The sequence below is a fragment of the Paenibacillus luteus genome (assembly GCF_006542765.1).
GTDB lineage: Bacteria > Bacillota > Bacilli > Paenibacillales > Paenibacillaceae > Pristimantibacillus > Pristimantibacillus luteus.
Map to the genome: position 1 here is coordinate 288,358 of NZ_SKCD01000033.1, position 57,671 is coordinate 346,028.

Annotated in this window: 46 protein-coding genes (2 of these 46 only partly in view); 36 read left to right on the plus strand and 10 right to left on the minus strand. The window is 47.7% G+C overall.

Going from position 1 to position 57,671, the window contains the following annotated elements; genetic code table 11:
- The 3 genes from E0496_RS23510 to E0496_RS37240 all read left to right on the plus strand — a co-directional run.
- Positions 1-261, plus strand: partial view of a methyl-accepting chemotaxis protein gene (locus E0496_RS23510; protein WP_175598111.1) — the 3' portion only. Its footprint begins 1,947 nt before the window's first position; only the last 261 of its 2,208 coding nucleotides appear in the window; the start codon falls outside the window, past its left edge; it ends in the stop codon at positions 259-261.
- 215 nt (positions 262-476) lie between these two features.
- Positions 477-2,537, plus strand: coding sequence for a peptidoglycan D,D-transpeptidase FtsI family protein (locus E0496_RS36635; RefSeq protein ID WP_241674948.1), 2,061 nt, complete (start codon positions 477-479; stop codon positions 2,535-2,537).
- 991 nt (positions 2,538-3,528) lie between these two features.
- Complete coding sequence (locus E0496_RS37240; RefSeq protein WP_141504198.1) at positions 3,529-3,654, plus strand: hypothetical protein; 126 nt, start codon at positions 3,529-3,531, stop codon at positions 3,652-3,654.
- Positions 3,655-4,079: 425 nt separating this feature from the next.
- Here the strand turns inward: E0496_RS37240 and E0496_RS23530 are convergent, their stop codons facing one another.
- Positions 4,080-4,400 (minus strand): antibiotic biosynthesis monooxygenase family protein, encoded by a 321-nt coding sequence (locus E0496_RS23530; RefSeq protein WP_141504199.1) that lies wholly within the window; start codon positions 4,398-4,400, stop codon positions 4,080-4,082.
- A 104-nt stretch (positions 4,401-4,504) separates the two neighbouring features.
- On the minus strand, positions 4,505-5,668 hold the full coding sequence (ytvI, locus tag E0496_RS23535; protein WP_141504200.1) for a sporulation integral membrane protein YtvI: 1,164 nt from the start codon (positions 5,666-5,668) through the stop codon (positions 4,505-4,507).
- Between the two features lie 166 nt (positions 5,669-5,834).
- Between ytvI and E0496_RS23540 the strand changes: the two genes are divergently transcribed.
- The 3 genes from E0496_RS23540 to E0496_RS23550 all read left to right on the plus strand — a co-directional run bounded on the left by E0496_RS23540 (position 5,835) and on the right by E0496_RS23550 (position 8,891).
- Positions 5,835-7,238, plus strand: coding sequence for a polysaccharide deacetylase family protein (locus E0496_RS23540; protein WP_141504201.1), 1,404 nt, complete (start codon positions 5,835-5,837; stop codon positions 7,236-7,238).
- Between the two features lie 175 nt (positions 7,239-7,413).
- The gene (locus E0496_RS23545; protein WP_141504202.1) at positions 7,414-7,992 is read left to right on the plus strand and encodes an RNA polymerase sigma factor; all 579 of its coding nucleotides are present in this window, start codon (positions 7,414-7,416) and stop codon (positions 7,990-7,992) included.
- On the plus strand, positions 7,989-8,891 hold the full coding sequence (locus E0496_RS23550; protein WP_161601531.1) for an anti-sigma factor: 903 nt from the start codon (positions 7,989-7,991) through the stop codon (positions 8,889-8,891). The genes E0496_RS23545 and E0496_RS23550 overlap by 4 nt, the downstream gene beginning before the upstream one ends.
- 163 nt (positions 8,892-9,054) lie before the next feature.
- Here the strand turns inward: E0496_RS23550 and ilvD are convergent, their stop codons facing one another.
- Complete coding sequence (ilvD, locus tag E0496_RS23555) at positions 9,055-10,740, minus strand: dihydroxy-acid dehydratase (protein ID WP_141504204.1); 1,686 nt, start codon at positions 10,738-10,740, stop codon at positions 9,055-9,057.
- A gap of 241 nt (positions 10,741-10,981) precedes the next feature.
- Between ilvD and E0496_RS23560 the strand changes: the two genes are divergently transcribed.
- The 18 genes from E0496_RS23560 (at position 10,982) to melA (ending at position 28,435) form a co-directional block, all read left to right on the plus strand.
- Complete coding sequence (locus E0496_RS23560) at positions 10,982-11,686, plus strand: response regulator transcription factor (protein WP_141504205.1); 705 nt, start codon at positions 10,982-10,984, stop codon at positions 11,684-11,686.
- Positions 11,676-12,770, plus strand: coding sequence for a sensor histidine kinase (locus E0496_RS23565; protein ID WP_241674950.1), 1,095 nt, complete (start codon positions 11,676-11,678; stop codon positions 12,768-12,770). The genes E0496_RS23560 and E0496_RS23565 overlap by 11 nt, the downstream gene beginning before the upstream one ends.
- 95 nt (positions 12,771-12,865) lie before the next feature.
- On the plus strand, positions 12,866-13,834 hold the full coding sequence (locus E0496_RS23570) for a D-alanyl-D-alanine carboxypeptidase family protein (protein WP_141504206.1): 969 nt from the start codon (positions 12,866-12,868) through the stop codon (positions 13,832-13,834).
- A gap of 314 nt (positions 13,835-14,148) precedes the next feature.
- On the plus strand, positions 14,149-14,454 hold the full coding sequence (locus tag E0496_RS23575) for an urease subunit gamma (RefSeq protein WP_141504207.1): 306 nt from the start codon (positions 14,149-14,151) through the stop codon (positions 14,452-14,454).
- Between the two features lie 70 nt (positions 14,455-14,524).
- Entirely contained in the window at positions 14,525-14,893 is a 369-nt protein-coding gene (locus E0496_RS23580; RefSeq protein WP_141504208.1) for an urease subunit beta, read from the plus strand.
- Positions 14,890-16,605, plus strand: coding sequence for an urease subunit alpha (ureC, locus tag E0496_RS23585; RefSeq protein ID WP_141504209.1), 1,716 nt, complete (start codon positions 14,890-14,892; stop codon positions 16,603-16,605). Before E0496_RS23580 ends, ureC begins: the two co-directional genes overlap by 4 nt.
- 38 nt (positions 16,606-16,643) lie before the next feature.
- A complete protein-coding gene (locus E0496_RS23590) occupies positions 16,644-17,336 on the plus strand; it encodes an urease accessory protein UreF (RefSeq protein WP_241674951.1) in 693 nt (230 codons plus the stop codon).
- A 33-nt stretch (positions 17,337-17,369) separates the two neighbouring features.
- Positions 17,370-18,098 (plus strand): urease accessory protein UreG, encoded by a 729-nt coding sequence (gene ureG, locus E0496_RS23595; RefSeq protein WP_141504210.1) that lies wholly within the window; start codon positions 17,370-17,372, stop codon positions 18,096-18,098.
- Positions 18,098-18,979, plus strand: coding sequence for an urease accessory protein UreD (locus tag E0496_RS23600; protein ID WP_241674952.1), 882 nt, complete (start codon positions 18,098-18,100; stop codon positions 18,977-18,979). Before ureG ends, E0496_RS23600 begins: the two co-directional genes overlap by 1 nt.
- A gap of 211 nt (positions 18,980-19,190) precedes the next feature.
- Complete coding sequence (locus E0496_RS23605; RefSeq protein WP_141504368.1) at positions 19,191-19,616, plus strand: MarR family winged helix-turn-helix transcriptional regulator; 426 nt, start codon at positions 19,191-19,193, stop codon at positions 19,614-19,616.
- 145 nt (positions 19,617-19,761) lie between these two features.
- On the plus strand, positions 19,762-20,814 hold the full coding sequence (locus E0496_RS23610) for a BMP family lipoprotein (RefSeq protein ID WP_141504211.1): 1,053 nt from the start codon (positions 19,762-19,764) through the stop codon (positions 20,812-20,814).
- Positions 20,815-20,932: 118 nt separating this feature from the next.
- Positions 20,933-22,432 (plus strand): ABC transporter ATP-binding protein, encoded by a 1,500-nt coding sequence (locus E0496_RS23615; protein WP_141504212.1) that lies wholly within the window; start codon positions 20,933-20,935, stop codon positions 22,430-22,432.
- Positions 22,425-23,474: an ABC transporter permease gene (locus tag E0496_RS23620; RefSeq protein ID WP_141504213.1), complete on the plus strand. Its 1,050-nt coding sequence runs from the start codon at positions 22,425-22,427 to the stop codon at positions 23,472-23,474. The genes E0496_RS23615 and E0496_RS23620 overlap by 8 nt, the downstream gene beginning before the upstream one ends.
- 1 nt (position 23,475) lies before the next feature.
- Positions 23,476-24,399, plus strand: coding sequence for an ABC transporter permease (locus E0496_RS23625; RefSeq protein WP_141504214.1), 924 nt, complete (start codon positions 23,476-23,478; stop codon positions 24,397-24,399).
- A 57-nt stretch (positions 24,400-24,456) separates the two neighbouring features.
- Positions 24,457-25,131: a sulfite oxidase-like oxidoreductase gene (locus E0496_RS23630; protein WP_141504215.1), complete on the plus strand. Its 675-nt coding sequence runs from the start codon at positions 24,457-24,459 to the stop codon at positions 25,129-25,131.
- A gap of 4 nt (positions 25,132-25,135) precedes the next feature.
- Positions 25,136-25,858, plus strand: coding sequence for a nucleoside phosphorylase (locus tag E0496_RS23635; protein ID WP_141504216.1), 723 nt, complete (start codon positions 25,136-25,138; stop codon positions 25,856-25,858).
- A 36-nt stretch (positions 25,859-25,894) separates the two neighbouring features.
- Positions 25,895-26,809, plus strand: coding sequence for an AraC family transcriptional regulator (locus tag E0496_RS23640; RefSeq protein WP_141504217.1), 915 nt, complete (start codon positions 25,895-25,897; stop codon positions 26,807-26,809).
- A gap of 129 nt (positions 26,810-26,938) precedes the next feature.
- Positions 26,939-28,435, plus strand: a complete 1,497-nt coding sequence (melA, locus tag E0496_RS23645) for an alpha-glucosidase/alpha-galactosidase (RefSeq protein WP_141504218.1) — start codon at positions 26,939-26,941, stop codon at positions 28,433-28,435.
- Here the strand turns inward: melA and E0496_RS23650 are convergent.
- Complete coding sequence (locus E0496_RS23650) at positions 28,432-29,046, minus strand: 3'-5' exonuclease (RefSeq protein WP_141504219.1); 615 nt, start codon at positions 29,044-29,046, stop codon at positions 28,432-28,434. The genes melA and E0496_RS23650 overlap by 4 nt on opposite strands.
- Before the next feature lie 387 nt (positions 29,047-29,433).
- Here E0496_RS23650 and E0496_RS23655 point away from each other — a divergent pair, with 387 nt between their 5' ends.
- On the plus strand, positions 29,434-30,687 hold the full coding sequence (locus tag E0496_RS23655) for an MFS transporter (RefSeq protein WP_241674953.1): 1,254 nt from the start codon (positions 29,434-29,436) through the stop codon (positions 30,685-30,687).
- Between the two features lie 64 nt (positions 30,688-30,751).
- Here E0496_RS23655 and E0496_RS23660 read toward each other — a convergent pair whose 3' ends face one another.
- A complete protein-coding gene (locus E0496_RS23660; RefSeq protein ID WP_141504220.1) occupies positions 30,752-31,009 on the minus strand; it encodes a hypothetical protein in 258 nt (85 codons plus the stop codon).
- Positions 31,010-31,275: 266 nt separating this feature from the next.
- Between E0496_RS23660 and E0496_RS23665 the strand changes: the two genes are divergently transcribed.
- Entirely contained in the window at positions 31,276-32,091 is an 816-nt protein-coding gene (locus E0496_RS23665; RefSeq protein WP_141504221.1) for an ABC transporter ATP-binding protein, read from the plus strand.
- Between the two features lie 14 nt (positions 32,092-32,105).
- Complete coding sequence (locus E0496_RS23670) at positions 32,106-33,938, plus strand: FtsX-like permease family protein (RefSeq protein ID WP_141504222.1); 1,833 nt, start codon at positions 32,106-32,108, stop codon at positions 33,936-33,938.
- On the opposite strand, the gene E0496_RS23675 is transcribed toward E0496_RS23670, so the two are convergent.
- The 4 genes from E0496_RS23675 to E0496_RS36955 all read right to left on the minus strand — a co-directional run bounded on the left by E0496_RS23675 (position 33,909) and on the right by E0496_RS36955 (position 40,357).
- Positions 33,909-35,153: a serpin family protein gene (locus E0496_RS23675; protein ID WP_161601532.1), complete on the minus strand. Its 1,245-nt coding sequence runs from the start codon at positions 35,151-35,153 to the stop codon at positions 33,909-33,911. The two genes, E0496_RS23670 and E0496_RS23675, sit on opposite strands and share 30 nt — an antisense overlap.
- Before the next feature lie 213 nt (positions 35,154-35,366).
- Positions 35,367-36,074 (minus strand): glycosyltransferase family 2 protein, encoded by a 708-nt coding sequence (locus tag E0496_RS23680; protein WP_141504224.1) that lies wholly within the window; start codon positions 36,072-36,074, stop codon positions 35,367-35,369.
- Between the two features lie 7 nt (positions 36,075-36,081).
- Positions 36,082-37,917 carry a glycosyltransferase gene (locus tag E0496_RS23685; protein ID WP_141504225.1) on the minus strand — a complete coding sequence of 612 codons (1,836 nt, stop codon included), beginning with the start codon at positions 37,915-37,917 and terminating at the stop codon, positions 36,082-36,084.
- A gap of 157 nt (positions 37,918-38,074) precedes the next feature.
- Positions 38,075-40,357: a BclA C-terminal domain-containing protein gene (locus E0496_RS36955; RefSeq protein ID WP_141504226.1), complete on the minus strand. Its 2,283-nt coding sequence runs from the start codon at positions 40,355-40,357 to the stop codon at positions 38,075-38,077.
- A gap of 287 nt (positions 40,358-40,644) precedes the next feature.
- Here E0496_RS36955 and secD point away from each other — a divergent pair, with 287 nt between their 5' ends.
- The 9 genes from secD (at position 40,645) to E0496_RS23735 (ending at position 55,865) form a co-directional block, all read left to right on the plus strand.
- The gene (secD, locus tag E0496_RS23695) at positions 40,645-42,858 is read left to right on the plus strand and encodes a protein translocase subunit SecD (protein WP_141504227.1); all 2,214 of its coding nucleotides are present in this window, start codon (positions 40,645-40,647) and stop codon (positions 42,856-42,858) included.
- 18 nt (positions 42,859-42,876) lie between these two features.
- Entirely contained in the window at positions 42,877-45,252 is a 2,376-nt protein-coding gene (gene secA, locus E0496_RS23700; RefSeq protein ID WP_141504228.1) for a preprotein translocase subunit SecA, read from the plus strand.
- Positions 45,253-45,389: 137 nt separating this feature from the next.
- Entirely contained in the window at positions 45,390-46,643 is a 1,254-nt protein-coding gene (locus E0496_RS23705) for a glycosyltransferase family 2 protein (RefSeq protein WP_206669842.1), read from the plus strand.
- Between the two features lie 376 nt (positions 46,644-47,019).
- Positions 47,020-47,973, plus strand: a complete 954-nt coding sequence (locus E0496_RS23710; protein WP_141504230.1) for an ABC transporter permease — start codon at positions 47,020-47,022, stop codon at positions 47,971-47,973.
- Between the two features lie 18 nt (positions 47,974-47,991).
- On the plus strand, positions 47,992-48,897 hold the full coding sequence (locus tag E0496_RS23715; protein WP_141504231.1) for a carbohydrate ABC transporter permease: 906 nt from the start codon (positions 47,992-47,994) through the stop codon (positions 48,895-48,897).
- An 86-nt stretch (positions 48,898-48,983) separates the two neighbouring features.
- Positions 48,984-50,846, plus strand: coding sequence for a type 2 periplasmic-binding domain-containing protein (locus E0496_RS23720; protein ID WP_141504370.1), 1,863 nt, complete (start codon positions 48,984-48,986; stop codon positions 50,844-50,846).
- Positions 50,847-51,018: 172 nt separating this feature from the next.
- Positions 51,019-52,770 (plus strand): sensor histidine kinase, encoded by a 1,752-nt coding sequence (locus E0496_RS23725; RefSeq protein WP_141504232.1) that lies wholly within the window; start codon positions 51,019-51,021, stop codon positions 52,768-52,770.
- Positions 52,763-54,178 carry a response regulator transcription factor gene (locus E0496_RS23730; protein WP_141504233.1) on the plus strand — a complete coding sequence of 472 codons (1,416 nt, stop codon included), beginning with the start codon at positions 52,763-52,765 and terminating at the stop codon, positions 54,176-54,178. Before E0496_RS23725 ends, E0496_RS23730 begins: the two co-directional genes overlap by 8 nt.
- Positions 54,179-54,212: 34 nt before the next feature.
- Positions 54,213-55,865: an extracellular solute-binding protein gene (locus E0496_RS23735; protein ID WP_161601534.1), complete on the plus strand. Its 1,653-nt coding sequence runs from the start codon at positions 54,213-54,215 to the stop codon at positions 55,863-55,865.
- 91 nt (positions 55,866-55,956) lie between these two features.
- Here the strand turns inward: E0496_RS23735 and E0496_RS23740 are convergent, their stop codons facing one another.
- Positions 55,957-57,671, minus strand: partial view of a CotH kinase family protein gene (locus E0496_RS23740; protein ID WP_141504235.1) — the 3' portion only. 241 nt of this gene lie beyond the right edge of the window; the window shows 1,715 of its 1,956 coding nt (coding positions 242-1,956); its start codon lies beyond the right edge, outside the window; the stop codon is at positions 55,957-55,959.

The window sequence follows — 57,671 nt, forward strand, 5'->3', positions numbered from 1 at the left end:
AGCCAAATGGGCGAACTTACAGAAAAGCTTGATTTGGTAACCGATTCGATTGGTCAGCTGGATCAGTCTCAAGCTGTATTGTCGGATGCGATGACCAACGTAAGCGCAGTAGCCGAAGAGTCATCAGCTACGTCAGAGGAAGTCGCGTCTCTTAGTTCGGAGCAGCTTAGCATTAGTGATGGCATGGTAAGGCTGTCAGAGAAGCTGGATACGGTGTCCCGCGAGTTGAAGGAATCACTCTCCCAGTTTAAAATTGATTAACAGAGTATAGACGGGTATAACTGTATAATAAATAAGTTAGAGAGCTGTTCAGGACAATTGTGCTGAATGGCTCTTTTTTTTGATTAGGGAGGGAGGTTTGAAAGGATTTGGTTAAAGGCGATACTGAACATATATCGAATGGAGCGATGAGAATGTAGGCGTCGAGTATGCTCTGGCACGAATGAAAAGGGGCTCTATCTTCATGGTGAGGGAAAATGCTTAAACGGATATGGATTGCCGCTTGTTTGATTACTTTGATTATGGTTGTTTTTATCGGTCGGCTTGCGTGGCTTCAGCTCATGCCGGTTAGCTCTTCTGCATCGGTGCTTACTCCGCAGGCAAGCCGTGGCGGCTGGCAGCGGCTCTCGGTGCTGCAGCGCCAACGCAATTTGGTGCTGGATTCGGGGCGGGGCGATTTTTATGACCGTTACGGAACACCGGTTACCGGAGAAACTTATTTAGCTGCGGCTTTGTTTCCGATATTGCGTAAGGCGCGCGGCAGTGATGAGGGACTTAAAGAGTTAAGCAGCGTTTTAGGGGTGACTGAGGAACAGCTGCTGCAAAAATGGGATGCAGTGCGAGAGCCTGTCTTTTGGAAGGCGGAAGGTGAGCTTCAGCCTTTACGTCTTACGGAAGCTCAAACAGACAAAATAAAAAGGCTGAACCTAAATGGAATTCGTGTGCTTCCTTATCGCAACCGCTATTTGCCGGATTTTGAAGCGAAGCATTGGATCGGTTTTACGAGTCAGCATCCCGAATGGCTGCAAAGGGAATACGCGAATGAGCTGGCGGCGGGCAAAAGGAAGCTAGCGGAACAGGTGGGTGGCTCCGGCCTCGAGAAGTCGCTGGATAAGCTGCTGCATGGAGTAGGGCCGACCTCGGTCTCTTATTTTATGGATGGGAAAAATGCGCCGATGCAGGGTCTGGATATGCGGATTACGCAGCCTGGCAATCTCTATTACCCACTCAAAACGATAACGACCATTGATTTGAAATTACAAAACGAAATCGAAGTTTATTTGGACACGCAAGGCTTGCAAGAGGGGGCGGTTGTTGTGCTGGATGCGAATAATGCGGACATCATTGCTATGGTGTCTCGACCGAAGCTTAAGCCAGGACAGTTCATGACGGCAGATGGCACCGAATGGGAAAATCATGCGCTGAGGGCGGTTGCGCCGGGTTCTGTATTCAAGCTGGTAACCGAGGCAGCTGCGCTAGAGACAGGGGTAGTCAGGCGGAAGGAGACGTTTCTATGCAACGGGGAATATGGCAAGTATGGCCTGTCCTGCTGGAAGGAAGGCGGACATGGGAGGCTGACGCTTCAAGAGGGACTGGCACAGTCGTGCAATATCGTATTTGCGACGATTGCAGAACGATTGAAGGCGACAGAGCTGCAGCGAACAGCAGAAGCGCTGGGCATTGGTTTACAGGCCGGCTGGCATCGTGATCAGGCATTGGGCCCGTTTGGTGGTCCGCTGCGTCTGCTGGAGGAAGAGGAGGCAGGGCAGCTATTCGCACCGGTGCCAAGAAATTCGATTGGAAGGATGGCTGGCAGGAGTGAGGCTGGGGATGAGCGTGAGCAAGATGTGCATGAACAAGAGTTTGGGCAAGGACAAGGGCTTGAGCATTCTGTAAATGTAAGCTCAGCTAACGGCAGTATAAGGAGCGGAGCCGGGGGTTCAGGTGCTGCGAGCGCAAATAAGCGCGGCGGAAAGCTGGATGGTGCGCGAAAGGCGAGGGACCGGGCAGCGATGCTGGCAGCGGTCGATGGCGGAGTGCTCGCGCAAAGCGGCATTGGGCAGCGTGATGTTAGGATGACGCCGCTTCAGGCGGCGAATCTGATTGTAACGCTGCTGAATGGAGGGCGCGTTATGGAGCCGCGCCTCGTTAGTGAAATCCGCTATGCCAACGGCCAGCGGATGGTGAAGCTCCCCGTGCAGCGGGCGCAAACCAGCGGCCGGATTAAACCGGCCACTGCTTATGCGCTGCTGCGCGGCATGCAAGCGGTCGTCGACCATGGGACGGGTCGATCGATCCGCCAAGGGCTTTGGCGAGTGGCCGGGAAATCCGGCACCGCCGAGACGATTCGGGCCGGGTCCGCCCGCAACCACCAGTGGTTTGCGGGCTACGGCCCGGTCAAAAAGCCGCGCTACGCCATCGCCGTGCTCGTGGAAAACAAACCGCCTGGCAGCGCCAACCAGGCGACCAAGCTCTTTCGCGGCGTCATGGACATCGCCGCTCGTAACGATGGCAGCCATCGGGTAGACCCTAGCTGACCCGCAGCATGTCACACACAATGAAAACGTACATGATGCAACAAACAGCCTCCCGGTGCAAAGCCGGGAGGCTGTTTGTTGCATCGTGCATCTATATAAGTTGAACTAAAGTTTCTCGTTTTGGTCGCTGCGCGAGTTGATCATTCTATGGGGTCGCGGTTCTCCAGTCGATCTTCTCGCTTCGCATATCCTTCATTTCTTTCGTTCAACTTATCTATATCTCCAAAAACCAGCATATTCAGTTCATTTGGGGCCGCTGGGCTAGATTAGATCTATTTTTTAGACCTATTTCATCGATTTTGGCGATTTTCGCCAGATTAGATCTAAAAAATAGATCTATTTCTCCAAAACCCAGCCATATCCAGTTGGTTTGGGGCCTCGGGGCTGGATTAGATCTATTTTTTAGACCTATTTCATTGATTTCGGCTATTTTCGCCAGATTAGATCTAAAAATTAGATCTATATCTCCAAAACCCAGCCATATCCAGTTGATTTGGGGTCGCTGGGCTAGATTAGATCTATTTTTTAGACCTATCTCACCTATCTCACCTATCTCACCTATCACATCTATCTCATCCGTTTCTGCTATTTCTGCTGAATTTTCGAGACAAGTGATAACCATGGAAGTCGAACAGCAGATTAACAGGAACTGGAAAAATGGCTGAGATAACAGAAAAGCTGCCGGATATATGAACGCGATCAAACGATTTACTTACATGCTGTGAAGCTGATGCAGTGATCGAAATTGCGGAGATGATTCGTATAAAACCTGTAACGCTGAGCACTTCCATTCAATCTTACCAATGAAGAAAGGGTTGGATGGCTTCGTGATGGATGTCTCTACAGGCGCTCCTGGACAGTTGACTCCCTAGCAGACGATGATATCGAAACTTCAACATGAAGTTGTGCTTCCCGACAAGCACAATTGGACGCTGCTCTGGCTGCGGCTTATGTCAAGCGTGATTTTTAACGAAGCTGCACCATCACGAGTATGGCCAAATGGCTTCACCGATCGGGTCTCTGGTTTACCAGACCGATGTATACGCTCGAAGCTGCCGATGAGGGAAAGCAAACGAAGTTTGTGCGCGAACGGTTTCCTCACTTAAAAAAAGATTAATGAATGATAAGATTCACCAACTGCTGTTTGAAGACGAGAGTATGGTCCACGATTATTTATGGAGCAAATCCCCAATTATAAACGGACTATCATTGACCGAATGTGCTTCCGTATGGAATCTTCCTTCCAGGAGCATATTGAGTCTAAAATCATTAGTTGAACTTATATATAAGTCGAACCAAAGAAATATAGATTTAGCGAAGCGAGAAGATCACTTTGGAGAACCAGCTTAAAGAATGATCTGCTCGCGAAGCGATCAAATCGCAAATGGTTAGTTCAACTTAAATAGGAGTGATTTTTTCGTTTTACTTAGTTTGTCTAAGCGCGCAACTAGTAGTGAATTTGTCATTTATTTCATGTTTGTATAAGTCTTTCATTGGAATCGCCTAAACATTGTTACATTCTTTAGCTGCTGAATAATGGCCTCAGAAAAAATAATCCCGCTCGACTTTGCTAATTCTGAGGGCGAAGCTTTCGTACCATTCCGATTTGCCGCGCTCTTGCGCGACTTGATGGGCGGCATTTTCCTTCCAGTTTTTGATGGCATCGAGTGAAGCCCAATAGGAAACCGTAATGCCTAATTGCTCATCACGGGCCGATTCTATGCCAAGGTAGCCGCTCTGACGGGATGCCAGTTCGACCATTTTGTCGGCCATTTGACCATATCCCCGGTTTCCCTCCGTGCGCTGTGAAGAGAAAATAACCGCGTAATACGGAGGCTTGGGTGTGTTTGCAATTCCGCTCATGTCGTATAGCGCCTCCAATGATCAGGTTATTTTCATTAAACAAGCGGGGCAAGCTCCAGCAGGAATTCCTCGCTGTTAACTTGCCCCGTTTGTTTGGCTTTTTGTTATATCTTCTTATCCTCGCGGCTCTCTTCATCAAGAGGCGGAATTTTGGCCGCAGCGCTTCCGCCTGATGGGGTGTCGAACTCTCCCAGCGGTGCATGAATCCAGCGGTGAAAATAGCCTTGATCGTACAGCGCCTTGAGGAGGATCATGAGTATCGGCGAGAGAATAACACCGGCTATGCCGAACAACGATAGCGAGACAATCATGAAGGCGAGCATCGTAAAGGCAGATACGCCAAGCGAATCGCCTGTGATTTTGGGTTCAAGGATTTGACGCGTCAGCACAACGACTAAAAATAAGACGGAGAGCCAGATGGCGAGCGATACCTTGCCTACAATGATCAAATAAATAATCCAAGGAATGAAGATGGTGCCTACACCAAGCAACGGCAAAATATCGAAAATGGCGGATGCGACCGCGATGACGAAGGCATTTTCTACTCGAAGCAGCAGCAAAGAGATCAAGATAACGACGAAGGTGATACTGATCATTTTGGCCTGCGCCTTGATGTAGAGAGCAATGCCCTTGAACACGTTGTTACGCAGGAAAAAGAAAGCAGATTTGAACGTATTCGGCGTTTTGTCCTCCGCTGTTTTCTTCCAGGTCGTAATTTCTATACTTAAGAAATAAGCTAATATAATCCCGACGACAAAGTTAAAGATGAAGGTCGAGAATGAAGAGACATAGCCTACAATATTGTGCAGCACAGTCTGACCAAACTTGACGAGCGTAGAGGAGGCTCCTTCAATGAGGTCCTTGGAACGTTGAACGAGATCCAAATCAGCAGGCGTCGTTCCGAAACGCTGTTGAACTTCTTCCGTGATATTGGCAATCTGCACGGCAAGTAATTTCTGATATTTGGGGAAATTATTATAAAGCTCAGTGCCTTGTTTCGTTAGCAGATAAGCAGCGCCGGAGAAAGCGGCAAGAATGAGCAGCGTGAACAAAAGAACAGATATGCCGGATGCGATCGATTTTTTCATTCCGAGCTTGTTCAACCGTTTTGCTAGCGGCTCGATGCACAAGAAAATAAGAAAGGAAAAAAATATAGGCGTTGCAATTCGGTACAAATAGCTGAAGGAAAACATAATTAAATAGACAGTTAATGCGATGAGGGCGATGTCAAAAGCAGTTCGCCAGTACTTTTTATAAAACGGCAGCATAGTGTTTCCCCTTCTTTTTCCATAATCATTATTCCATAAAGATTGTACTATAGTTTTTAAAAAGATGCCTATTTTTTATTGCGTTATGCTACAATTAAAGCTACTGTTGTTGTTTTGTACCGCTATCCATTCGTCGACTAAATCATATAACGGTGGGGAAAACAAAATGGAGAATTTACTCTTATGGGGATTATACGTGGCATCCTTCTATGCGTTTCTTCCAGGTCTCATCAGCCGTACATTTGGGTTTCGGGTATTCAAGAAGGGGCGCGTGGAGAAGGAGATTTCCCTTACCTTCGATGATGGTCCCGATCCTGTTTATACGCCCAAGCTGCTTGACTTGCTAGCCCGCTACAATGCGAAGGCAACCTTTTTTATCGTTGGCTCGCATGCAGAGGGACAGGAAGAACTGCTGCGCCGGATGAAGGATGAAGGCCATAATCTTGGTATTCATAATTACGTTCATAAATCGAATTGGCTGATGCGTCCTCGAACGGTGAAACGTCAAATCGAGCGTACAGTTGCTATTATTGAACAAGCAACAGGCATACGGTCGACTTATTATCGGCCTCCCTGGGGAATCATAAACGTTTTTGATTACGGAAACCTAGGTTACTTGCAAATTGTATTATGGTCTGCGATGTTCGGAGATTGGCGAATTCGATTGGGCTCGGAACGCTTGAAGAAGCGGATGCTTAAGAAGCTTAGACCAGGCGAAGTCATGCTGCTGCATGATTGCGGAATGACCTTCGGGGCAGACAAGGATGCGCCGCAAAATATGCTGATTGCACTCGAAGCTTATTTGGAGGAAGGAACGAAGCGAGGTTTCCGGTTTGTCGGCATCGAGGAAATGATGAAGCTGACTGAGGCTGCTCGCGCCGCGTATTCTCCATTCTGGAAGAAAGCAATGGTATCGCTTTGGCTGCTATGGGAAAGAGCCTTTCATGTCATGTTCCGTTTGAAAACGGTAGGCGATGTGAAGGATGCTGCATTCCATTATCGCGTAACAACATACAACGGAGAAAATGTTGAATTCGCAAAGGGCGGACGAGTGGAAAAAGGCGACCGCGTTGCAGAGCTGCATTTTGACAACAAAAAATTGTCTTCGATTGCAGCCACCTCCAAATCCCCAGTTGCCACTGGCATACGCATGCTTCGTGAAGTAGAGCAGGCGCTTCCGCTGCTTGCGAACCAGCTTGCTGCAGATCATGAAGCAAATGATATAAAAGCGGTATACGGCGTAACGATGATTCATCGCGGTGCTGATCGGTTGGGCTTTGAAATTTTTCAATTGCCTGAAGGATGGTTTGCTAGATCGACGCGTATTTATTTGCGCATTTTAATTCGAGTGCTGACGAACACGAAGCAGAATGCCAAGGGGAAGAAAAAAAGGGATACGATCTCGCCTCGTATGCTGCTCATGCCCGTCAATACGATTAGGCAATATGCGACGGTTCAACTGAGCAAGGTGCAAGAGGAAGCGGAGCGATTAACTGATGTTGTAGAACGAACAATAAGCGCAGCAGCCGACGAAGCTGCGCAGCTAGGTACGAAAACAACAGCCATATAATAAGGTTTGATCTAACAGCTGTTCAAGACCAGTTCTTGAACAGCTGTTTTTTTTTTTTTTGGAGCTACAGTTAACCAACTTAGTGATTTCTATAGCATTTTCGATGAAAAGGTTTTCCTTTTTGACGTGAAAAAGTTATGATGATGACACAATGCTTGCGAGGAGGGAACTCTTAATGGGGGAGTCAGCAACAGACGAGCTGCTCATCCAGAAAATTGCAAACCGCGATTCCGCTGCCTTAGAACAGCTATATGACCGCTATGAGCGCCAGATTTACTCCTTTGTTTATCGGATCGTTAAGGACGCTATGGCGGCTGAAGAGGTCGTGCAGGAATTGTTCATTCGGGTATGGAATTCGGCAGAGCGTCTGGATACAGGCGAAGCAGCCGGGAAAATCAGCAGCTGGATGTTTACAATTGCGCGCAATTTATCTGTCGATTGGATAAGAAAACAAGGAAGAAAGCCTTTAGAAGCTTCTGAGGAAGGTGTGCTGGAGAGAGTAGCCGCATTCAAATCCACAGAGCAAGAGGTTGAACATAAAATGCTCGGCGAGCAAATGCAGGAAGCGCTTCGCGAGCTGAACGAGGATCAGAAGCAGGTCGTTGATCTGATTTATTTTAAGGGATACACGCAGCAGGAAGTAAGCTTAAATCAGGACATACCGCTAGGAACCGTCAAGAGCAGGGTACGGCTTGCTTTAAAACAGCTCCGAAAGCGATTTGAAACGACAAGGAAGGAGGGGGTATGGCCATGAGGCTTTCGCGTAAAGGAATTTGTGAAGATGTTGAAGTCTATTTGCTGGGCGGCTTGGACCAAGAGGACAAGCTGGAATTTGAAGCGCATTTGCCGGAATGCGAAGAGTGCAGGCATATGTTGGAGGAGTTGTCCTCGGTGATCAATGTGCTGCCGTTAACGGTTGAGCCGGTACAGCCCCCTTCGGGAATGAAAGCAAGAATTCTTGCAGCAGTTGCGGATGCCGATCAGGAGAAGCACTCGGAGCAAAACTCTCAAAACGCTCAAAAGGCACGAAGTTCGAGTGCTTTAATAGCTGACGGCTCAAAAGAAGCTCCGACTGAGCGTAAGCCTGCTGAATTTGATTATTCTGAAAGCCGAGTTGGCAAGCGAATGGTGAACAAGCCTAAAGGAAAAAGGTGGTTAATGCCAACGATTGCCGCTGCAGCAGCCGTGCTTCTCCTCGTCTCTGCTGGGCTGTATCAGAGGGTGAATCATTTGAATGGAGAAGCGGATACGCTGGCAGCGCAAGTGCAGGAGCTACAAAGCCAACTTGCCGCCATTGATCAACCTCCTACAGGGACACAAGTTAATCATGTTGTAGCTTTATCTCCGACCATACCCGATATTGTCGCACAAGGACTTGCAACCATCGTGATTGATGATAAAGGGATGCACTTGATCGTACAGGCAGAAAATTTGCCAAAGCTGACAAAAGATGAGGCTTTTCAAGTATGGCTGCTGAAGGAAGGAAAGCCGGTGAATGCCGGAACATTCCTGACGCAAGAGGGAACAGGTGCGCTTTATTATACGTTTGCGCCAGATGAGTATGATCAAATTGCGATTACCCATGAGCCGGATGCCAAGGGCTTACAGCCACGTGGAGAAATTGTACTTGCGGGCAGCTTGCTGCCAGCCTAATTTAGTTGAAAAAGGAGTGTCGGCTATTTACAGCCGACACTCCTTTTTGATGGAGAAGACTTTAAATGGTTTACATAATAAACTAAGCTTTCTATTTCTACGAGAAACGGCTTGCCCCCTCTTACTGAGGAAGGCAAGCCGTTTTTTATAGCATGAATACGGATTACATTTTCATAACGCCGCCGGTGCTGGCGGAAGTTACAAGATGAGCATAACGCGCGAGGTAGCCGCGTTTAATTTTGAGCTCGAAGCCTTTCCATTCGGAACGGCGTTTTTCGAATTCTTCATCGCTGATCAATAGATCCATCGTCCGGTTATTCATGTCGATCTCAACGATATCGCCATCTTGTACGAACGCAATTGGGCCGCCTTCGGCTGCTTCTGGTGAAGCATGGCCGATGCTGATGCCGCGGGATGCGCCGGAGAAGCGTCCGTCGGTAACAAGTGCAACCTTAGCGCCAAGGCCCATACCAACGATTTGAGATGTTGGAGCGAGCATTTCTGGCATTCCCGGGCCACCACGTGGTCCTTCGTAACGGATGATGACAACATGGCCTTCTTTGATCTTGCCGTTTGCAATGCCGTGAAGCGCCTCGTCCTGGGAATCAAAGCAGATAGCAGGTCCTTTATGGTAACCGCCAACTGATTTGTCTACTGCGCCAGTTTTGATGATGGCGCCGTTAGGAGCAAGGTTGCCGAACAATACAGCCAGTCCGCCGCGAGCGGTGTGCGGATTGTCGATCGTGTGAATGATATCGGTATCTTGAATTTCGCAGCCAATGACATTTTCACGAAGCGTTTTGCCGGTAACTGTAATGCAATCGCCGTGCAAAGCGCCTTCCTTCTTGAAGAGCTCGTTCAGAACAGCGCTGACGCCGCCTGCATTGTGAACATCTTCAATATGGTAATCCGAGGCTGGAGCAATTTTCGCAAGATGCGGCACGCGCTCAGCCACTTCGTTAATACGCTCAATCGGGTATTCGATGCCAGCTTCATGTGCAATTGCAAGCGTGTGAAGAACCGTATTGGTAGAACCGCCCATCGCCATATCAAGTGCAAATGCATTATCGATGGTATCTTTGGTTACGATATCGCGCGGTTTGATGCCGAGATCGATGATTTTCATAAGCTGACGCGCTGCGTCTTTAACGAACTCTTTGCGTTCTGGAGATACGGCAAGGATTGTACCGTTACCAGGCATAGCAAGTCCCATGCCTTCAGCCAAGCAGTTCATGGAGTTAGCTGTAAACATACCTGAGCAAGATCCGCATGTCGGACAACCGAACTGTTCAAGCTCCATCAGTTGATCATCATTGATTTTGCCGGCTTGGTGAGCGCCAACGCCTTCAAATACGCTGGATAGTGAGATGGAACGGCCGTCAGAGGTTTTGCCAGCTTTCATTGGGCCGCCGCTGACAAGCATGGTTGGAATGTTGACGCGAAGTGCGCCCATGATCATGCCTGGTGTAATTTTGTCACAGTTTGGAATACAGACCATACCGTCGAACCAGTGTGCATTAACGACAGTCTCAATGGAATCCGCGATAATCTCGCGGCTTGCCAGTGAGTAGCGCATGCCGATATGACCCATTGCGATCCCATCGTCAACGCCGATGGTATTGAATTCAAACGGCACGCCGCCTGCTTCGCGAATAGCTTCCTTAACAAGCTTGCCGAACTCCTGGAGATGAACGTGACCAGGTATAATATCAATATAAGAGTTACAAACCGCAATAAACGGCTTGTCGAAATCTTCCTCTTTCACGCCTGCGGCGCGCAGCAAGCTGCGGTGCGGTGCGCGGTCGAATCCTTTTTTGATCATGTCTGAACGCATTCTTTTGGCCGCCATGTAAGTGCCCCCTATGTGCATAATAAAATATAATACTCTCGATTTTAGCACAACGGACAAGCGTTGGCTATAACGTGAGACCGTGTGTCTGGTTCCTGCAATGGTTAAAAAAACATTAAGAATTACTTAAACATTATGATTTTACATGAAACGGCAGGACATGCCCTTGGATATTCATGTATAGTATGCTCAACGGACACAATGAAAAGAACAGTTTTGGGACGAAGGAGGCCGATTTCTAATGGAAAGACGGGTATTAATTGTAGATGACGAGCGGGAGATCGCGGATCTGATTGAAATATATTTGAAAAATGAGGGGTTCGTTACCGAAAAAGCATATGACGGTATGGAAGCACTTCAGGCCTATGAGAAAAATCCTTTTGATTTGGTCATATTGGATATTATGATGCCGAATATGGATGGGCTAGAAGTGACGAGGCGGCTCAGAAAGGATCAATCCGTTCCAATCTTGATGCTCAGCGCTAAGGCCGAAGATATGGACAAGATTATGGGACTGATGACTGGTGCTGATGATTACATGATCAAGCCGTTTAACCCGCTTGAACTTATTGCCCGCATTCGTTCCTTGCTGCGCCGTTCTTATCAATACAGTGCACAAGCCGAAAACAGCAGCACCGCTAGGTCGGATAAAGAGCTGCGCCTCGGACCGCTGCGGATCGATAAGCTCAGCCATACGGCGGAGGTTGATGGCAAAGCGCTTCATTTGACTTCAACCGAGTTCGGGATTCTTCATTTGCTGGCTGGACAGCCGGGCAGAGTGTTCAGTGCAGAAGATATTTTTCAGCAGGTATGGAAAGAGAAATATTTTGATTCCAACAATACGGTCATGGTTCATATCAGCAAGCTCAGAGATAAGCTGGAGAAGGAGCTCGGCGATAAAATGATCGTGACGGTGTGGGGGGTTGGTTATAAAATTGAAGGATAATTTGACCCGAAAGCTTGTTGTCCGATCGTTTGTTTATTTTTTTCTTAGTATTTTGCTGGCTGCTGTATCAGTAAGCATGCTTGTGCCTATTGTTCTGTGGATTGTTACCCGTGTCGGCCCACTTCAAAACTTAGTTTATTCTGTTTTTTCTGGTTACCACGAGGAAGCTGTATTAGGATTTGGAGTTTTGTTGTTCATCCTATATTATGCTTTTTTCCAATGGAGCATTTTTCATTCTTTTGGCCAAATCAATGATACCGTTGGTCGAATTGCCAATGGATCATTGGCTTTGAACCATAAAATCGTTATGCGTAGAAGTCATCCACTCAGCTCGATGGCGGCGAATGTCAATAATCTGGCTGGACGTCTCGACGCCGCACTCGAAGAGGAGCGGAAGGCAGAGCAAACTAAAAACGAGCTGATTACGAATGTATCGCATGACCTGCGAACGCCGCTTACCTCCGTGCTTGGCTATCTGGGCCTAATCGAACAAGACCGCTACCGCGATGAGGTGGAGCTGCGGCATTATGTTCAGATTGCTTACGATAAATCACAGCGCTTGAATGTGCTGATTAACGATCTTTTTGAATACACCAGAATGCGCCACGATACGGCTGCTTTGAAGGTAACGAGTTTTAATCTTGTTGAAATGCTGGGACAACTGCTCGTGCAGTTTCGGCTGCCGCTGGAAGAAGCGGGTATGCACAGCAAGATGGTAACGAAGGAAACGACTATTATGGTCAAGGCCGATGCAGCGAAGTTGGTTCGCGTATTTGAAAACCTTATCGCCAATGCGATGAATTATGGCAAGGACGGCAAACAGGTGATTGTAACCGTACAGCGCGAGCCAAATGCGGCTATTGTAGAGGTCATCAACTTCGGTGAGCCCATTCCAAGCACCGATTTGCCTTACATCTTTGACCGGTTTTATCGGGTGGACAAATCTCGTACACAGTGGTCGGGTGGGTCGGGTCTAGGACTTGCTATTGCAAAAAGCATGATGGAGAAGCATGGAGGCACGATCTCGGTATCGAGTGATATGGATCAAACGTCATTTCGGGTTTCTGTACCTATTATTCAGTAATAATTAAGACTTTTTTATGGTTTGGTTACGGTCTCCTTAAACTGCTGCTCCTATACTTGGTTGTATAGAAGAGAAGTGAGAGGGGACCGTTTCTTATGATGGAGAGAACATATGCGAGAAAAGCACCGCAGGCTTTGAAGTTTTTGTTGATTGCGGCAGGAGCCATAGCGGTTATCTTTTATCTAATTTCATTAAAAGGCAAGCCTGCGGTAACGGAATTGCAGCTGGATTCAAGCTCGGCTATTCTCATCGATTTGGAAACGGGCAGCGTGCTATATGAGAAAAATGCAAACGAAGCGCTGCCGCCTGCAAGCATGTCGAAGCTGATGACAGAGCTGATTATTTTAGATATGGAAAGCTCTGGTCAAATTAACTGGAGAGATCTGGTGGTGACAAGCGTCTACGCCGCTGATGTACCGGGCTCGCAGATTGGATTCGTGAAAGGCGAAACCTTTAGCGTAAAAGAACTATTCGAAGCGATGGCCGTACATTCCGCTAATGATGCCGCAGTGGCGCTTGCGGAGTATGTTGGCGGGAATGAAGCGGATTTCGTCGTCATGATGAATCAGCGGTCGCAGAAGCTGGGCTTGTCTAGCCAGACGGTATTTGGCAATGCTACGGGGCTCAGCAAATTCGATTTGCAGCCGTTCGATTCTGCGGCAGCGGAGCGGGATACATTAATGACCGCCAAGGATACGGCTTCTTTAGCCGCCTATCTATTGAAGAAATATCCGGAAGTTCTTGATGTGTCCCGTCGCAGCAGCGTAAAGCTGGCTAACAGACCTGAGAGGCTTCCATCCACAAATCTGATGCTTAGCGGTATGCCATTTGCGTTTCCGGGCAATGATGGCTTGAAGACGGGCTACACGACGCAAGCTGGATATTGCTTTACCGGGACGGCTAAACAGGAGGGGCGGAGGCTTGTTACTGTTGTTATGGGAGCCGATACGCCGGAGAAACGTTTTACGGAGACGGATAAATTGTTCAAGTATGGCTTTCAAACGGATGGTTTGCAAAGTTTTATCGGACATATCCAAAGTAAACTAGGGATTCAAGTCGGATAGTAATGGGAAAATTAGGACAAAATAAACAGAATGACGTCGAATTATGTCGATTAAACCCACCTATTTAATAGTGTAAGCAATGTGTGAAATCTAGCATGATCTACAAAAGATTATGCTAGATTTTTTGTTTTAAAATATAAGAATTAACCAGTTTGTTAGCTTATAAAGGCTTATATTTCAAAGTAAAAGCTACATCAGCGTCTAAAGGACGCCGAAGCGTTTATACTTGATGTCATAAAATATAACGCGAACTGATTTACTTACGATAATTAGCTGTCTATAATGAAGATATGACAGATCAATGAGGTGAAGACATGCAGTTAACTGAACGTGAAAAAGAAAAGCTGCTGATTACAATCGCTGCAGATTTAGCTAGGCGGCGAATGAATCGCGGTGTGAAGCTTAATTATCCGGAAAGCGTTGCGCTGATCACCTCTGAAATTATGGAAGGCGCGCGAGATGGAATGACCGTAGCGCAACTGATGGAATTTGGGACCCAAATTTTAAAGGCGGAGCAGGTTATGCCTGGCATCCCTCAAATGATTCACGAGGTTCAAGTGGAAGCCACTTTCCCGGATGGGACGAAGCTGGTTACCATTCACGATCCGATTACAAGCTGACATCAGGCAGCAAGACATAGACTAGATTAAGTAGACAGGTCCTTTACATAAGAGAGGAGCGCCATTTCGGATGATACCAGGCGAATATCGAACAGTTGAAGGAGATATTGAGTTAAACGCCGGACGCCAGACGCAGCAGCTTATTGTCGTTAATACTGGCGACCGTCCTGTACAGGTAGGCTCTCATTTTCATTTTTTTGAAGTAAATCGGGCATTGAAATTCGATCGCGAGGCCGCTTATGGCATGCGGTTGCATATTGCAGCCGGAACGGCAGTCCGTTTTGAACCGGGCGAGGAGAAGCCGGTGACGCTTGTTGAGCTTGGCGGGGCGAAGCTCTCCTATGGGTTGAACAATCTTAGCCAAGGAAAGGCAATAGCCGGAGCGATGCCGGAAGAGGTGAGAGCGCGCCTTAAAGCATGGGAGGGAGGCACGCAATGACGAGGATGGACAGGAGAAGTTATGCTGCGATGTTCGGGCCAACAACAGGCGATGCTGTGCGGCTGGCGGATACGGAGCTGTGGGCTCAGATCGAGCATGATTATACGGTATATGGTGATGAATGCAAGTTTGGCGGGGGCAAGGTCATACGCGACGGAATGGGGCAATCAAGCGGAGCCCTTCGGGATGAGGGCGTGCTGGACACGCTCATTACGAATGCGGTCATCATTGACCACTCCGGTATTGTCAAGGCTGACATCGGCATCAAGGATGGGTTTATTGTCGGCATTGGCAAAGCGGGCAACCCGGATATTATGGATGGCGTTCATCCGAATATGATTGTCGGCGCAAGCACCGAGGTTATTGCGGGAGAAGGCAAAATCGTAACAGCAGGGGCGATTGACTCGCATATTCATTTTATTTGTCCCCAGCAGATCGAGACGGCACTGTCTTCCGGCGTAACGACCATGATCGGCGGCGGTACAGGACCGGCTACGGGTACCAATGCAACGACAGTTACGCCGGGCGCATGGCATATGCGGCGGATGCTAGAGGCGGCAGAGCATTTTCCGATGAACATTGGTTATACGGGCAAGGGTAATGCTTCTTTTACTGCACCGCTTATTGAACAGATTGAAGCGGGCGCGATCGGGCTGAAGCTGCATGAGGATTGGGGTACGACGCCGGCAGCGATCGATGCGTGCTTGCAGGCGGCGGACCAATACGATGTTCAGGTCGCAATCCACAGCGATACGTTAAATGAAGCGGGCTTTGTGGAAGACACGCTTGCTGCCATTGGCGGACGCACGATCCACACGTATCACACGGAAGGTGCCGGCGGCGGACATGCGCCTGACATTATCGTTGCTGCAGGCGAGCTGAACGTGCTGCCATCATCGACGAATCCTACGCGGCCGTTCACGATCAATACGATAGAAGAACATCTCGATATGCTGATGGTCTGCCATCATTTGGACAGCAGCATACCGGAGGATGTCGCTTTCGCTGATTCTCGAATCAGGCCGGAGACGATCGCTGCTGAAGATATTTTGCATGATATGGGCGTATTCAGCATGATCAGCTCGGATTCGCAGGCGATGGGCCGGGTGGGCGAGGTCATTATCCGCACCTGGCAGACAGCTGACAAAATGAAGAAGCAGCGCGGTCCGCTGAAGCCGGACAATGAGGAGAACGACAACTTCCGCATCAAGCGTTATATTGCAAAATACACAATAAATCCGGCAATAACCCATGGCGTATCGCATCTGGTAGGTTCGCTGGAGCCTGGCAAGTTTGCTGATCTCGTCATTTGGAGCCCGATGTTCTTTGGCGTGAAGCCGGATCTGGTTCTTAAGGGCGGCAGCATCGCCTTTGCCCAAATGGGTGATCCCAATGCGTCCATTCCTACGCCGCAGCCGGTATTTGGCAGGCCTATGTTCGCTTCCTTCGGGAAGCTGGTGTTCAACAGCTCCATTACATTCGTGTCCCAAGCAGCTTACGATCGAGGGATTGCGAAGGAGCTTGGGCTTCAGAAGCGAATTGAACCGGTCAAAGGCTGCCGGACCGTTACGAAAAAAGACATGATTCATAATGATGCAACGCCTAAGCTAGAGGTCGACGCAGAAACCTACCATGTGCTGGTGGATGGTGAGCATGTGACGTGCGAGCCTGCAGAGGTGCTGCCGATGGCGCAGCGTTATTTCTTATTTTGACAGCAGTTCCTGCCTAAGCAGACAGGAGGGCATTGAAGATGAAGGAACAAATGAGATGGCTGGCGATGCAGCAGCTGCTTGATTCCGCTCTACCGATCGGCGGATTCTCCCACTCGTTCGGTTTGGAAACGTTGGTGCAAGACGGCAGGATGAACCGCTCCAGTCAGCTATATGCTTATGTGTCTGCCATGCTGCTGCAAAGCTGGGCGAGCTCGGATGCTATGGTCATCAAGGCCGTTTACCGTGATGCGCCCGCAGGTGACTGGGAGAGGCTGTGGGCTGTGGAGCGATTGGTGCACGTACAGCGTACCGCTTCGGAAACCCGGAGTGGTGTTGAAAAGATGGGTAAGCGGCTGCTGCAGTTGGCATCTGCAATTCATCCGCAGTTGGACTGGGTGCCGCTTACGGAAGCACATCGCGGCGGCAAATGCTTCGCCTCCCATCCGCTCGCCCATGGCTATGCTTGCTGGCAGCTAGGCGTATCGGAGGAACAGGCGATTCAGGGGTATTTTTACACTTGCATAGTAACCTGCATCAACAGCGCGCTTCGCCTGATGTCGATGGGACAGACAGAGGGGCAGTCGTTAATTGCGAGGCTGACGCCGCTCACGGAGCAGGCGCTGGCGGTAGCGGCGGAGCTTGAACCTGAGGAGGCGTATGCCAACATGCCGATGGCTGAGATGGCCATGATGCAGCACGAGCGATTGTACTCGCGTTTATTTATGTCTTAACGATATATCAACAACTAAATGGAGGAATGACAAATGTGCCAAGGACAAGGACATACGCATCAGGAATGGGAAAGCCCGGCAATCGATAGCTCAAGGCCAATCCGAATCGGGATAGGCGGACCGGTCGGTTCCGGCAAAACAGCGCTTGTCGAAAGATTGACGCGCGAGCTTCATGAGAAATTCAGCGTTGCGGTCATTACAAATGATATTTATACGAAGGAAGATGCCCGGATTTTGTTCAATACAGGCGTTCTGCCGGAAGAGCGCATCATTGGCGTAGAGACAGGCGGCTGCCCACATACCGCTATTCGTGAGGATGCATCGATGAATTTCGAAGCGATAGAAGAGCTTGAGAGCCGTTTTGACCACTTGGACTTGATCTTCATCGAGAGTGGCGGCGATAATCTAGCTGCTGCGTTCAGCCCGGAGCTTGTTGACCGGTTCATTTATATTATTGATGTTGCTCAAGGTGAGAAAATACCGCGTAAAGGCGGTCCTGGCATTATGCGCTCGGATTTGCTCGTTATAAATAAAATCGATCTTGCTCCTTATGTAGGCGCGAGCCTAGAGGTTATGGAAGCTGATACGGTGAAAATGCGCGGAGATCGCCCGTTTGTCTTTTCTAATTTGTTTGGCGGCGAAGGCGTAGATAAAATCGTAAGCTGGCTGACGCATGAAGTTGCGCATGCCCGGGGTACGGAGCACTCTCATGTGGTCCAGTTCACGAGTGTCACAGCTGATAACCGTCACTCCGCTTCTTAATGGAGCGCGTGCAGGCAGCAGTGAGGGCAGGAGCGGAGTATGGAGATGCGCGAAGCAGAACTTCCGTGCTTCGAGCTTCCTTCGCGAGCCGGCAAGGGCAGACCTTCGTCAGCCATAAATTTCATACCGCGCCTATCAAGATCGCCAAGGCTTTTCCGCTGAGTGGCCAGCTTGGCATTATCGTTATGGACGTCTCGCCTGGATTGCTAGATGGGGATCGTTACGAGCTGGACTGGGTCGCGGAGCCATCTTCTCATGTCATGATTACGAATCAGTCGTATACGAAGGTTCACCCAAGCACACCAAGCAAGGGCTCTTCCATGAGACAGACCTTTATTCTTGATGAAGCTGCCGTAGTCGAGCATATGCCGGAACCTATCATGCTATATAAGGATGCTGCGCTGCATAATGAGACACAAGTTCACTTGCAGGCAGGCTCTGTGTGGCTGCAAGCGGATGTGCTGTGTCCCGGACGGACACTGCGCGGGGAGCGGTTTGATTACCGCTGCTACAGCAATTCACTCTCCGTGCATTATGGCGATGAACTGATCTTCTCACAGAGACAGCGAATCGAACCTGCCAAGCAAGCGCTTGCGGCACCCGGCTGCTGGGGTGAGATGACTCATTGGGCCACCTTTTATATCTTCTCAGACCTTGTGAACAGCAACCACCTGGAGCAGCTTCAGAAGAAGCTAGATAGCTTTGCAGCGCCGGATGGGCATGCCGTTATTGCCGGCGCGTCAATGACTCACCGGTTCGGCATCGCGGTATCCGCGGCCTCCACGGCGGCTTGGCCGCTTCAGCAGCTTATGAAGGAGCTGTGGGCAGAGGCGCGGGCTGGGCTGCTGGGCAAACCGCCGCTTCGTTTTTTGCAAGGCTAAAGCCGGAAATCCCGAAAGCCATAACGGTGGGTCAACTAATAGCGGTTGGTTGGCCTATTCGTGTTTCATTTGGCTGGGGCTGAAGGATTACTTAATAATATTAGTTAATCTTATAAATGAACGCTATAATAAGAAAAGACAAGATAGCAGAATTATAAGATAGGTTGGTGATCATCAATTGGAAACTTCAAGTGCGGAAAGGCAGGATTTAATGAGGCGTCTGGACGAAGCCTTTCGTCAGGTACGAAGACAAATCAATTCTGAATGGAACACCTACAACGTGCATGGACTAGGAATGACGCATGGAAGAATGCTCATTATATTGGCACAGTCAGGCCCTCAGAAGGCTTCCGCGCTTGCGGAGCTGCTTCTGATTACTAGTGGAGGCGTTACGGGGATTGCTGACCGCTTAATTGAACTTGGTTATGTAAAACGGGAGCGTGGTGAGAAGGATCGGCGCGTGGTGATGCTTGAAATTACGGAAGAAGGGCTCAAAAACGTAAATCTCATAGAAACGGTGAAGGCAAAATTAATGCACAGGCTGTTTAGAGGCATGTCGATTGAAGATATGGAGCATGGTGTCCAGCTCTTTGAGCATATGAACAAAAATATGGAATCGGATGTTACAAATTCGTGACTATTTTCATATTTCATTATTATTGCATGTGATTTTAGTGTAGAATAAACTAGAAATTTGTCGAATCGAAATAGGTTGACAAATTCCGATAAAACAACTAGGATTAAGAGGAATTAATACATTTAATTGTTTAGGGGAGATTACGATGAAGAAGGCAATTGCTTTGGCGGTATCGTTATTTCTGATGGTTGCGATTGTCGCAGCTTGCGGATCTAACAAAAATGATGCAGGAAACGCAGTGAATAACGGCGCTGCGACGAATAATACAGGCGACAAGGCGGAAAAGAAAAAAATCGCACTCGTACTGCCTGAAAAAATCGGCGTAAACAAGTTTTTCGTATTGATGGATGAAGGCTTCAAAAAAGCAGGCGAGGAATTTGGCGCTGAAGTGAAAACAATCGAATCAACAGACCCTGCCGGATTCGAGCAAAACCTTCGTGCAACGGTAGCTGAAGATTATGATCTGATTATTACGGCAACATTCCAGGCTGAAGATGCTCTTAAAAAAGTAGCTACTGAAAACCCGGACAAGCCATTCGCTATTATCGATACCGTAGTTGACCTGCCGAACGTACGCAGCGTTAACTTCCGCGAGCATGAAGCTTCCTACCTGATGGGGGCACTTGCAGGATTGGCGACGAAAACCAACATCGTTGGCGCTGTTGTTGCCATGGATGCTCCACTTCTTAGCAAATATACTTCTGGCTTCGAACAAGGCTTGAAGAGCACAAACCCGGACGCGCAGTTCCTGATCAACTATGTAGGAAGCTTTACGGACCCGGTTAAAGGTAAAGAGCTTGCCCTGCTTCAGCAAACTAAAGGAGCAGACTTTATCGCAGGTATGGCAGCAGTTGGCGATAACGGAGTATTCGAAGCAGCGAAAGAAAAGGGCTTCTATACTTCCGGCCAAGATACAGACCGTACAGATGAAGACCCTGAACACATCGTACTTTCGCAATTGAAAGGTACAGATGCCGTAGCTTATGAAACGGTAAAAAGCTTTGTTGAAGGCACGTTCGCTTACGGCGTGGCAGATTACGGCTTGAAAGAAGATGGCGTTGGCTTGACGTTCGTTACAAAAGACAGCGCAACTACGCTTAGCCCGTTCATCGGCCAAGACAACGTGGATAAAGTTAAAGCTATCGCTGATGATATTAAATCTGGTAAGATCGTAGTAGTAAATCCGTTAGCTCAATAGAATGACCTGCCGGCTGCTACTTTGCAGCCGGTTTGCTTATTGCTTAGAAGCTTCCTCCTGTCTCGGGGGGAAGTGGTTTTTTTTGTTTTAAAGGCGACGAAAGGAGAGGAGCGTTGGTATGTTGCTGCAAATGGAGAGCATTACGAAATCCTATGGGAGCGTAATCGCGAATAACCAAGTTCATTTTTCGCTGAAACGAGGCGAAATCCATGCGTTGGTTGGCGAAAACGGAGCTGGAAAAACGACATTAATGCGCATTTTATACGGCATGGAAAGCCCTACAAGCGGGGAAATCTTATTAAACGGCAAACCGGTTTCATTTGCGAGCCCAGCGGATGCGATCAAGCATAAAATCGGGATGGTCCACCAGCATTTTATGCTGTTCCCAACCTTTACGATTGCTGAGAATATTGTAATCGGGCGCGAGCCCTCCAAGGGAGTGGGCTTTGATCGCAAGGCCGCAGCTGCGGAAACCGAGCGTCTCGGCAAGCTATATGGGATGCCGATTGATCCTTGGAAGAAGGTTGCGGATTGCTCGATGGGCATGCAGCAGCGGGTTGAAATTTTGAAGGTTCTGTATCAGGGAGCGGAAGTCATTATTTTGGATGAGCCGACCGGTGTTTTGACGCCACTTGAGGTGAAGGAACTGCTGGTTGCTATTAAAGGGCTTGCTGCGCAAGGAAAAAGCTTTATCTTAATCAGTCACAAGCTTCAGGAAATTATGGAGGTTGCTGACCGTGTGACTGTCCTGCGCGATGGCAAATTGACAGGAACAGTCGAAGCAAAAGACACGAATGCAGAACATTTATCGCGGCTCATGGTGGGCCGAGATTTGGTACATATATCACGCTATCAGATTAGTCGCGGCAAGCCGGTGCTTGAGGTTTCCAACGTGACGATCAGAGGAGTGAAAACGAAACCGCTGCTCTCGGATGTCAGCTTACATGTGAACGAAGGTGAAATTGTCGGCATTGCCGGGATATCTGGCAATGGGCAATCGGAGCTGATCCAAGCCATCTCAGGTTTGATGAAGCCAGAGGCCGGGACGGTCAAGCTGCTTGGAGAGAATATGACAGGAGCGTCGGTTGGAGCAATTCGCTCGCGAGGGCTTGCCCATATTCCCGAGGATCGCTATCAATGGGGCGTTGCAAAGGATGCGACGGTGACGGAGAACGGTCTAATGGGACATGCGATAAAGCATCAAAAATATGGTGTTTTAAACGGAAAAGGCATCCGGCAAATGGTTGGGGAATGGGTGACGAGATTCGGAATCAAGACAGGCTCGTTATCCACTAGAGCCCAATATTTATCGGGCGGGAATTTGCAGAAGCTGATCGTAGCCCGCGAGCTTGCGCAAAAGACGCCATTCATCATTGCGGCTGAACCGACGCGAGGTGTGGACGTTGGAGCAATGGAGATCATTCACGGCGAGCTCCTCAAAAAACGGGAAGAGCGTGGCGCCATTTTGCTCGTTTCCTCTGAGCTTACCGAAATATTGAAATTGTCAGACCGCATTTTGGTCATGTACGAGGGGAAAATCGTAGGCGAGCTTGAAGCAGAATCGGCTACAGAGGAACAAATTAGTTTGTTAATGGCAGGAGGAAAAGCGGTTGGATAAGCTAGTACAATTCGGACGCGCGCTGCTGCAGCCGCTTTTGGCTATTATCGTAGGCCTCGCTGCCGGTGCAATTGCCATTTCCATTGTCGGAGGCTCCATCGTAGAGACTTACGGCGAGATGTGGAAGGGAGCTTTTGGCAGCTTTTATTTTTTCACCAATACGTTAAGCCGGGCAACGCCTATCATTTTGATCGGCCTTGGCGTGGCGCTAGCTTTCCGGGCCGGATTTTTTAATATGGGCTCAGAGGGGCAGATGGTGCTGGGCGCGCTTAGCGCTGCCGTAACGGCTATTTATCTTCCAGGCCCAGCTTGGTTTAAGCTGATTGCTGCTATTATTGCCGGAATTATCTCCGGCGGGATATGGTCAGCCTTCGCAGGCTGGCTGGATGCCAGATTCCGCATGAATCTGCTTATCACGACTTTGCTTCTCAATTATATTGCGACCTTATTCGCAGGCTACATCGTATCGTATCCCCTTAAGGACAAGACGGGGTCTGCCGCAATGGCTCAAACGGTCATGCTTGACCAGAGCGTATGGCTGCCGAAACTGTTCAAGGGCATGAGCGTTCATGGAGGCTTTATTATTGCCGCAGTATGTGCAATTTTACTGTTTCTGTTCATGCGTTATACGGTTAAAGGCTACGAAATTCGCATGTTAGGCGGCAATCCATTGTTCGCAAGCTACGGCGGCGTGCAGCGCGGCAAGATGATGCTGATCAGCATGTTTGTCAGCGGAGGCTTTGCTGGGCTTGCCGGTACTGTGGAGGTGTTAGGCACACAGTACCGCTATATTGACGGAGCTTTGACGACGCCGGGTTATGCCTGGTCGGGCATCATGGCGACGCTGCTTGCAGGCTCCCATCCGCTCGGGACAGCAGTTGCTGCTATTTTAATTGCAGCTCTTCAGACCGGCGGCATGGGCATGGAGCGCAATACGGACGTGCCGCTAGAAGTATCCAGTATCATACAAGCTGTGCTGATTCTGTTCGTATCGGCTAAGTTCACCTATTCGTTTATTAAACGCAAGAAGGCGGGGTCATAAGATGGACATTTTTCTGGATGCCTCGCTGTTTGCGACGACGCTCCGTATGGTCACGCCTATATTGCTTGCTGCGCTTGGCGGAGCGATCTGCGCGCGGGTTGGCTTGTTTAACGTAGGTTTGGAAGGCTTAGTCTTGATCGGAGCTTTCTCGGCGATCGTAGGGAACCACTTTACTGGCAATGTATTTGCCGCGGTGATGTTCGCCATTGTATGCTCGCTCGTCTTTTCAATATTATTCGGTTTTATGAGTATTCAGCTTAAAGCCAACGTCATCGTTGTCGGGATTGCGCTCAACTTTCTGGCGCTCGGCTTAACGACCTTCTCGCTTCGTGCGATCTTTGATGTGAAAGGCGCATACTACAATAAGGATATGGTGGGCCTTCCGAAGTGGGATATTCCGGTGATAAAGGATATTCCATGGGTAGGCGATGTGCTGTCCGGCCATTCGCCGCTCGTCTATTTGTCAATCGTGCTCGTCATTGTACTTCAGCTATTCCTGTTTAAGACAGTGACTGGTTTCCGCTTGCTGGCTTCAGGCGAAAATCCGACCGCAGCCAAAAGCCTTGGGATCAAGGTCTCGCGTATCCAATACGGTGCAGTGCTGATGTGTGGCGTATTATGCGGGCTTGCAGGCGCGCAGCTGTCGCTTGGCAATGTTACGATGTTCACAGAAGGCATGACATCAGGACGCGGGTTTATTGCCCTCGTCGCTACGATGCTCGGACAATCGAATCCGCTCGGCGTTGCGGCTTCAAGCCTGCTGTTCGGCTTTATGGACGCGCTGAGTATCCGCCTTCAAGGCTTCGCATTGCCTACGCATTTTACGATGATGCTGCCTTACATCGTAACGATTGCTGCGATGCTGTTCTTCAAGGATAAAGGCTACATGCAGGAAGCGCGCAAGTCGAATGAAAGCTCGCGTTAACAAGAAGTGGATTTATGAGATGTAGTAGGAAAAGCAAGGCTGGAGGAGGCTGACACGATGCATAAAAAAGCAGATCGCCTAAAAAAGGTTACGTTGATTAAACAGGCGGCAATTTCACCAGAGCTAGCCCACCGGGTACCGCCAGGCCAGACGCTGACAGAACGGTTTCCGATTTTGCACGAGGGGGATGTTCCTCAGTATGATCTAAATAGCTGGTCGCTTCGCGTATTTGGTGAAGTGAATGAGGAGCGCACGTTCAGCTTTGAAGAGCTGCTGGCGCTTCCCCAAACGAAAACCCAATGCGACATTCACTGCGTCACCCGCTGGTCCAAGCTGGATACGGATTGGGAAGGCATCAAATTCAAGGATTTGCTGCCTTTGCTGGGCGTAAAGCCGGACGCAAAGTTCGTCATGATCCATGCGGACGAGGACTACGATACGAATGTTCCGCTGGAGGACCTGCTGCATGATAACGTGTTGCTTGCGCATCGCTATGATGGCGAGCCGTTGACCGACAAGCACGGCTGGCCGATGCGCCTGCTCGTTCCGCATTTGTATTTTTGGAAAAGCGCAAAGTGGATTACGGGCATTGAATTTATGAAAGAGGACCGCGAGGGCTTCTGGGAGCGCAATGGCTTCCACAACTATGCCGACCCGTTTCTAGAACAACGCTTCAGCAGCGAGGATAACATGATGCCTGAAGATGAATGGATAAAGAAGGAGTTTGATTAAACAAATGCTATCTATATTGCAAGTTAATCCAGAAGATTTGCCGGCTTATGCCGTTGTATGCGGTGACCCGCGCCGAGCGGAGATGATCGCTCAGAAGCTAACGGACGTGAAGGAGCTTGCCTTTGCGCGCGAGTACCGGACATTCGTAGGAGAATATGAAGGGGTCAGGCTTGCGGTTGTCAGTCACGGAGTTGGCTCGCCTGGTGCGGCGGTATGCTTTGAGGAGCTAATCCGTGGCGGAGTGAAAACACTGATCCGCGTAGGAACGGCTGGCTCGTATTCCGCAGATCACCCTGCTGGAAGCTTGGTTGTAAGCACCGCAGCGGTTCGTGCCGAGGGCTTAACGCATCAGCTGGTGCCTGCGGGTTTCCCGGCGATTGCGGACAGCGAAGTAACAGAAGCGCTGTATGCGGCTGCTCTTGAGAGTGAGGGCATCGTTAAGAAAGGAATTACCGTTACGCTTGACGTTTTCTTCTCGGGCGTTGTCGATATTCCTCATCGCCAATACAAGCAGGCGGGAGCCATTGCCGTAGAGATGGAGATTGCAGCTTTGTACGTGATCGCAACGCTTCGCGGAGTTCGTGCAGGTGCTATATTGGCATTGGATGGCTACGCAGACGCGGATTTGGCCGGCGAGTACGATCCGCATACGGATGTTGTTGCCAAAGCGGTAGAACGTGAGATTGAGACGGCGCTGCGCGCTGTTGCAAGGCTTGCATCGGTATAATCAAGTCATCTGGCTGGCAAGGGAGGAGACATACCCGTGAACCGCACATTGTTTAAGCAGGAGTGGCTGAAGGGTGATTTGTACCCGCATGTTTTCGCTTATTATTTTAAGCAATGGTCCGATTATACGATGGCTTTCCATTCCCATGATGCGATTGAAATTATGTACGTCATCTCAGGAGCCTGCGGAATTGAGTTTGAAGCGACAGTTAAAGCAGCTGCTTGTGAAATGACACTCAAGAAAGGCGACTTTGTCATTCTTGATGCTAATGTTCCGCACCGGCTTACCGTTGACGAGCGCGGACCGTGCCGCATGCTAAATGTTGAGTTTGATTTCAGGGAGCGCCCAACGGCGTTTCCTTCCATGCGCCAGCTTGCTTTGGAGGACGAATTTGTGGCCAGATTGATCACAGAGCCGTCCTCTTATTTGTTTTTGCGTGACCCGAGCGAGGTCTATCAGGTATTGAAAAGTTTGGTGCTTGAGCTGGATAGCCGCGGCAAGCGCATTAATATGAAAGCAGAGCTGTTGTTTGCGCAGCTGATTCTCGCAGTAGCGAGGCTTCATAACGAGACGGGAACGCAAGGCATCAATCCGGCTGAGCTTTATGTGAAGCAGGCGATCGAATATATCCACCATAACTATGACCGTGATATCCAGGTGAAGGACGTTGCGTCAGCAGTCAGTCTGCATCCGGGCTATTTGCACCGGGTATTCCGGGCGCAGCTTGGGAAAACGTTAACCGGTTATTTGACTGAGCTGAGGATGGAGAAAGCGAAAATGCTGCTGCGGGAGACCGATGTGGCGATTGCGGATATTTGTGATTATGTCGGCGTCGGGAGCCGGCAATACTTTCATGCGATGTTCAAAAAATATACGAATCAGACGCCGATCGCTTTCCGTAATGCGGTTGACACTCAAATTCTCGATAGCCGCGGCTTGAAATATGAATAACAAAAGTGACGATTTCTGACAGTAAATTAGTTAGTTGGTCACAATTTTGATAACGCTTCCGATTAATCGTTGCTACAATGTAGAGGAGATGAAACGACTCTATAAAACGACAATCGGAGGCTGATTGGCATGTCTGCTTTTAAAATTACATTTATCGGTGCGGGCTCCATCGGGTTTACGCGCGGCTTGCTTCGCGACCTGCTTGCAGTACCTGAATTTCAAAACATCGAGGTTGCTTTTACGGATATTAACGCCCATAACCTAGAGATGGTAACTGCGCTTTGCCAGCGGGATATTCAGGAGAACGGCTTGTCGATTACTATCCAGTCGACGACGGATCGCCGTGAGGCATTGAAGGATGCCAAGTACGTAATTTGTACAATTCGTGTTGGCGGTCTTGAGGCTTTTGCAACGGATGTTGATATTCCCCTCAAATACGGCGTAGACCAATGCGTAGGCGATACTCTGAGCGCAGGCGGGATCATGTACGGCCAGCGCGGAATCGCTGAAATGATAAATATTTGCCGCGATATTCGCGAGGTTGCTGCTTCGGACGTGACCCTGCTCAACTACGCAAACCCAATGGCAATGATGACTTGGGCCTGCAATAAATATGGCGGTGTAAGAACAATTGGACTATGTCATGGCGTGCAGGGCGGCCATTGGCAAATCGCCGAGGCATTTGGGCTGAAGCAAGAGGAAGTCGATATTGTTTGCGCGGGCATCAACCATCAGACCTGGTATATTCAAATTAAGCATAACGGCGAGGATTTGACGGGCAAGCTGCTGGAGGCATTCGAGAAGCATCCCGACTTCAGCCGCACGGAGAAGGTTCGCATTGATATGCTGCGCCGTTTTGGCTATTACAGTACGGAATCCAACGGACATCTTAGCGAGTATGTGCCTTGGTATCGCAAACGTCCGGAGGAAATTAACGATTGGATCGATCTGAGTTCATGGATTAATGGAGAAACAGGCGGCTATTTGCGCGTGTGTACGGAAGGCCGCAACTGGTTCGAGACTGATTTTCCTAACTGGATGAAGGACCCGGCTAATGAATTCAAGAGCGAACTTCGCAGCCATGAGCATGGCTCGTATATCATTGAAGGACTGGAAACCGGCCGTGTTTACCGTGGGCACTTTAACGTGGAAAATAAGGGCATTATTGCAAACCTGCCGAATGACGCTATTATTGAAGCGCCGGGTTATGTTGATCGCAATGGCATTTCGATGCCTACGGTAGGCGATCTGCCGCTTGGGGCGGCTGCCGTGTGCAACGTAAGCATCTCGGTACAGCGCCTTGCAGTTGAAGCAGCCATTCATGGCGATGACAAGCTGCTGCGCCAAGCCTTCATGATGGACCCCCTTGTAGGGGCAGTTTGCAATCCGAATGAAATTTGGCAAATGGTAGATGAAATGCTGGTGGCGCAGGCGGAGTGGCTGCCGCAATATACGGATTCGATCGCAGCAGCCAAGAAGCGTCTGATAGAGGGTCCCTTGCTTCCTACGCGTGATTACGAGGGGGCTGCACGCCTCAAGGTAAAGACCGTTGAGGAGATGCAGAAGGACCGGGAAGCCGCGAACAAAAACGCGGGCGAATCGGATAAGGGCAAGGAACGCGTTTAGCGCGGCGCGTATTTAAGTTCGATCGCTTCAAGCTTGGTCCCAGGCGGACTCCATGCCGGCGGTCCGAATTTCTTAAGGTAGCCCAACGTGTCCACGTAGCCTTGAACGGATTGCTCCTCATCCATCTTGCGGAAGATTTCCCAGCAGGCAATGACGTCGTTGAGCGCACGGTGGCCGCCGATCAGCGGAATGCCGTAACGGTCAGACATGTCCTTTAATGTATGAGGATATACATGCCGCGCGCGGCTTATGGTCAGCGTATCGATAAAGCTGTTCGAGAAGGAACGGTCCGCGATACGGAGCAGGGAATGATGCAGGAAGCCAAGGTCGAAGGCTGCATTGTGCGCGATGATAATGTTGTCACCGAGCATCCGGTTCAAAATGCGGAACGCTGTATCTTCGTCCATGCCTGTTGCCGTCATTTCATCCGTAATGCCGGTCAGCTCCGTTATTTTAGCGGACAGCTTGCCGTCATAGCGGACGAGCGTACTGAATTCGCTTGCGATCTCGCCGTTAACGCAGCGGATGGCAGCCATCTCAATGACGCGGTCCTTCTTCGGATCAAGTCCGCTTGTTTCAAAATCGATGACAGTATAAGAATGAGAAGCCATTGATGTTTCACCACTTTTTCTTGTAATAAGTTAAAGTCTCCAACTAGATTGATTCTAGTATGATTCGACAAAAAAGGTCAATAACCTTTAATGAGGTAATGGAAACGCCCGATGGACTGCTTTCTTCAAAGCGGTTTGCGGGCGTTTTGATATGATATATATAGGGTTAAATAGCTATGCTACGTTTTCAAGTAGAGTCTATGACCTTAATCAAGCGAACAAAGGATAAAAACAGCGAATAGGATTTGTTTGCTGCTTCAAATGCAAGCTAAGCGGTTAATTTGAAGGAGAGAGCGCTTTCTTGCGGCGGGGATATCGGGATTTCCTATGATAGAATAAACACAGAGAAAAGATTATCTAGATGCTGGTCAACGGGGGAGTCAGTAAATGAGGATGAGGTCGGAATTTTGGAACAGATTTAATCTTTTCAAAAACAATGCGCTTCCTCCTGAGAGCAGGCTGAGCAAGGTAGCCGTTACTGCTCTTATCATTCATTGCTGCTTTCAGTTTGGCGCTTCGATGTCAGGTTTGTTTTTGAATTTGTATTTATGGCGGTTGACGCAGGATTTAACGGTGAATGGCATTTATAACATTATTGTGTTCATCCTGACTCCGCCGGCTTTTGCCCTTGGGGGATGGATTGCCAAGCGAAAGGACCGCATGGTCACGTACCGCCTAGGCATCGTGATGATCGCTATTTTCTATTTGATGGTCGTCATCGCCCAGGAGCATGTTGCCGAATATTACATATGGTTTGCAATATTTAACGGTATTGCTGCAGGGTTTTATTGGACCGGATACTTGGTTATTCAGTATGATGTGTCGACTGAGGCGAACCGGATTCGGTTTCTCGCGATTAATATGATCGCGTTTAATGCTTCCGGATTAGCGGGTCCTGCGCTTGCGGGATTTATTATCCAGCGCAGCAACGGGCTGCAGGGTTATATTATTATTTTTACGCTGGCCTTCATTATGTTTCTGATTGCAGCGTTCGTAAGCTTCCGGATACCGATGATTGAATCCCATCATAAAGCGTATCACTTGAAGCTGATGGGACTCGTTATGAATAAAAATCGGCGCTGGATGAAAGCATTATACAGCTTCTTCGTATTGGGTCTATTCCAAGGCATCATGCTGTTCCTGCCCAACATCATGCTGTATCAGACCGTCGGGCGAGAGGACTGGGTAGGCTATCTGGGCGTGTTTTTCTCCTCCCTTACGGTCGCAACCGGCTATGTCATATCCAGGAAGGCTCAGAAGGAGCAGGTCCGCAAATATGTGCTGCTCTCGACGACGGGAGTCGTGTTCGGCTCTGCACTGTTGCTTTTCCAAGTGGAGTTTTGGTCGGTGGCCGTGTTTATGATTTTGTTCTCGATTTGTAATCCGCTGGCGGTCAATACACTGACGTCTTATTACTACCGGTTAATCGGCACGCTGCCTCTTAAAGGACAACTGCGCGTGGAATCGGTTGTAATGCGGGAGCTGTTTCTGAACGTTGGGAGGGTGCTGTCGATCAGCCTGCTTATTTTTCTAGCGAAGGATTTGGAATCGGTATGGTTGCCCGTGGTACTGTTCGCTATGGCTGTGCTTCAATATGTATCCGTAGCGCTGATTAAAGAAAAACAGAACGTAGAGTCATGACGTTAAAAAGATGATGATAGACGCAAAAAACCTCAATCCCATTAAGGATTGAGGTTTTTTGCTGTTATTTTTTATCTGTATTGGTGTCGTTGCCCTCGTGCTCTTCGGACTCGCTTGCCAGCGGTTTGCTTCCATCCGGACTTATGCGGGATTGGCGCATGTACGCTCCCTCTCTGATTTTAACAACTTCCCCTTGTATATCGGGTTGTTTGTCATCCGTTTTTTCATTTCTTTGTGTGGTGAATTCAAATAAATTTTGCGATTTAATGGCCTTCGTTCGTTTGACGAAGTTCGAGTAGTGATTTCCAGAATCGTTGCTCATATCTTCACATCCTTATTTTGTTAGGCATTTGATTTTCATATTGGAACAATAGATTCAATCTTTGTAGTGGGTGGCTGCGCGGTCTAGCGATCTACATCTCTAACTTTACACTAATCTAAGCAGAATGGCGATTCCGACCGCTGAATATTAAGAAAAACTTTAAGAAATCTTTATTGTTACCTTATGTATGCCGTAGGCGTCTTCTTTATAGTAAGAAGCATGGACGACGTTCGGATAACGCCGAGACAGAAGGGGATGCAAAATACATGACGACAACACCTGTTATTGAGATCAGAAATCTATCCAAAATATACGGGGACACAAGCACAAACCAGGTTTACGCTTTGAATAACATGACGTTTATGATGCAACAAGGAGAATTCATCGGCATCATGGGTGCGTCCGGCTCTGGGAAAACCACGCTGCTTAATGTGATCTCTACACTGGATACGCCTTCGGAAGGCACCATTTCGCTCACGGGCACGGATATTACAACGATGAACGCAAATGAGCTTTCGGATTTCCGTGCGCAGCGTTTGGGCTTTATTTTTCAAGAGTTTAATTTACTTGAACATTTGACCATCTACGAGAATATTGCTTTGCCGCTTTCGCTGCAGGATGTGCCGGCGGATGAGATCAAAAGCAAAGTAAAGCAGGTCATGGAAAAACTTAATATTACCGCGCTTGCCGAGCATTATCCAGCGACGGTCTCCGGCGGCCAGCGGCAGCGAACGGCAGCAGCGCGTGCCATTGTCCATAAGCCTGCGCTGCTGCTCGGTGACGAGCCTACAGGTTCGCTGGATTTGAAAAATGCGGTCAGTCTGCTGGAGACGATGAAGCGTTTGAATGAAGCGGACCGGATCTCCATTCTGATGGTGACCCATGATGCATTCAGCGCAAGCTACTGCAGCCGCATTCTGTTTATCCAAGACGGGGAGCTGGTGAAGGAGCTTCACCGGACGAGCAGCAGGGAATTATTTTATAAGCAAATTTTGGATGTGCTTGGCGATTACGGTTCTGCGGCAGCGGCAGCAGGCGCTGCGAATGAAGCGGGCCAAAGGCACGATTCAGAGAGGCACTGAGGTGAGGGAATTATATGCTGATTAAACTTGCCATAACGGGCATGAAGAGCAAACTTAGGGACTATATTGTGCTGCTCGCAGGGCTTGTCATGTCCATATCGATTTTTTATATGTTTCAGACGATGGCTTGGAACCGCAGCTTTACGGAGGAAAATGCGGTTATTAATTCCATTCAGCTTGTTTACGTATTGGGATCGTTTCTTCTCTCATCGATTACGCTATTTTACATTTTATATGCCAATGGTTTTTTGCTTTCGCTTCGCCAGCGTGAATTTGGGTTATACATGGTCCTTGGCGCGCGTAAAAGCAAAATACGCTCACTGATGTTCATCGAAACGTTTGCGGTTGGACTAATCTCGTTGGCAGCGGGTTTAGCGATTGGTTTTGGGTTGTCTGCCCTTGTAGGGCGGCTGATGGCAGGACAGCTTGCTGTGAGCCTAACGGCTTACCAGGCGGTGTATGGTCCGGCGATTCTGTTTACGATTTTGTTTTTTACTATTCTTTTTGGTTTGTCTGCGCTTTGGAACCAACTAAAGCTGGCCCGTTTGCAGGTGCTTCAACTTATTCATGGACAATCGCAGGCAGACCGGCTTTGGAAAAGCAGTGGTTGGAAATGGGTATTAGGCATCGCCGGGCTAATCGCTTTGGGATTAGGCTACTTTTCCTTGACCTTTATGGAGCAACTGCGGGAAATCGGGTTGTTTACGGCCACGATCATGACACCACTGGGCACGTATTTTCTGTTTATGGCCTTGCTGCCGCCATTTGTAGCCATGCTTAAAAAGAGAAACCGCTTGCGCGGCATAAAAGCCTTCACTTTCGGCCAATTGAGCTTTCGTATCAATGGTTTAACGAAGCTTCTGGCAACCGTAGCGATGCTGGTCGCATTGGGTGCTGGCGCTATTGCGGGAGGGATGGCCTTCGTTAATGATGCGAAAATCAAAAGTCAGGGCTATAGCGTCTATGACACCATCGTGACTGACCCGTCTCCGGAAGAGGAGGGAGTGCTTGCTTCCATCCCTTTTGCTGAGAAGCTCAACTATCGTTATAAGGTAGATGGAGTGAGGCTTTATTATGCCAGGGATGATCTTGAGACTCAGCCCCCGCTTATCGAGGCTAGTGATGGCCGGGGAAATGGCGGGCAGTTCAATCGAATGACCGAACCGTTGCCATCCGGAACCGAAGAAGACGAAACTTCCTTCAGCTCGGAATGGCAAAGCTTCATTTGGAAAATATCGCCTGATCCGCTGCTCGAATACCAGATTGTCGAGGAAGCAGCGTTCATAGCGATTCCCGTTAGAGAGCAAGCTGTAACGATTGGCAAAACAGACGATTTCCTTGCTCATCGCTCAGCGTGGGCAGCGCTTGATGAGCTGAAGTCAGGCAAAAATAAAGACGAGTACATGACTTGGAGCAAGTATCAATATTATCAACATACGCTAGGCAGAGCGAGCGGGACCTTTTTTATGGGTTTTTTCCTCGGTATCGCGTTCTTGGCTATGATGGCAAGCTGCCTGATGTTCAAAGTGCTCTCCGGCGCGTCCAAGGACGCTCAGCGTTATAGCATGCTGAATAAAATTGGCGTTAGACGTGAGAAGCTGTCTCGCTCCATTTACCATGAACTCTTCCTTGTCTTTTTGTTTCCGGGAATTGTAGGGCTCCTGCATGTGCTGGTCGGAATGAGGCTGTTCGCGTTTATTCTGGTTGAGCCGTATTACAAGCTTTGGATACCGCTAGCCTTATTTGGTGCTATTTATTCCGCGTATTATCTTTTGACGGTGAAGCTCTATCAAAATTTGGTGCTGCCAAGCTGTAAGCTAAAGCGTTTCTACAGAGCCTACAAATAGGAGCGCCCCCGAATGCAGATCCTGTATAGCAAAAAGGAAGGGGCGATTGATAGCCATTTCGAAGCTTTTGGTTGGTATAGCGCTTCCTAACTCCATACCGATTTGGGTGACGGCTGCGGCCTCTGTTCCTTGCTCTGATACATCTATAACCGTTTTATGGACAACTTGGCTAATGAAAAGCTTGTCGACGCCACTCGTTTCGGCTAGTTCACTGAAATCTGCTTGCTGTGAGTCAAAGGGTAAAGCCATGCCCATAGCGCTTATGGTATCTGCCAGATTATAATGGCTTTCCAGCTTAAATTTGGGCAATGCTATTTTGCCGGACATATGTTCCATGCGCTTGGTCCAGAAATCAGGCTGCGCGAGCAGCTCTTTGGCAAGAGCGGATTTGTCTGTCTCTAGCTGTGGCAGGATAAGGAGCATGCCCATTTGGCCTTTGCCGTAAGGCAAACGGATGGACTGATAGGTATCGGTTTCCTGATACTCAAAAGAGCCGCCTTGATGCATGAAAGGCACTTGAGCGAGGCTGCCGTCTGCATTCGTAAAATCGTCCTCTTTGGTGTTTTCTGGCTTAAACGGCGTCTGCCACGTCCCGTCAAAGTATAGGGCATTGATTAGCATGAGCTTCGTCAGCTTCGGTACCTGCTCATCTAGAATGGTAGGGATAAGCCCTTCCGTCTGCTGCTTAACCCAATCGTTAATTTCCTTGCGTACGGCGGGAGTAGCTAGTTCCCGTTCATGGAGCTGTGCTGCGTAGGCTGCCGTTACACGGTCAAGATATGGCTTGCGGAAAGGCCAGCCTTTCTGCAGCCAGAGGGAGTTGGCCATCGTTAGTTTAATGTCCGGGCCTGGCTGTAGGAGCAGCTCTCTCAGCTGCTGCTGCCCGCTATTAAGCGCCTTTTCGGACAAACCTTCGATATGCAGCACTTTCGACATCTGATCGCGCGTCGCGCCAGCTGCTCCATTCACGGTCATGGCAAATGCTTGCATGATGCTCACTGGAGAGAGAGCAACATTATTTCCAGTGTCCTTTGCAAGGAGTTCACTGGCGAGCTCAAGTCCAAATCTATTTGATGCTTCCACAACCTGCGTATCTGATTGCTCGGCGAGCCGGGCGCGTTCCTGTATGGTTATGGTCTTTTTCTCTGGCTGCCCACATGAGGTTATTAACAGTATTGTAGTTATGGCAAGTAGTAGTGATTTGCTGCTTTTCATATCGCTATCCCCCATTTTATGGAAACATTATCTATTCAAACGGTTTGTCAGCTGGAAAGGTTGCGAAGGAGGGGGAGGTGTGTTTGCGGGTTACTATTTCAATTAGATCAGATTGAATTTTTGAAATGAAAACGAAAAGACCTATGGTAAAGAGTAATAGCTCTTTACTATAGGTCTTTTCTATCGGATTGTTATTTGCATGATAATGCTTTGTCATTCGACCCAATCCACAAGAGTGGGATGCTCATCGAGAATGGATTTGTATTGTTCGAGCCAGCCAAATTTTCCTTCCGGATCAAGCCGTATGTATCTATTGTATTTCTCTAAGCGATCCTTAGGATTAGCCCAACCCATATGTTTTAGCCTCAATGCTGATATTTGATTGGGTAAACTATATATATTGTCAGGATATCTTCCACAGTGTTGTGCTGTTTCCAGCCATTTGTACTCAAAATCGGGTTTGTAACGAAGTAAAAATGGTCGATAATAATGATGGGCCTGCCAGTAATGATCTTCTCTATAACTTGTCGAACTCCAAAAATCATAGAGTCGAAAGGAATACAAGTCCACTTCTTCCTGCTCGATTAGCGAACCAACTTCATCCATGAATTGAGCTTCAAACAACTCATCTGCGTCGAGATTCAGAATCCATTCAGGTTTTGTAAGCAAGGTTTCTTCCCATTGTTGTTTGCGGAGAGAGATTTCATTATTAAATTTGGAAGTTGTGTTGCGCACTAATTGGACGGGCAAATCCTTTAAGGCTTCCAAACAGATATCAATAGTATCATCGGTGCTGCCGTCATCAATGATAACGGCATTATCTATAAATGGTCTGTGCTGTTTCAATGCTTGTTTTAAATACCTTCCACTTTCATTACGAACGATCATGGATAGAGTAAGTCGAGGTTTGCTGTGTCCCATAAAATGGTTACTCCCCTTTTTGAATTCGTTGGTAGAGGTAAGCACGATTAGATAAAATCCTCTTGTCATTTGGTATATACTCTGCAGCACGCTCATTCTCCTGATACGCAAGCTTGTAGTCACCCAGTCGATCATAGCAGACACATAGTTGCAGATGAGGAAGCCAAGTCCAGCAGGAATGAAGCAGCAAAGCACTTGAATCAGTTGGCATGTCAAGCTCGGTTGCTAAACGATACCAGCAAATAGCTTCCTGATAACAATTTTCCGATAAATAGAATTGTCCCATTCGGCAGCAGTTTTCAGCGCGTGGTAGAGCATATGAAAAGGATTGTGTTGCTTTTAGTTTAGCCTGATTTAAGCGTCCCAGATTAAAATAACATTCCGCTGCACGGCCGCACGCGCCAATCTGATCCTCAATCCAAACCTCTGTAAATTCCAATAGTTTCTCATATTGAATAGCAGCCGATTCCCACTCGCCATGATCGAATAGTTCGTTCGCGTAATAATAGGTATCTCGTGGACTCAAAATGACATTGCTGCTCATCTTCGATTGATAGATTTGAAGATTACGGGAAGAAGAGTTATGTACGCGGCTATGAGTTACAGCAATATCGCTATTTATAATCGTGCCCTGAACTTGTAAATATTCATGTACAATGCCAATCCATCGAAAACCATTTGTGCGACGAACCAGCCGATTGCGACGCAAGCTGCTTGTCACATTTCCATACTCATCCCGATTTAAATGGTAATGCATCGACACAGAATCAGCATGAAGAGGCATAGCGGAAAACAATTCACTTAATTTCTCACGATCCTGTTGCAAGATCACATCGTCTGCATCCAGCCAAAGTATATATTCTTGGGTAGCTTGGGTAAAGGCATAGTTACGTGCTCGGGAAAAATCGTCAACCCATTGAAAATCAAATATGCGGCTAGTAAAGCGAGCGGCGATTTCTTTTGTTTTATCAGTCGAACCAGTATCAACAATATTAATTTCATGAACAAGATCAGCTACACTGCTCAGACAGCGCTCGAGCGTTTCTTCTTCATTTTTGACAATCATACAAAGGCTCACGGTTACAGGCTGTTTAAAATTTAAAAGCAATTCAGTAAGATCGGCTCCCCATTTATTGATCCCTGCTTGTCGGTTGGCTTCTAGTTGTTTGCTATACCAAGAAGGGTTGTGCTCGAATAACGGGGGAGGCGAAGTAAAATGAACGAAGCTTTCCTTTGAGATATAAAGATAATAGCCTTCTTTTAACGCGCGGTAACATAAATCATCGTCTTCATAAGATTCCAATGCAAACCTTTCGTCAAATCCACCAAGATGTTCGAACATTTCCTTGCGGACCATTAATAAAAAGCTCAGCAGTCGTGTCGTTCGTTCCGAAGCGCCTTGAGGAGCGAGGGCAGCTTTGCGATCTGCGATTGTCATCTTTAGTACTGTGCCGATGTCGGTAGAAATATTTTGGCTTCCGCTAATCCCATTGCTAAGAGGGCCAGTTATGGCAGCACGGGGATACTCGTCAAGAGTTTTATTTAGTCCTTGCAGCCATTGTTTTGTTACGATTACATTATCCCGAAGGAAGACAATTCGTTCATTAGATGCCAAAGAGGCTCCTAAATTATAGCCAGCCGCAACTCCTAGAATAACTGGTGTTGTTATCATTCGAATAGATGTATCCATTTGCTCTTCAAGCAGATTTGTAATAGCTGCGGAGTTTCCGTCATTTACGACAATGAGCTCATAAGGGAGCCTCGTATGTTTGATAATGTTAGTTATACAAATTTTTAGTAAAGGTGCATGTTGTGCAAGTAAGACTATTGTAGTAGCTCTCATTCATGCCTCCTGGTACAGTCATAGTGATATGACTAGTTTAAGTATTATTGAATCTCTATCGAATAAAATAAACTGCCCGCGTTGATTACATTATGTTTAATGTAATCTTCGCAGGCAGTATTTATTTTTGACCAATGACTAAAGCTTAGAAAGCTTTTTAGCTGAGCTTAATAATCGTCATAGAAGCGCCATCAGCAGAAGGGGTGAGTGAAACAGCAGCTAGAGCACCAAATAGCTGTAAACTTAGAATATCACCTGCATTAAGATTAACAATAAATGAATTGCTGTAATGGTCACTTGTGGTATTATTTTTTATAGCACTTGCTGTTATTTCTGAACCATTATTCATAACCCTCGTGTTTAACATAATTGCATTAGTGAGATTAATGTCGTATTGAATGAAATAGGTTCCGCTCTGGATGATGGTGAAACTATCCATATTATTATAGTAGACAGCAGAACTAGTAATTATCCCATCGGTCATTGGAACATTCGAACCGCCTAAAAGAACCGCGATTGTGCTACCGCTAGTATTGCCTGCGTATGCATAACCGGAGCTGCCTGAACCCGTAGCTCCAGTAGATCCGGCAGGTCCAGTAGCGCCGGTAGCCCCTGTCGCCCCAGTAACGCCGGTGGCCCCAGTAGCACCCGTAACCCCAGTAACGCCGGTGGCCCCAGTAGCGCCGGTGGCCCCAGTAACCCCAGTAGCACCCGTAACCCCAGTAGCGCCGGTGGCCCCAGTAACCCCAGTAACCCCAGTAACCCCAGTAACGCCGGTGGCCCCAGTAACCCCAGTAGCGCCCGTAGCGCCGGTGGCCCCAGTAGCACCCGTAACCCCAGTAGCGCCGGTGGCCCCAGTAGCACCCGTATCCCCAGTAGCTCCAGTAGCGCCTGTGGTACCAGTAACGCCCGTAGTGCCAGTAGCGCCTGTGGTGCCAATAGCGCCCGTGGTGCCAGTAGCGCCCGTGGTGCCAGTAGCGCCCGTGGTGCCAGTAGCGCCCGTGGTGCCAGTAGCGCCCGTAGTGCCAGTAGCGCCCGTAGCGCCCGTAGTGCCAGTAGCGCCCGTAGTGCCAGTAGCGCCAGTAGCGCCCGTAGTGCCAGTAGCGCCCGTAGTGCCAGTAGCACCCGTATCCCCAGTAGCTCCCGTAGCGCCTGTGGTACCAGTATCACCCGTGGTGCCAGTAGCGCCCGTGGTGCCAATAGCGCCTGTGGTGCCAGTAGCGCCCGTGGTGCCAGTAGCGCCCGTGGTGCCAGTAGCGCCCGTGGTGCCAGTAGCGCCTGTGGTACCAGTAGCACCCGTAATGCCAGTAGCGCCCGTAGTGCCAGTAGCTCCCGTGGTGCCAGTAACGCCAGTATCACCAGTAGCTCCCGTAGCGCCAGTATCACCTGTGGCTCCATTATCACCAGTAGCACCTGGTGTACCTGGTACTCCAGCGGACCCGGTAGCTCCAGTTGCACCAGGTACGCCGGCAGAACCCGTAGCGCCTGTTGCGCCAGTAGCTCCGGTTTCTCCTTGTTTAGTAAGCTTTTGTAGTTGAGCTGAGAATTGTTCTTGTGATAAAACTTTATCGGTTACTTCTATCATTTCTGCATGATTTCCGTTAATAATCATGGAAATGGATTGTCCAACACTTAACTCGGAAAGTTCGATAGAATTAGCTTTTTTCCCAAAAAACAAAGTTTTGTCGGATAAATTGTATGTAACAGTCTCATTACCTGATTGAATAACAAGCTTTCCATCTCCAATGGAAGAAATGACGCCAAAACGGACCTTCTGTGAGACCTCCGAAGAATCAGTAAGTAGATAGGGAAGTGTAGCATTCAATATTTTGGCCATTTGAGCACGCGTTACGTGACCGAGAGGTTTGAATTCTTGATTTGGAAATCCTTCCACAATTTTTAGTTCGTTTGCAATATTAATCGAGTTAAGGAGTTCTGACGAGATTTGGTTTTGATCCACAAAGGAAGCTGGAGAACCGATTAATTCATCCAATTGGTTAGCTTCTTTAATTGCCCTCACAATGAGCTGGGTGACCCATTCTCGCGTAGACGATTGTCGGCCCCAAACAATTCCATCAATGGCTGTAAGTTCGGATTCATTAATTAGCCCTAGTTCTATACCGAGTTTAACATGCGCTTGTGCCCACTGGTCTGCTGGAAAGCCCGAAGCATCTGATTTTAATAGATTTTCTGCATCCATGAGACGGAGCGTCATGATTAGAGCTTCTTGATGTGTCACGTCGTCTTGTGGACTAAAGGCCTGATCTCCCCGCCCTTGTATGACTTCTAGTAAATTCATTTGTGTAATTTGCTTTTGAGCCCACGGTACATGTTGAAGATCGTTAAACAGATCTTTGGCAGACGCAGCAGCCTGAGCTGCATTTGATAAAATTAAGGTGGCACTAAGGCCTGTCATTATGGCACGTTTTTTGTTTTTCACTTGCTCATTTCCCCCATTAATAAGTGTTTTAGACTAATCAAGTTATTGATTACCTTCTCTTGAAATACTCGAACTTGCTTTTAACTACGGCTGTTATAATACATTGTAATTCTTACCAAATATCCGTATTCGACAATTGGTGACAATTTCCTGCTAACTTTAAATATGAATATGACTAAAATATGGACGATTTATGAAATTCATAGACGAAAAAATTATCTGTTTTGTTGAATAAACGTATATGTTATATTGATAGCATTCTGAACAGAGTAAGGAGATTGACTGTAATGGTGGTTAAAAGAGTTACCGCTTTTTGCATAACAGTATTTCTGACACTTATTCTTATTGCATTTACAATGTCTGATATTGTCGCTCAGGTGCGGCTTGGCTTGGACTTAAAAGGCGGCTTTGAAATTTTATATGAAGCAGCAGCGGTAGAAGGTGGAAATGAGGTTACTCTGGATAATTTACGGCAAACAGCCAAAAGCTTGGAGAAGCGTGTTAATGCGCTTGGAACTGCCGAGCCTGAGATTTGGACAGAAGGAACTAACCGAATTCGGGTCCGGCTAGCAGGTGTAGATAATGAAGCGAAGGTAAGAGAGTTGTTGAAAAAACCTGCGGAGTTAACTGTTACGGGACCAAATCATTCTGTTGAGCTGATAGGTACCGATTTCATAGAGGGTGCAGCTAAAGTTGTTTATGACGATATGAGAAAGCCTAACATTCAAGTGGAAGTTAAGGATAAGGCTCGCTTGGAAGAAATATCTACTAGATTGTTAAATCAGAAAATAAGTTTTAATCTGGATGATAAAATACTTACGGATCCTGTCGTTTTGGCTGTTATGACCAATGGATTGTTGCGAATAACGGGGAACTTTACTTTTGATGATGCGCATGAACTTGCGGACATTATAAATATGGGTGCTCTTCCTCTACAATTGACAGAGAAATTTAACCAATCAGTAGGTGCATCGCTAGGCAAGCAGTCGCTTCACCAGACGCTGCAAGCAGGGGCTGTCGGCTCCGTACTTATTTTTTTATTTATGCTTATTTTTTATCGAATTCCAGGTTTAGTCGCAAGTTTGACGCTCATTACATACAGCTGGCTTCTATTATTATGCTTCAATTTACTGCAAGCGACGATGACTCTGCCAGGTATCGCTGCTTTTGTTCTGGGCATCGGTATGGCAGTGGATGCGAATATTATTACCTATGAACGTCTCAAAGAAGAATTGAGGACGGGAAAAAGCTTGCTGTCATCCTTAAAAGCAGGTTCTAAACATTCATTTCGTACAATTATGGATGCTAACGTAACTACGTTAATCGCTGGATTCGTGTTGTTCTCATTGGGCTCCGGCTCGATCAAAGGTTTTGCTATAACGTTGATTTTGAGCATAGGACTTAGTATTTTGACTAATGTTTATTTCTCTCAATGGTTGCTTCGCATGCTTATAAGCTCAAATCTCTTCAGAGATATCCGTTGGTTTGGTGTAAAACCTGAGCAAAGGACGAATCGGAGTGAAGCGGTTGAACTTCCAACGCTTCATCGTTCCTTCGATTTTGTGAGCCGGACAAAAATGTTCTTTTGGACGTCCATGATCGTGACTATTTTAGGGGTTATAAGTCTTCTCTATCAAAATATGAACTATGGAGTTGATTTTAAAGCAGGCACTGCGCTTGATATCATATTGCCGGACCCAGTGAGCCAAGAGGAGGCTGAAGCGCTTATACATAGGGCTGGATACGAGCCTTCCATTTTAACAGTAGGCGGTTCAAATCAAGATCATGTTTCCATGCGATTCGATGAGGTTTTGAATCCAGATGGTCAGGATTCTTCGAGGATAATTTCCAGTTTTTCTTCCGTTTTTGGAGAGAAAATTGGCAAAGAAGAGAATACGGTAGATCCCGAAATTGCAAGAGAGTTCGCTGGTAAAGCTGCTTTTGCCGTATTACTCTCTAGTTTAGGTATTCTATTGTATTTATGTTTCCGTTTTGAATGGCGTTTTGCCATGGGCGCGATCATTGCATTGCTGCATGACGTATTTTTTGTAATCAGTGTATTTTCTTTTTTTCAACTTGAAGTGAATCTCCCTTTTATTGCGGCAATGCTGACAATCATCGGTTATTCCATTAATGATACGGTTGTCATTTTTGATAGAATACGCGAAAATATGCGTTTCACACGTGCAAGCACTGCCGAGGATTTAACCCGTATTGTGAATATAAGTATTAATCAAACCTTGACTCGTTCCGTAAATACAATTGTATGTGTATTGTTTGCTTGTATCGCGATTTTGATCTGGGGCAGTGAATCCATTCGATTATTCTCTCTGGCAATGACGATTGGACTGCTAGTAGGGATGTATTCTTCCATTTATATAGCAAGCCAGATTTGGCTAGTGTTAAAGAAACGTGCTCTAAGGAGACAAAATGTCTCTAATAACTCGGGAGAAACACAATATTATATGACTCCATTACAGACGAATTACGATGATAATTAGAATGGAAGGGACATTCCGATGATTCGAATGGTAAAGAGGATTTTTGAAGATAACAATGAACGTGAAGTGCGTCGTTTGTCTAAAATAGCAGCAAAAATTGATTCCATGGAATTTAATATCTCCAAGCTGGATGATGATCAGTTAAAAGCCAAAACAGCAGAATTTCAAATGCGACTAAGTAAGAGAGAACAGTTGACTGATATACTTCCTGAAGCATTTGCTGTGGTTAGAGAAGCATCTAGGAGAGTATTGTTCATGAGACCCTTTACCGTACAAATCATGGGTGGGATAGCGCTTTTTGAAGGCAAAATCGTTGAGATGAAAACAGGAGAAGGAAAGACGCTGGTCGGAACGCTCCCGGTATATTTGAATGCGCTGGCTGGAAATGGCGTCCACGTCGTAACGGTCAATGATTATCTTGCTCAGCGTGATAGCAGGGAAATGGGGCAGTTGTTCCGGTTTTTGGGTCTTAGCGTAGGCTGTACGCTTAATGGCACTGGTCTTGAAATGAAACGGCGTGCATATGCTTGCGACATTACTTACGGAACATGCAGTGAGTTCGGATTTGATTATTTACGCGATCATATGGCACTTTTTGAGGATCAGACCGTACAACGTCCCCCTAATTATGTAATTATTGACGAAGTAGACTCTATTCTCATTGATGAAGCTCGTACCCCGTTAATTATTTCCGGAAAAGCTCAGAGATCCACTTATCTCTATAATAAGGCAGATCGTTTTGCTGGTCGTTTGGAAGAGGATGATGATTTCACAATCGATTCCAGGATGGAAACCATTGTTCTTACAGAAGCTAGCGTTAGGAAAGCGGAGCAGGAGTTTGAGGTGGACAATCTCTTTTCGCAGGAGCATATGCTTTTAAATCATCATATCAATCAGGCATTACGTGCTAGGCATATGTTAAAAAGAAATGTGGATTACGTAGTGCAAGACAATGAAATACTCATCGTTGATGAGTTCACTGGACGCTTGATGCTCGGACGTCGTTACAGTGATGGTCTCCATCAAGCGATTGAAGCAAAAGAAGGGCTTGATCTTCAGAACGAAAGCATGATGCAAGCTTCAATTACGCTTCAAAACTATTTTCGCGTATATCCAAGGCTCGCGGGAATGACAGGTACAGCTAGGACGGAGGAAGGGGAGTTCAAACATGTCTATGGACGTGATGTTGTTGAGATTCCAACAAATCGGCCTAATATCCGCAAAGATCATCCTGATGTCATCTACAAAACAGTAAATGGAAAATACAAGGCTCTCATTGAGGAGATTACACGCCGTCATAAGTGTGGACAACCCGTGTTGGTTGGGACAGTGTCGATTGAAGGCTCAGAGTTTATTTCGGCCGCACTTCACGAGAAAGGAGTAAAGCATAGAGTACTTCATGCTATGCTTCATGCGGAGGAAGCCGAAATTATCCGGAACGCCGGTCAGCGCGGTGCCGTTACTATTTCCACAAACATGGCGGGGAGAGGCACAGATATTAACTTGGGCGATGGTGTACCGGAACTCGGTGGTTTGCATGTGATTGGGACGGAGCGACACGAGAGCCGTAGAATAGACAACCAGCTGCGTGGGCGCGCTGGAAGACAAGGAGATCCAGGTTCTACGCAATTTTATTTATCAATGGAAGATGGACTAATGCGCAGGTTCGGGTCGCAGCAGTTAACGGATATGTTAGAGAAATATGGTTTTTCAGAAGAATTACCGCTCGAAGGAAGCTTAATTAGTCGCAGTATTGAATCGGCTCAACGTATTGTGGAAGGGGCCAATTTTGAATCTCTTAAGATGGTTTTGCAATATGACGAGGTGGTTAATCGGCAGCGAGAGAGAATATATCGAGATCGAGAAGAAATTCTTCAGTCAGACCATATTCGAGGAATCGTAATTGCAATGATTAGATCGCTTGTTGAGCGAGTAGTCGATAAGCATTGTCCAAGTGAAGAAATTCCAGAAAAATGGGATATATCCTTATTAGCTGATTATGTGAACCTTGTTTTATTTTCAGATGATCAAATTTCTTCCTCACAATTGTGGGGAAAAGAAAAGGATGAAATCATACGCTTTTTTATGGATATGATCATAGACGTTTATGAAGAGCGTGAAACACGAATTGGTAAAATCGCAATGCGACAATTCGAAAAGTTTATCGTGCTGCGTGCGGTTGACAGCAAATGGATAGATCATATTGATGCGATGGACCAGCTGCGTCAAGGTATTCTATTAAGGGTTTATGGAGGCAATGATCCGCTTCAAGAATATCAGTTCGAAGGACATGAGATGTTTCTCGACATGGTAAGGAGGCTGGAAGAGGAAGTATGCCGCTATATTATGAAGGTGAAAATTTCTGAGAACGTACGACCTGCTCATGCAGGATAATCCTTTCGGGTAATATAAATTGCTAATGAGGTAGAATGATGAGCATTCCTAAAATTTTAATAGGCAGCCCTATCCGGCAAAACCCTGCCATTTTAAAGCTTTTTCTGGCATCGCTCCACCAAATGGAGAAGCAGGGCATGAAGGTGGATTATTTATTCTTCGATGACAATACCGATTCGCATTCCTCATTTATATTAAATGAGTTTGCTTCTACAGAGCAAAATATTAAGATTCTCTCTGTTTCACAAGAACAAGATGAAGTGTATCAGTGTGATGAATATATGCATCATTGGAGGGAGTCTATTATCTGGAAGGTTGCCGGGATGAAAGACAGAATCCTGGAGATAGCGAGAGAAGAGCTGTACTCGCATGTTTTTTTTGCTGACTCGGATCTCATTTTTCATCCCGAGACATTAAAGGTTCTTCTACATACAGACAAGGATTTAGTATCAACCGTTTTCTGGACGAAATGGCAGCCTGAAACAATTGAAATGCCCCAGGTTTGGTTGCATGGAGAGTATGATCACTATCCTCTCATTCGGCAGAACGCACAGGATAATGAGCAAAAAGCAATACAAGCCCAACGGTTCTTTTTCAAGTTGAGAAAGCCCGGCTTATACGAAGTAGGGGGATTAGGAGCGTGTACCCTGATTAGCAGAAGCGCGCTTTTTAAAGGAGTTAGTTTTGCTGAAATAAAAAACTTGAATTACTGGGGGGAAGACCGCCATTTCTGTGTGCGAGCTGCTGCATTGGGGCTTAGCATGTTTGTAGAGACGAGCAGACCAGCCTATCATATTTACCGAGAATCGGAGCTTGCGGGTGTCGAACGTTATTATGAGAGTTGTTTAAGGGGCCCTGACGAAGCTTCAGCTGCTCCTCCAACTGAATCTATAAATCACTTTTATCAACAAGCAATGGAACTATTATCTTACGGATATGAAGCAGCTGCGATGGAAGAATTCAGGTTATATATTAATACAGGAGCAGGGGTTACGGAGAATCGTGTTCGGGTGATTTTGGAACTGGATGCCTACTATGGCAGGTGTGGGCTGGTACAGCAAGGAAGGGTTATCCTATTGGAAGCAGTAAAAACGTTGAGCAGAGCAGAACTATATTGTAGGCTCGGTTCAAAATCTATGGATTTGGAAAGTTGGACCGAGGCGGCAGCATGGCTAAAGGCGGCAATTGCATTGCCACGTCCGGAGAACTGGGAGGCGTCCTCTGTAGCGGAGGCATGGACGTGGTTGCCTTATATTCAGTTGTGCGTTTGTTATGTAAAGCTGGGTGAGAATAAATTAGCTTTCGAGTATAACGAGAAGGGGTTATCCTATCATCCAAAGCATCCAACTATGCTTTCCAATCGAGATATGCTTGTTCGAATGCTAGCATAAAGGAGCACTTAACAGGGTTTTCTCCTATAATCAACTGTGTCAGAAGTAACTTTGTTAAAACATAAGTCAGTGCATTTATAAGTGAAAAGAGCATCTCCTTGTTCGCCAGTTTTGTTGGCGCGAGGAGGGCTCTTTTTTTGTCTCAAGAATTTTTCTGAAAGTAAGAAAATGGTTCACTAAGGTAAGAAATTCGTCCGCTACTTCATGACGAGATTCCCTCATCCGAGGACCGCTGTCCCTCTCGCCAAGGCCGCATATCCCTTTACACTGAAGGAAGAAAGCACAGCCGCAGCAAGCCTAGTGTAAATAGCAGTAAGCGCTTACTGCGAAAGGCTGCGGCCTATGCGGGGCAACCATTTCAAGCAGGGGGGATCACATGAAGACGGTCATCCGTCCACAAAGCTCATTGTCGCGCAGCAGCGGCAGCTACATTCCGGACCGTTACCGGCTGTTTCTATTCGCGCTTCCTTTTCTCGCTCTCATTCTGGTGTTCAGCTATTTTCCTTTATACGGCTGGCTCTACGCCTTCTACAATTACCGTCCGGGTTTTTCATTATTCGATACGCAGTTCGTCGGCTTGCAATGGTTCCGCTCGATCGTGTCCAATCCGACTCAAACACAGGAAGTGCTGCGGGTCATGCGAAATACGCTCGCCATTAGCGGACTCGGGATTATAACCTCGGTATGTCCCGTCATTTTCGCCATATTGCTAACGGAAATCAAAACGACCTGGTACAAAAAAACGGTTCAAATTTTTACGACGCTACCTAACTTCATCAGCTGGGTGCTCGTCTATGCGATTGCTTTCATGATGTTCTCGGTCGATAATGGCGTGGTGAACAAGGTTATGATTGGACTCGGTCTTCAAGATGGCGGGGTTAACTACCTGGCTTCCAGCGATTTTATTTGGATCAAAATGACGCTTTGGGCGCTCTGGAAAGGGCTCGGCTGGGGTGCCATCATGTATATTGCGGCAATCGCCTCGATTGACCAGGAGCTGTATGATGCGGCGAAGGTGGATGGAGCAAACCGCTTTCGCATGATCTGGCATATTACCGTACCGGGCATTCTGCCAACCTATTTTGTCCTGCTGCTGCTTTCCATTGCGAACCTAATCAATAACGGAATGGAGCAATACTTTGTCTTCCAAAATGCGCTGAACCGCGACACGATTGAGGTTCTCGATCTCTACGTCTACAATACCGGCTTGCTTGGCTTCAACTTCTCGTTCGCAACGGCAGTCAGCATGCTGAAGTCAATTATTAGCATTGTTTTATTGTTTTTCGCCAACCGTTTGTCCAAGCTTGTCCGCGGCGAATCGATCATTTAATCGAAGGGGAGGAAGCGCATGCGCTCGCTTAGACAACAGCGGTACGGCGATTTGTTGTTCAATGCTTTAAACTATACGTTTTTTGCAGTCTTTATGGTTCTCTGCCTGTTCCCGTTCTATTACTTGTTCATCAATACGATCAGCAGCAATGATCTAAGCTCAAGAGGACTCGTCACCTTTTATCCGAAGGTGATTCATTTTACGAACTATATTGAAGTGCTCCAAGTGAAAGGACTCTCTCAGGCAGCGCTGATTTCGGTCGGAAGAACGGTCATCGGGACGCTGCTTACCGTCATTGCCTCGGCTTTTCTCGGTTTCCTATTTACGAAACAGAAGATGTGGGGCAGACGGTTTTGGTACCGCTTCGTCATTATTACGATGTATTTTAACGCAGGCATTATCCCGTGGTACATCATTATGATGAATCTGAATTTGACGAACAATTTCCTTGCTTATATTTTGCCGTTTATCGTTTCGCCGTTTTATGTCATCTTGGTTAAAACATTTGTAGAATCGATCCCGGAGGTGCTTCAGGAGTCGGCAGAGATGGACGGAGCAGGGTATTTGACGGTTTTCTCCCGAATCATCTTTCCGCTTATTACGCCGATTGCAGCGACGATTGCGATTTTTGCAGCGGTCAGCCAGTGGAATTCATTTGTGGATACCTTGTTTCTGATGACGGACAGCAAATATTACACGCTTCAGTTCGTGCTCTACAAATATTTGAACGAATCGACCTCTCTGGCAGCCATTATAAGAAATTCGCAGGGCTCGGGCGGAACGATCGATTTGACCAATATGCAGACGGCGACTTCTGTGCGAACGACGGTATCGATGATCGTTGTGCTTCCGATCCTATTCGTTTATCCGTTTTTCCAGCGTTATTTTGTGAAGGGCATTATGATTGGTGCGGTTAAAGGGTAAACCCATATATCAAAGTGACGACCTCTGCCTGGAGCATGAAGGGAGGTGAGCGGAGCAAACGTCTGGGAGAAGGGCAATTGTTCCAAATGAGTACACCTAATCCAAAGCAAGTACGATTGAATGCGTATTTTTCTAAAAAAAGGGAGGCCACCGCATTGCTATCCATCCGTAAATCCTTGGTTGTCTTGTTGGCGCTCGTGCTAGTAGTAAGTACGGCAGCCTGTACGTCGAGCAATAACAATAATAAGACGAAAAATCCTGATAGCGGTACCGCGACAAGCAAGCCTACGGAAGGTACGAAAGATCCGGAGCCCGAAGTGAAGGAAGAAATCACCCTAGACGTTTTCTCCATGCTCTCCAACTTCTCCGGTGAGCAGACCGGCTGGTTTGCGAAAGTGATCAAGGATAAATTCAACATTAAGCTGAACATTATTGCCTCTAATCTGGAGGGCGGCGGAGATACGAAGTTCGCTACGATGATGGCTTCAGGCGATCTTGGCGACCTTGTCGTGTTCGGCGATGACGGAGAGAAATATTTGACTGCGATCGAAGCGGGCATGCTCGTCGATTGGACGAAGGACGGCTTGCTTGATAACAAAGGGAAAAATATTCTTAAATACGCGCCGAAGGCCATTGAAAAGAATAAAGCCAACTTTGGCAAAGGCTCCAGCGTATACGGCATCGGCTTCGATGTCGGCGATGATAAGCCAGGCCCATCAGAAGCGAAGGATTTGACGTATCACCCGAACCTGCGCTGGGATTTGTATGAGAAGCTGGGTCGTCCAGCGATCAAGACGATGGAGGACTATCTCCCCGTGCTGAAGCAAATGCAAGAGCTGGAGCCAAAAAGCGCAACCGGCCGTCCAACGTACGCCTTCTCGATGTGGGCAGATTGGGATGGCAATATGATGGTCGCAGCCAAGGCATGGGCCGGCTTGCACGGTTTCGATGAGGGAGATGGATTCAACCCTGGCGGCTTCTCGCTCGTATCCGGCGACAAGGAAGAAATTCAAGGCGTGCTCGACGAGGATGGCTACTATCTTCGCGGCCTCAAGCTTTATTACGATGCGAATCAAATGGGGCTGGTTGATCCGGATTCGATCACTCAGAAGTTCGATGACGTTGTGAATAAAATGAAAGACGGCCAGCTTCTATTTACTTGGTTCCCTTGGCTGGATGATACCTACAACACAGCTGAGCATTTGGCAGAAGGCAAAGGCTTCGCGCTCGTGCCATTCGACGAGGAGCGGACATTCTCTTACGGTTACGATCCTTATGGCGGCCAACGCGTATGGGCGATTGGTTCCAAGGCGAAGCATCCTGACCGCGTGCTGGAATTGGTCGATTGGCTTTACAGCCCAGAGGGCATGATGATTTCCACGAATGGACCAGAAGGCTTAACTTGGGAATTAAAGGATGGCAAGCCGGTGCTAACCGATTTCGGCGTTCAAGCGCTTCCAGCTAATGATTCTCCTGTAGCGGCGGAATTTGGTGGCGGCTCGTATAAGGATGGCATGAATCAGCTTAATAATACTTCCTTTAAAAATACGAACATCAACCCCGATAACGGCGATCCGTACGATTACAACCTATGGAACTCCGTTCTGGAGAAATCGCCATCGAAGCTGGAACAAAGCTGGCGCGATGCAATGGGCGGAGCTTTGACGGCTAAGGAATATTTGGAGAAAAACAACAAGCTGTCGGTTCTCAAGATGATTTTCACTGGTACGCCGCCTGAGATTAGAAGTCCGGAGCTGGAACAGAAACGCGGACAGGTCGCAGATGTCATCAAGCAGTATTCCTGGAAAATGGTGTTTGCCAAAAATGAAGCGGAATTCACGAAGCTTCGTGGCGAAATGATCGATAAGGCGAAGGGACTTGGCTACGATGAAGTGCTTGCCTTCGGTATCGAGCAAAATAAAAAGGTATTCGAATACCGTAAAAAGTAATTGGCTTACTGCTGGATAACAGCAGGAGACGACCCGCCTATGTGCGGGTCTTTCTTTCTCCCGCTTGGTTTTCTCGTTGCACAATACGAGATCAAATTGTAAGATTAGAAAAAAAGAAAGTTTTTTCCAATCGTTAAAGGACAGAGCTTCGGCAAGGAAGCAGGTGGGCAGCATGGCTTTACAATCGGTCTCGCAAATGCGTCATCGCACAAAATCGCTTAGACGGACGCTTATCCTCTATCTCATGATCGGCTGCTTGCTGCCGCTGATACTGGTCGGCGTTCTTACCTATTTCTCGATCTATTCCATTTTGGCGAACAAAATTCAAAGCGGGATCAGCGCAAGCCAGCTTCAAGAGGCCGTCAGTCTTGAAAACGCTATCAACAATCTTGATTTTGCATCCAAGCAGTTTGCGCTTGATGGGCAGATTGTGGAGGAGGTATCTACTTTTATTTTGGAGAAGCAGGTATCAGCTAAGTCACAAATGATGAGCTCCATTAACGAGAAGATCAATTTAGTCAATTTTACGAACCCCTATTTAGGGCTTACCGCATATATCATGCCAGAAGAGGATGACCCGGTGCTGTTTTCCAATCTTAGCATGAATACCACAATCGACATCGATGCGCTGCCGGCGTTTATTACCTACAATGGTGCCAACTATTCCGGCCCGCATAAGACGTTATACAGCACTAGTGAAAATATCGTGTTTTCGGAACGCCGAATTGTACGTGTACAAGGCGATAAACAGGTCTATATTTATTTGGAAACGAACTATAATTTATTCCGAGACTTATTGAAGCAGCAGTCTTATGGAATGAAGGTCGCCCATTTGCTCGTAAACGAGCAAGGGCGTGTGACGTACATGGAGGAGACGGCTTTGCCGGAATATATCCATCAGGCAGCGGAAAGCGGCTCATCACTTCCTTATGAGGAGCTCGAAGGTTATCATTTGTTCCGCTATACCAGCAAACAGGGCTGGACGTTGATCACGACGGTCAACAAAAGTGTGTACAACAGTGAGATCTATTCTTGGTTCAAAAAAATGATCATATTAGCCCTGTCCACGCTCTTGTTCGCAATACTGTTAGCTTGGACGATATGGAAGCAGGTATATGGGCCGCTGCGCAAGGTTAATGTGGAGATTGTTCGTTTAGCTGAGAACCGAACAAGTCCAGTTACGTTTACTCATGTCGAGGAGTTTGATTTCTTGCTAACCAACTTTCAAGAAATGAAGGATAAAATTAACGGGCTCATTACGGCTGTTACGGAAAACGAAAAACAAAAAAGCCAATTCGAGATTGAGAAGCTGCTCAGTCAAATTAATCCTCACTTCCTGCATAACACACTAAACACGGTTCAGTGGCTGGCAAGGATGAATGGACAGAAGGAGATTGATAAGCTCGTCACCTTGTTAGTTAAGGTGCTTCATTATAATTTAGGCAAGCAAAGCTTGATCGTCACGGTTAACGAGGAAATTGAGGCAATGACGAATTATATGCAGCTGCAGCGCATTCGATACGATTATGAATTTGATTTTCAATTGGACGTGGATGAAACGATGCTGAGGGTTGCTGTTCCCCGTTTTTTGCTGCAGCCGCTCGTAGAGAATGCGATCTACCATGGCATGGGTGACCGAGCAGGGAAAATTGTAATACGGATTGCACCATTTAGCGTGGGTCAAATGCTGCTTTGCGTTGAGGATAATGGCTCGGGCATGGCGCCAGAGAGGATCAAGCAGTTGTTGTCGGGGGAGGGCGAGGCGAAGCGGACGGGCCTTGGAATAGGACTCTCTTATGTAAACCGCATGCTGAAGCGTTTCTATTGCGATCAAATGGAGTTTCGTATCGATAGCGAGTTGGAGGAGGGTACACGGGTGTCAATCCTTATTCCGCAAAAATCAAAGGAGGACTTTGATGATTAAAGCGATCGTTGTAGATGACGAGCGGCTGGTGCGCAAGGGCTTTATTTCATTATTTGATTGGTCTTCTTACGGTATTGCCATCGCCGGTGAGGCAGCGGATGGGCGTCATGCGCTCGAACTGCTAGAGCAGACAGGGGCGGAGCTTGTGTTTACCGATATTACGATGCCGGGCATGTCCGGCTTCGAGCTGATCCAGCTCATTAGGCAATGTCATCCGCGAGTTCGTTCCGTCGTGCTCACCTGTCACCATGAGTTCGACTATGTACAAGAAGCGCTTCGTCTTGGCGCGATTGACTATATCGTCAAAACGTTACTGGAGCCGGATAACGCAAACGACGTGATGCGCCGCATTGTGGATCGTCTAGGCTGGGATCAGCATACGCAAAGGGACAATGCAAGGGGAGTGGACAAGGAACGGATACCGGCAGATGAAGGTCTGCTATTGTATGCCTATCTGCCGGATGCGGACAGCAACGAGCTGTTTCGGTTGTCGATTACTAAGCGAAATCCTTTGCTGGAGCTGACAGGCATGTGGGTGATTCCCTTGATCCATTCCGTATCTGAGCAGGAATTGCGGCGTGAGCTAGCTCTAACATTAGGGAGAAGCTGGCGCTCGGTGATGCTGTCAGGGCTGCTGAATCAGCCATTGGAGGAGCTAAAGCGAAAGCTCGAGCAAAGCATGCCTGTATATATCTTTTACAATTACAAATCAGCTACGGCAGAAGGTTGGGCTTGTGTTGAATACGCGCAATTGGTTCAGCTCGCACAGTTAAAGACAAAGCAACCCTCGGTAGAGCCTTCGGATGGCTTGGAGCTGAAATGGTCGTTATATGCAGCGGATTGGGAGCTTTTTCTACGGCAAGTAGAGGAGCAATATGTATTGCCAGATAAGCTTGCACAGTTCGGAGCAGCGCTCTGCAGGGATTGGGGCAGGCTGCTGATGAGTGAGAAGGATGCAGCTTATTTGCAGGGGGATATCGATGGGCTGCTCAGCTGGGAGGATTGGAAAATATGGCTGAGACGTTTCTCTGACATGGTGCAGCGCCGGATGCTGGAGCTCGGCTTCTCCAAAGAGGTCATGTATTGTTTAATTCGTGCGATCCTATTTATGAAGGCGGAGGCTAGTGTCAAGCTGAATCAGACGGATGTAGCGGATCATGTGAAGATGAGCCGAGGTTATTTCAGCCGCTGCTTTGCAAAATTCGCGGGAGAGCCATTCGGGGCCATGTTAAGAAGCATGAGAATTGAACGGGCAAAGCAGCTGCTTATCGAATCGGAGCTTCCTGTTTATGAGATTTCCTATTTGGTAGGCTTCGAGGATGATAAATATTTCAGCAAGCTGTTTCGGGAAAATGTTGGTCAGCTCCCAACGGAATACCGTGCTGCTGCGGCTAGATCTATTCGCTAAGAGGTTAATCCATGAGGATAAGGAGGATCATTCATTGAAAAAACTAGGAGCCCTGCTGTTAAGCCTATTATTCCTGTTGAGCGGATGCACCGGAAATGGTGATTCTCCTTCATCCACAAAAAAAGACCTTCCGCAGTCAGATGCTTACGGGAAATATGAGAAGCCGGTAACGGTGAAAATTGGTTTCAAGGTTCCTGAGTCTACTTTGTCGGGAGGAAACACGAACGATAATAATCCGATCTCGCGTTATTTTGAGAGTATGACCAATATTAAAGTTGAGCATTCTTGGGAGGCTAAGGGCGAAGAAGCCTTCAAGCAAAAAGTGAATCTGGCCATTGCGAGCGGTGATTTGCCGGATGCGATGGTGGTGGACCGTGATCAGTTGAAGAAGCTGATGAAAAACGATATGATTGCGGATTTAAGCCAGGTGTATGAGCAGTACAGCTCGGAGCTGGTCAAAGCGATTTACGAATCGACAAATGGGCTTGCGCTTCAAGAAGCAACGTTTGATGGAAAGCTTTACGGACTATCGAACATAGCCATAAAAGCGGATTCTACCTCCTTGCTCTGGTATCGTCAGGATTGGCTGGATAAGCTGGGACTGTCCCCTCCAACAACAATCTCGGAAATCGAGAAGGTAGCGTTGGCGTTCGCTCAACAGGACCCGGATGGAGATGGCAAAGCAAATACGGTTGGTCTTGCGGGAGATAAAACGATTCTTTATGGACAGAAACCGAATATGAATGGCTTTGAAGCGATTTTTCATTCGTTTTATTCCTTTCCGAAAAATTGGGTAATGGGCAGCGACGGTGCTGTCATCTACGGTTCAGTCATGCCGGAAACGAAGCAGGCTTTATCTCTTTTGGCGGATTGGTATAAGCGCGGAGTAATAGATCCCCAATTCGTTCTCTATAAGGAGACGCAGGAACCGATTACGTCTAACAAAGCAGGCTTGTTTTTTGGCCCATGGTGGATGCCTTATTGGCCTTTGTCTGATTCTGTTGCCCGGGATACGAAGGCGGAATGGCGAGCCATTACGTCCCCTATTGGAGTGAATGGCCGCTTTGTGACGCATGCGGCTCCGGTAACGGATCGGTACTTGGTCGTGCGCAAAGGTTTTGAGCATCCGGAAGCGATCATAAAGCTCCTTAATATGTTTACGCGTCTGGAACGAAGACAAGATCCGAATGAGGAGCAGATCAAGATGATGGATGATTTTGCTGCCCAATCCGGCGTTCAATTGCGTCATTATTACCCGTTTGATTTGCTGCTCGATTATTCCAACGCGATTGAAACCCGCTATATGGATTTGCAAAAGGTGATGAGCGGTGAGATGAGTTCGGCAAGCCTCGATCCAGACACGCTGCAGCTATATGAAATGACTGTATTTGAAAATGATAATCCAAAGAAAAACATGGATGCGTGGAAAGCGTCAAACGCTTATAAGTACGGTGCCAAAGCGCTTCATTTGTCAGAGGTGGAGGAGGTACACAGCGTTTTCTTTGGTTCGACGGCGACAATGGATGTAAAGTGGGCAGAGCTTGAAAAGCTTGAGAATGAAGTGTTTCTTCAAATCATTGTAGGCGATCAGCCCATTGCTGCCTTTGATGGTTTCGTCAAGCGATGGATGGAGCTCGGTGGGGAACAAATTACGCAGGAGGTAACGGTTAGCGCAACGGGGAGTTAGGGAGGACGGGTGTGCCATTTGAATTGAAACAAGGAAGTGGCAGCTAGGGCGAATGTAAGCCCTGACTGCCACTTCCTTGTTTTTTTATTTGCTAGAGCCGTTTGCGTTTGTAAAAGACGACGAATGCGCAAGAGAGAAGTAGGATTACGATAGCAATTCCGGCAGTTGCCGCTTCTTTCGGACTGCCTTGGGGCTGAGTGTTTTGGGTGCCTGGCCCGCCGAAGCCGCCACCACCCATGCCACCCATTCCGCCGCCGAAGCCGCCTTGCCCGTCCGGTGGTTGACCGCCGCCAAAACCACCCTGCATGCCGCCACCCTGTTGGTTAGGCATTTGCCCGTCCGGTGGAGCCATGCCGCCATCTCCTTGAGGGGCTTGCCCATTAGGGACAGTAGTTCCAGCGGATCCTTGCCCGTCATCTGCCGTATTTCCATTTGGTGTAGAACCAGCCGCTGGAGGCGTACCTTGTTCGCTATTAACATCAGTATCAGCAGCGGTTTCGATGACAGTTGGGTTTACGCTGCTATTGAAATCAGCCTGCTTAGCCGTGGTAGATAAGCTGTTGTCTGCTTTAACTCCCGCGGAGGCTTGATCCGCTTGCTCGTCAACTGCCGCCGCAGCGTTCGGAGCCGCTCCGTCGGTTGACTGTGTATTTTGCTCGTTATTTGGTTGAGCGTTTTCTTGATTGTTTTGACGGTTGCCGCCGAAGCCGCCACCGCCCATACCGCCACCGCCCATACCGCCACCGAAGCCGCTGCTGCCGCTGCCTGAGCCGTCGCCGGAGGAAGGAATGGTACCGGCAAGCTGCTGTGCAATCGAGCTGGTTTGCGTGGCATTAAACGAAATGACCTGCGTCACGCCTTGCTCATATTGCTCATACGTGTAGAAGGATGATGGGTCTGCTTTCACGTAGGGGGAGATCAATTCCTTAATTTCCGCAATACGGGCTTGGAACGTATCGTCAGCCAAGTAACCCTCCAGCATATCGGTCACGATCTCATGGTATTTTTCTTTGTAAACATCGACCTTGAGCAGCTTGTCGATGAGTGGACGGTCAGCTAATGTTCCTGTCGTTGGCTCATCGATTAATACCCCTGAGCCGCCAAAGCCGCCGAAGGACATATTGTAATCCCATGGCAAAACATTAAATAAGCCATCGTCCTCATACAAATAATAATTATGCTTTTTCTCAGACAGATAGCTGTCAAAATTACCGGCTACTGCGTTTAATGCGATAAACTTTAATGCTTCATCCACGTCCAGCACACTTTCGTAATCGGTACCGTTGTTAAGCTCATCGACCATATCGAGCAAAATATCGTCATTGGATTTGTCTGATTTCAAATCAAGGCCAGTGTAGGCGTCAATCGTCTCAAGCCAGTTCAACTCACTGCCGTTGCCGCCATTTGCTTTGTACAGCGCGCCATAGGCATTGCCAAAGTTTCGTTCAAGATAGGCGTCGCCTATTTGCTCAATGGCCAAATAAAAGCCCCATAGCTCATCGTTGACATAGACGTTGACATACGAGAACTTTGGCGTAGGCAGTCCCATTTGCTCCGCCAGTTCATACGAGAGAAATTCACGCATGTAGGAAGCGTCGCTATAATTGTTGTTCAGATTGATTTTGCTGATGCCTTGAATGGTCTGATTGACATATTCATCGAATGAAATTTTAAAGCTGTACCGATCGGAATCCGTCATATTGACCACGCTGTTCAAGCTAAGATTGCCTTTTGTGCGAATCGCGACGTTGTCAAAGGTTTGGCCGTTGTATTCGACGGAAGCTTGCTTGTACTCCTCAGCACTTG

Coding starts and splice junctions, on each gene's coding strand:
- E0496_RS36635 (WP_241674948.1), top strand. CDS start 477: ATGCTTAAACGGATATGGATTGCCGCTTGTTTGATTACTTTGATTATG.
- E0496_RS37240 (WP_141504198.1), top strand. CDS start 3,529: ATGGCCAAATGGCTTCACCGATCGGGTCTCTGGTTTACCAGACCGATG.
- E0496_RS23530 (WP_141504199.1), bottom strand. CDS start 4,400: ATGAGCGGAATTGCAAACACACCCAAGCCTCCGTATTACGCGGTTATT.
- ytvI (WP_141504200.1), bottom strand. CDS start 5,668: ATGCTGCCGTTTTATAAAAAGTACTGGCGAACTGCTTTTGACATCGCC.
- E0496_RS23540 (WP_141504201.1), top strand. CDS start 5,835: ATGGAGAATTTACTCTTATGGGGATTATACGTGGCATCCTTCTATGCG.
- E0496_RS23545 (WP_141504202.1), top strand. CDS start 7,414: ATGGGGGAGTCAGCAACAGACGAGCTGCTCATCCAGAAAATTGCAAAC.
- E0496_RS23550 (WP_161601531.1), top strand. CDS start 7,989: ATGAGGCTTTCGCGTAAAGGAATTTGTGAAGATGTTGAAGTCTATTTG.
- ilvD (WP_141504204.1), bottom strand. CDS start 10,740: ATGGCGGCCAAAAGAATGCGTTCAGACATGATCAAAAAAGGATTCGAC.
- E0496_RS23560 (WP_141504205.1), top strand. CDS start 10,982: ATGGAAAGACGGGTATTAATTGTAGATGACGAGCGGGAGATCGCGGAT.
- E0496_RS23570 (WP_141504206.1), top strand. CDS start 12,866: ATGATGGAGAGAACATATGCGAGAAAAGCACCGCAGGCTTTGAAGTTT.
- E0496_RS23575 (WP_141504207.1), top strand. CDS start 14,149: ATGCAGTTAACTGAACGTGAAAAAGAAAAGCTGCTGATTACAATCGCT.
- E0496_RS23580 (WP_141504208.1), top strand. CDS start 14,525: ATGATACCAGGCGAATATCGAACAGTTGAAGGAGATATTGAGTTAAAC.
- ureC (WP_141504209.1), top strand. CDS start 14,890: ATGACGAGGATGGACAGGAGAAGTTATGCTGCGATGTTCGGGCCAACA.
- E0496_RS23590 (WP_241674951.1), top strand. CDS start 16,644: ATGAAGGAACAAATGAGATGGCTGGCGATGCAGCAGCTGCTTGATTCC.
- ureG (WP_141504210.1), top strand. CDS start 17,370: ATGTGCCAAGGACAAGGACATACGCATCAGGAATGGGAAAGCCCGGCA.
- E0496_RS23600 (WP_241674952.1), top strand. CDS start 18,098: ATGGAGCGCGTGCAGGCAGCAGTGAGGGCAGGAGCGGAGTATGGAGAT.
- E0496_RS23605 (WP_141504368.1), top strand. CDS start 19,191: ATGAGGCGTCTGGACGAAGCCTTTCGTCAGGTACGAAGACAAATCAAT.
- E0496_RS23610 (WP_141504211.1), top strand. CDS start 19,762: ATGAAGAAGGCAATTGCTTTGGCGGTATCGTTATTTCTGATGGTTGCG.
- E0496_RS23615 (WP_141504212.1), top strand. CDS start 20,933: ATGTTGCTGCAAATGGAGAGCATTACGAAATCCTATGGGAGCGTAATC.
- E0496_RS23625 (WP_141504214.1), top strand. CDS start 23,476: ATGGACATTTTTCTGGATGCCTCGCTGTTTGCGACGACGCTCCGTATG.
- E0496_RS23630 (WP_141504215.1), top strand. CDS start 24,457: ATGCATAAAAAAGCAGATCGCCTAAAAAAGGTTACGTTGATTAAACAG.
- E0496_RS23635 (WP_141504216.1), top strand. CDS start 25,136: ATGCTATCTATATTGCAAGTTAATCCAGAAGATTTGCCGGCTTATGCC.
- melA (WP_141504218.1), top strand. CDS start 26,939: ATGTCTGCTTTTAAAATTACATTTATCGGTGCGGGCTCCATCGGGTTT.
- E0496_RS23650 (WP_141504219.1), bottom strand. CDS start 29,046: ATGGCTTCTCATTCTTATACTGTCATCGATTTTGAAACAAGCGGACTT.
- E0496_RS23655 (WP_241674953.1), top strand. CDS start 29,434: ATGAGGATGAGGTCGGAATTTTGGAACAGATTTAATCTTTTCAAAAAC.
- E0496_RS23660 (WP_141504220.1), bottom strand. CDS start 31,009: ATGAGCAACGATTCTGGAAATCACTACTCGAACTTCGTCAAACGAACG.
- E0496_RS23665 (WP_141504221.1), top strand. CDS start 31,276: ATGACGACAACACCTGTTATTGAGATCAGAAATCTATCCAAAATATAC.
- E0496_RS23670 (WP_141504222.1), top strand. CDS start 32,106: ATGCTGATTAAACTTGCCATAACGGGCATGAAGAGCAAACTTAGGGAC.
- E0496_RS23675 (WP_161601532.1), bottom strand. CDS start 35,153: ATGAAAAGCAGCAAATCACTACTACTTGCCATAACTACAATACTGTTA.
- E0496_RS23680 (WP_141504224.1), bottom strand. CDS start 36,074: ATGGGACACAGCAAACCTCGACTTACTCTATCCATGATCGTTCGTAAT.
- E0496_RS23685 (WP_141504225.1), bottom strand. CDS start 37,917: ATGAGAGCTACTACAATAGTCTTACTTGCACAACATGCACCTTTACTA.
- secD (WP_141504227.1), top strand. CDS start 40,645: ATGGTGGTTAAAAGAGTTACCGCTTTTTGCATAACAGTATTTCTGACA.
- secA (WP_141504228.1), top strand. CDS start 42,877: ATGATTCGAATGGTAAAGAGGATTTTTGAAGATAACAATGAACGTGAA.
- E0496_RS23705 (WP_206669842.1), top strand. CDS start 45,390: ATGAAGGTGGATTATTTATTCTTCGATGACAATACCGATTCGCATTCC.
- E0496_RS23710 (WP_141504230.1), top strand. CDS start 47,020: ATGAAGACGGTCATCCGTCCACAAAGCTCATTGTCGCGCAGCAGCGGC.
- E0496_RS23715 (WP_141504231.1), top strand. CDS start 47,992: ATGCGCTCGCTTAGACAACAGCGGTACGGCGATTTGTTGTTCAATGCT.
- E0496_RS23720 (WP_141504370.1), top strand. CDS start 48,984: ATGAGTACACCTAATCCAAAGCAAGTACGATTGAATGCGTATTTTTCT.
- E0496_RS23725 (WP_141504232.1), top strand. CDS start 51,019: ATGGCTTTACAATCGGTCTCGCAAATGCGTCATCGCACAAAATCGCTT.
- E0496_RS23730 (WP_141504233.1), top strand. CDS start 52,763: ATGATTAAAGCGATCGTTGTAGATGACGAGCGGCTGGTGCGCAAGGGC.